Origin of the sequence: Filobacillus milosensis, from assembly GCF_004402015.1 — a bacterium.
Taxonomy (GTDB): domain Bacteria; phylum Bacillota; class Bacilli; order Bacillales; family Alkalibacillaceae; genus Filobacillus; species Filobacillus milosensis.
In genome coordinates this window covers 55,434-110,975 of record NZ_SOPW01000010.1, presented here as the reverse complement: position 1 = coordinate 110,975, position 55,542 = coordinate 55,434, and the positions used below count along the sequence as shown (strand labels likewise).

General features: G+C 36.6%; 74 protein-coding genes and 1 riboswitch (2 of these 75 running past the window's edge). Of the genes, 30 read left to right on the top strand and 44 right to left on the bottom strand.

From position 1 onward, the window contains the following. The 6 genes in view from cpaB to E3U55_RS10645 are tightly spaced (at most 47 nt apart) and all read right to left on the bottom strand, a layout consistent with a single transcriptional unit that may run on beyond the window. A protein-coding gene (gene cpaB, locus E3U55_RS10670; protein WP_134340416.1) for a Flp pilus assembly protein CpaB crosses the window boundary here: on the bottom strand, positions 1–114 show its start. Its footprint begins 630 nt before the window's first position; 114 of the gene's 744 nt are visible here — the first part of the coding sequence; its start codon is at positions 112–114; its stop codon lies beyond the left edge, outside the window. A gap of 15 nt (positions 115–129) precedes the next feature. Beyond that, entirely contained in the window at positions 130–1,029 is a 900-nt protein-coding gene (locus E3U55_RS10665) for a Tad domain-containing protein (protein ID WP_134340415.1), read from the bottom strand. 13 nt (positions 1,030–1,042) lie between these two features. Continuing rightward, the gene (locus tag E3U55_RS10660) at positions 1,043–1,426 is read right to left on the bottom strand and encodes a TadE/TadG family type IV pilus assembly protein (RefSeq protein WP_134340414.1); all 384 of its coding nucleotides are present in this window, start codon (positions 1,424–1,426) and stop codon (positions 1,043–1,045) included. Then, positions 1,427–1,936, bottom strand: a complete 510-nt coding sequence (locus E3U55_RS10655) for an A24 family peptidase (protein ID WP_228547536.1) — start codon at positions 1,934–1,936, stop codon at positions 1,427–1,429. A gap of 47 nt (positions 1,937–1,983) precedes the next feature. Then, complete coding sequence (locus tag E3U55_RS10650) at positions 1,984–2,172, bottom strand: Flp family type IVb pilin (RefSeq protein WP_228547535.1); 189 nt, start codon at positions 2,170–2,172, stop codon at positions 1,984–1,986. Between the two features lie 23 nt (positions 2,173–2,195). Then, positions 2,196–2,543: a DUF192 domain-containing protein gene (locus E3U55_RS10645; RefSeq protein WP_228547534.1), complete on the bottom strand. Its 348-nt coding sequence runs from the start codon at positions 2,541–2,543 to the stop codon at positions 2,196–2,198. A gap of 133 nt (positions 2,544–2,676) precedes the next feature. Beyond that, positions 2,677–2,763: riboswitch (cyclic di-GMP riboswitch) on the bottom strand. A 409-nt stretch (positions 2,764–3,172) separates the two neighbouring features. Between E3U55_RS10645 and E3U55_RS10640 the strand changes: the two genes are divergently transcribed. Next, positions 3,173–4,519, top strand: a complete 1,347-nt coding sequence (locus E3U55_RS10640; protein ID WP_134340412.1) for a hypothetical protein — start codon at positions 3,173–3,175, stop codon at positions 4,517–4,519. Between the two features lie 42 nt (positions 4,520–4,561). Here E3U55_RS10640 and E3U55_RS10635 read toward each other — a convergent pair whose 3' ends face one another. The 5 genes from E3U55_RS10635 to E3U55_RS17370 all read right to left on the bottom strand — a co-directional run bounded on the left by E3U55_RS10635 (position 4,562) and on the right by E3U55_RS17370 (position 7,415). After that, on the bottom strand, positions 4,562–4,849 hold the full coding sequence (locus tag E3U55_RS10635) for a 4a-hydroxytetrahydrobiopterin dehydratase (RefSeq protein WP_134340411.1): 288 nt from the start codon (positions 4,847–4,849) through the stop codon (positions 4,562–4,564). A 65-nt stretch (positions 4,850–4,914) separates the two neighbouring features. Next, positions 4,915–5,298: a hypothetical protein gene (locus tag E3U55_RS10630; RefSeq protein ID WP_228547533.1), complete on the bottom strand. Its 384-nt coding sequence runs from the start codon at positions 5,296–5,298 to the stop codon at positions 4,915–4,917. After that, entirely contained in the window at positions 5,267–5,470 is a 204-nt protein-coding gene (locus tag E3U55_RS17705; protein ID WP_228547532.1) for a cupin domain-containing protein, read from the bottom strand. The genes E3U55_RS10630 and E3U55_RS17705 overlap by 32 nt, the downstream gene beginning before the upstream one ends. 150 nt (positions 5,471–5,620) lie before the next feature. Then, the gene (locus E3U55_RS10625; RefSeq protein WP_134340410.1) at positions 5,621–7,000 is read right to left on the bottom strand and encodes a sensor domain-containing diguanylate cyclase; all 1,380 of its coding nucleotides are present in this window, start codon (positions 6,998–7,000) and stop codon (positions 5,621–5,623) included. Positions 7,001–7,265: 265 nt separating this feature from the next. Continuing rightward, positions 7,266–7,415, bottom strand: a complete 150-nt coding sequence (locus tag E3U55_RS17370; RefSeq protein ID WP_153801935.1) for a hypothetical protein — start codon at positions 7,413–7,415, stop codon at positions 7,266–7,268. A 181-nt stretch (positions 7,416–7,596) separates the two neighbouring features. Between E3U55_RS17370 and E3U55_RS10620 the strand changes: the two genes are divergently transcribed. Next, a complete protein-coding gene (locus E3U55_RS10620; RefSeq protein WP_194840885.1) occupies positions 7,597–8,505 on the top strand; it encodes a helix-turn-helix domain-containing protein in 909 nt (302 codons plus the stop codon). 37 nt (positions 8,506–8,542) lie between these two features. Here E3U55_RS10620 and E3U55_RS10615 read toward each other — a convergent pair whose 3' ends face one another. Beyond that, positions 8,543–9,118, bottom strand: coding sequence for a hypothetical protein (locus E3U55_RS10615; protein WP_134340408.1), 576 nt, complete (start codon positions 9,116–9,118; stop codon positions 8,543–8,545). A gap of 179 nt (positions 9,119–9,297) precedes the next feature. On the opposite strand from E3U55_RS10615, the gene E3U55_RS10610 reads away from it, so the two are divergent. The 3 genes from E3U55_RS10610 to E3U55_RS10600 are packed head-to-tail and all read left to right on the top strand — an operon-like array spanning position 9,298 to position 11,402. After that, positions 9,298–9,831, top strand: coding sequence for a GbsR/MarR family transcriptional regulator (locus E3U55_RS10610; protein WP_134340407.1), 534 nt, complete (start codon positions 9,298–9,300; stop codon positions 9,829–9,831). 12 nt (positions 9,832–9,843) lie between these two features. After that, complete coding sequence (locus E3U55_RS10605; RefSeq protein ID WP_134340406.1) at positions 9,844–10,515, top strand: cysteine hydrolase family protein; 672 nt, start codon at positions 9,844–9,846, stop codon at positions 10,513–10,515. 5 nt (positions 10,516–10,520) lie between these two features. Beyond that, a complete protein-coding gene (locus E3U55_RS10600) occupies positions 10,521–11,402 on the top strand; it encodes a glycine betaine ABC transporter substrate-binding protein (RefSeq protein ID WP_134340405.1) in 882 nt (293 codons plus the stop codon). A gap of 152 nt (positions 11,403–11,554) precedes the next feature. Here the strand turns inward: E3U55_RS10600 and E3U55_RS10595 are convergent, their stop codons facing one another. From E3U55_RS10595 to E3U55_RS10560, 8 genes are all read right to left on the bottom strand, one after another. After that, positions 11,555–12,529: an ABC transporter permease gene (locus E3U55_RS10595; RefSeq protein ID WP_134340404.1), complete on the bottom strand. Its 975-nt coding sequence runs from the start codon at positions 12,527–12,529 to the stop codon at positions 11,555–11,557. Further along, positions 12,522–13,448, bottom strand: a complete 927-nt coding sequence (locus E3U55_RS10590) for an ABC transporter ATP-binding protein (RefSeq protein WP_134340403.1) — start codon at positions 13,446–13,448, stop codon at positions 12,522–12,524. The genes E3U55_RS10595 and E3U55_RS10590 overlap by 8 nt, the downstream gene beginning before the upstream one ends. Positions 13,449–13,732: 284 nt before the next feature. Next, positions 13,733–15,109, bottom strand: coding sequence for an SLC13 family permease (locus E3U55_RS10585; protein WP_134340402.1), 1,377 nt, complete (start codon positions 15,107–15,109; stop codon positions 13,733–13,735). 16 nt (positions 15,110–15,125) lie between these two features. Continuing rightward, positions 15,126–16,616, bottom strand: a complete 1,491-nt coding sequence (locus E3U55_RS10580; RefSeq protein ID WP_134340401.1) for a tripartite tricarboxylate transporter permease — start codon at positions 16,614–16,616, stop codon at positions 15,126–15,128. Positions 16,617–16,631: 15 nt separating this feature from the next. Next, the gene (locus E3U55_RS10575) at positions 16,632–17,090 is read right to left on the bottom strand and encodes a tripartite tricarboxylate transporter TctB family protein (protein ID WP_134340400.1); all 459 of its coding nucleotides are present in this window, start codon (positions 17,088–17,090) and stop codon (positions 16,632–16,634) included. Between the two features lie 102 nt (positions 17,091–17,192). Beyond that, positions 17,193–18,257, bottom strand: a complete 1,065-nt coding sequence (locus E3U55_RS10570) for a tripartite tricarboxylate transporter substrate binding protein (protein ID WP_134340399.1) — start codon at positions 18,255–18,257, stop codon at positions 17,193–17,195. A gap of 415 nt (positions 18,258–18,672) precedes the next feature. Beyond that, positions 18,673–19,347, bottom strand: coding sequence for a response regulator (locus tag E3U55_RS10565; RefSeq protein ID WP_134340398.1), 675 nt, complete (start codon positions 19,345–19,347; stop codon positions 18,673–18,675). Next, entirely contained in the window at positions 19,347–20,945 is a 1,599-nt protein-coding gene (locus E3U55_RS10560; RefSeq protein ID WP_134340397.1) for an ATP-binding protein, read from the bottom strand. Before E3U55_RS10560 ends, E3U55_RS10565 begins: the two co-directional genes overlap by 1 nt. A 370-nt stretch (positions 20,946–21,315) precedes the next feature. On the opposite strand from E3U55_RS10560, the gene iadA reads away from it, so the two are divergent. Both iadA and E3U55_RS10550 read left to right on the top strand, forming a co-directional pair. Then, the gene (iadA, locus tag E3U55_RS10555) at positions 21,316–22,482 is read left to right on the top strand and encodes a beta-aspartyl-peptidase (protein ID WP_134340396.1); all 1,167 of its coding nucleotides are present in this window, start codon (positions 21,316–21,318) and stop codon (positions 22,480–22,482) included. 197 nt (positions 22,483–22,679) lie between these two features. Next, positions 22,680–23,066: a hypothetical protein gene (locus tag E3U55_RS10550; protein WP_134340395.1), complete on the top strand. Its 387-nt coding sequence runs from the start codon at positions 22,680–22,682 to the stop codon at positions 23,064–23,066. Positions 23,067–23,088: 22 nt separating this feature from the next. On the opposite strand, the gene E3U55_RS10545 is transcribed toward E3U55_RS10550, so the two are convergent. From E3U55_RS10545 to E3U55_RS10515, 7 genes are all read right to left on the bottom strand, one after another. Further along, entirely contained in the window at positions 23,089–23,586 is a 498-nt protein-coding gene (locus E3U55_RS10545; protein WP_134340394.1) for a hypothetical protein, read from the bottom strand. Positions 23,587–23,601: 15 nt separating this feature from the next. Next, positions 23,602–24,264 carry an HAD hydrolase-like protein gene (locus E3U55_RS10540; RefSeq protein WP_134340393.1) on the bottom strand — a complete coding sequence of 221 codons (663 nt, stop codon included), beginning with the start codon at positions 24,262–24,264 and terminating at the stop codon, positions 23,602–23,604. Between the two features lie 26 nt (positions 24,265–24,290). Next, positions 24,291–24,728: an SRPBCC family protein gene (locus E3U55_RS10535; RefSeq protein WP_134340392.1), complete on the bottom strand. Its 438-nt coding sequence runs from the start codon at positions 24,726–24,728 to the stop codon at positions 24,291–24,293. Positions 24,729–24,756: 28 nt separating this feature from the next. Then, a complete protein-coding gene (locus tag E3U55_RS10530; RefSeq protein ID WP_134340391.1) occupies positions 24,757–25,317 on the bottom strand; it encodes a hypothetical protein in 561 nt (186 codons plus the stop codon). Between the two features lie 20 nt (positions 25,318–25,337). After that, complete coding sequence (locus E3U55_RS10525; protein ID WP_134340390.1) at positions 25,338–26,924, bottom strand: cation:proton antiporter domain-containing protein; 1,587 nt, start codon at positions 26,922–26,924, stop codon at positions 25,338–25,340. A 65-nt stretch (positions 26,925–26,989) separates the two neighbouring features. Next, entirely contained in the window at positions 26,990–27,931 is a 942-nt protein-coding gene (locus E3U55_RS10520) for a hypothetical protein (RefSeq protein ID WP_228547531.1), read from the bottom strand. 18 nt (positions 27,932–27,949) lie between these two features. After that, positions 27,950–28,546: a hypothetical protein gene (locus tag E3U55_RS10515; protein ID WP_134340389.1), complete on the bottom strand. Its 597-nt coding sequence runs from the start codon at positions 28,544–28,546 to the stop codon at positions 27,950–27,952. 295 nt (positions 28,547–28,841) lie between these two features. Here E3U55_RS10515 and E3U55_RS10510 point away from each other — a divergent pair, with 295 nt between their 5' ends. The 8 genes from E3U55_RS10510 (at position 28,842) to E3U55_RS10475 (ending at position 35,599) form a co-directional block, all read left to right on the top strand. Further along, entirely contained in the window at positions 28,842–29,531 is a 690-nt protein-coding gene (locus E3U55_RS10510) for a response regulator transcription factor (protein ID WP_134340388.1), read from the top strand. Continuing rightward, positions 29,528–30,565 carry a sensor histidine kinase gene (locus tag E3U55_RS10505; RefSeq protein ID WP_134340387.1) on the top strand — a complete coding sequence of 346 codons (1,038 nt, stop codon included), beginning with the start codon at positions 29,528–29,530 and terminating at the stop codon, positions 30,563–30,565. Before E3U55_RS10510 ends, E3U55_RS10505 begins: the two co-directional genes overlap by 4 nt. Then, positions 30,558–30,719, top strand: a complete 162-nt coding sequence (locus tag E3U55_RS17560; protein WP_194840884.1) for a VanZ family protein — start codon at positions 30,558–30,560, stop codon at positions 30,717–30,719. The genes E3U55_RS10505 and E3U55_RS17560 overlap by 8 nt, the downstream gene beginning before the upstream one ends. Continuing rightward, the gene (locus E3U55_RS10495; RefSeq protein ID WP_134340385.1) at positions 30,703–31,278 is read left to right on the top strand and encodes a DUF3221 domain-containing protein; all 576 of its coding nucleotides are present in this window, start codon (positions 30,703–30,705) and stop codon (positions 31,276–31,278) included. Before E3U55_RS17560 ends, E3U55_RS10495 begins: the two co-directional genes overlap by 17 nt. Before the next feature lie 157 nt (positions 31,279–31,435). Further along, the gene (locus E3U55_RS10490; RefSeq protein WP_134340384.1) at positions 31,436–32,197 is read left to right on the top strand and encodes an ABC transporter ATP-binding protein; all 762 of its coding nucleotides are present in this window, start codon (positions 31,436–31,438) and stop codon (positions 32,195–32,197) included. Beyond that, on the top strand, positions 32,187–34,136 hold the full coding sequence (locus E3U55_RS10485) for an ABC transporter permease (protein WP_134340383.1): 1,950 nt from the start codon (positions 32,187–32,189) through the stop codon (positions 34,134–34,136). Before E3U55_RS10490 ends, E3U55_RS10485 begins: the two co-directional genes overlap by 11 nt. A gap of 118 nt (positions 34,137–34,254) precedes the next feature. Then, positions 34,255–34,491, top strand: a complete 237-nt coding sequence (locus tag E3U55_RS10480; RefSeq protein WP_134340382.1) for a hypothetical protein — start codon at positions 34,255–34,257, stop codon at positions 34,489–34,491. 103 nt (positions 34,492–34,594) lie between these two features. After that, complete coding sequence (locus E3U55_RS10475; RefSeq protein ID WP_194840883.1) at positions 34,595–35,599, top strand: DUF3231 family protein; 1,005 nt, start codon at positions 34,595–34,597, stop codon at positions 35,597–35,599. Between the two features lies 1 nt (position 35,600). On the opposite strand, the gene E3U55_RS10470 is transcribed toward E3U55_RS10475, so the two are convergent. Next, on the bottom strand, positions 35,601–36,302 hold the full coding sequence (locus E3U55_RS10470; protein ID WP_134340438.1) for a nucleotidyltransferase domain-containing protein: 702 nt from the start codon (positions 36,300–36,302) through the stop codon (positions 35,601–35,603). A 181-nt stretch (positions 36,303–36,483) separates the two neighbouring features. On the opposite strand from E3U55_RS10470, the gene E3U55_RS10465 reads away from it, so the two are divergent. The 5 genes from E3U55_RS10465 (at position 36,484) to E3U55_RS10445 (ending at position 39,967) form a co-directional block, all read left to right on the top strand. Continuing rightward, positions 36,484–37,686 carry a lactate 2-monooxygenase gene (locus tag E3U55_RS10465; protein ID WP_134340380.1) on the top strand — a complete coding sequence of 401 codons (1,203 nt, stop codon included), beginning with the start codon at positions 36,484–36,486 and terminating at the stop codon, positions 37,684–37,686. Positions 37,687–37,754: 68 nt separating this feature from the next. Next, positions 37,755–38,354 carry a hypothetical protein gene (locus E3U55_RS10460; protein ID WP_134340379.1) on the top strand — a complete coding sequence of 200 codons (600 nt, stop codon included), beginning with the start codon at positions 37,755–37,757 and terminating at the stop codon, positions 38,352–38,354. 48 nt (positions 38,355–38,402) lie between these two features. Next, positions 38,403–38,657 carry a hypothetical protein gene (locus tag E3U55_RS10455; RefSeq protein WP_194840881.1) on the top strand — a complete coding sequence of 85 codons (255 nt, stop codon included), beginning with the start codon at positions 38,403–38,405 and terminating at the stop codon, positions 38,655–38,657. Between the two features lie 55 nt (positions 38,658–38,712). Continuing rightward, complete coding sequence (locus E3U55_RS10450) at positions 38,713–38,952, top strand: hypothetical protein (protein ID WP_134340378.1); 240 nt, start codon at positions 38,713–38,715, stop codon at positions 38,950–38,952. Between the two features lie 166 nt (positions 38,953–39,118). Further along, entirely contained in the window at positions 39,119–39,967 is an 849-nt protein-coding gene (locus E3U55_RS10445) for a copper amine oxidase N-terminal domain-containing protein (protein WP_134340377.1), read from the top strand. Positions 39,968–40,021: 54 nt separating this feature from the next. Here E3U55_RS10445 and E3U55_RS10440 read toward each other — a convergent pair whose 3' ends face one another. Then, positions 40,022–40,297 (bottom strand): hypothetical protein, encoded by a 276-nt coding sequence (locus E3U55_RS10440; RefSeq protein WP_134340376.1) that lies wholly within the window; start codon positions 40,295–40,297, stop codon positions 40,022–40,024. 83 nt (positions 40,298–40,380) lie between these two features. After that, complete coding sequence (locus tag E3U55_RS10435; RefSeq protein WP_134340375.1) at positions 40,381–40,644, bottom strand: hypothetical protein; 264 nt, start codon at positions 40,642–40,644, stop codon at positions 40,381–40,383. Positions 40,645–41,210: 566 nt separating this feature from the next. Here E3U55_RS10435 and E3U55_RS10430 point away from each other — a divergent pair. After that, a complete protein-coding gene (locus E3U55_RS10430; RefSeq protein ID WP_134340374.1) occupies positions 41,211–43,034 on the top strand; it encodes a GmrSD restriction endonuclease domain-containing protein in 1,824 nt (607 codons plus the stop codon). Between the two features lie 14 nt (positions 43,035–43,048). Then, positions 43,049–43,372, top strand: coding sequence for a nucleoside triphosphate pyrophosphohydrolase (locus E3U55_RS10425; protein WP_134340373.1), 324 nt, complete (start codon positions 43,049–43,051; stop codon positions 43,370–43,372). Here E3U55_RS10425 and E3U55_RS10420 read toward each other — a convergent pair. Then, positions 43,369–44,361, bottom strand: coding sequence for an HNH endonuclease domain-containing protein (locus tag E3U55_RS10420; protein WP_134340372.1), 993 nt, complete (start codon positions 44,359–44,361; stop codon positions 43,369–43,371). The genes E3U55_RS10425 and E3U55_RS10420 overlap by 4 nt on opposite strands. 126 nt (positions 44,362–44,487) lie before the next feature. Here E3U55_RS10420 and E3U55_RS10415 point away from each other — a divergent pair, with 126 nt between their 5' ends. Genes E3U55_RS10415 through E3U55_RS10400 form a run of 4 tightly spaced genes read left to right on the top strand, consistent with a single transcriptional unit; the run spans position 44,488 to position 45,827 of the window. Beyond that, complete coding sequence (locus E3U55_RS10415) at positions 44,488–44,679, top strand: hypothetical protein (protein ID WP_134340371.1); 192 nt, start codon at positions 44,488–44,490, stop codon at positions 44,677–44,679. An 18-nt stretch (positions 44,680–44,697) separates the two neighbouring features. Then, positions 44,698–45,207, top strand: coding sequence for a hypothetical protein (locus tag E3U55_RS10410; RefSeq protein ID WP_134340370.1), 510 nt, complete (start codon positions 44,698–44,700; stop codon positions 45,205–45,207). A gap of 12 nt (positions 45,208–45,219) precedes the next feature. Beyond that, the gene (locus E3U55_RS10405; protein WP_134340369.1) at positions 45,220–45,477 is read left to right on the top strand and encodes a hypothetical protein; all 258 of its coding nucleotides are present in this window, start codon (positions 45,220–45,222) and stop codon (positions 45,475–45,477) included. A gap of 11 nt (positions 45,478–45,488) precedes the next feature. Continuing rightward, positions 45,489–45,827, top strand: coding sequence for a hypothetical protein (locus tag E3U55_RS10400; protein ID WP_134340368.1), 339 nt, complete (start codon positions 45,489–45,491; stop codon positions 45,825–45,827). A 72-nt stretch (positions 45,828–45,899) separates the two neighbouring features. Here E3U55_RS10400 and E3U55_RS10395 read toward each other — a convergent pair whose 3' ends face one another. Both E3U55_RS10395 and E3U55_RS10390 read right to left on the bottom strand, forming a co-directional pair. After that, positions 45,900–46,748 (bottom strand): patatin-like phospholipase family protein, encoded by an 849-nt coding sequence (locus tag E3U55_RS10395; protein WP_134340367.1) that lies wholly within the window; start codon positions 46,746–46,748, stop codon positions 45,900–45,902. Positions 46,749–46,824: 76 nt separating this feature from the next. Beyond that, positions 46,825–47,151: a hypothetical protein gene (locus tag E3U55_RS10390; protein WP_134340366.1), complete on the bottom strand. Its 327-nt coding sequence runs from the start codon at positions 47,149–47,151 to the stop codon at positions 46,825–46,827. A gap of 284 nt (positions 47,152–47,435) precedes the next feature. Here E3U55_RS10390 and E3U55_RS10385 point away from each other — a divergent pair, with 284 nt between their 5' ends. After that, positions 47,436–47,813, top strand: a complete 378-nt coding sequence (locus E3U55_RS10385; RefSeq protein ID WP_194840880.1) for a DUF4181 domain-containing protein — start codon at positions 47,436–47,438, stop codon at positions 47,811–47,813. Here the strand turns inward: E3U55_RS10385 and E3U55_RS10380 are convergent. Next, positions 47,803–48,741, bottom strand: coding sequence for an ATP-grasp domain-containing protein (locus E3U55_RS10380; RefSeq protein WP_134340364.1), 939 nt, complete (start codon positions 48,739–48,741; stop codon positions 47,803–47,805). The two genes, E3U55_RS10385 and E3U55_RS10380, sit on opposite strands and share 11 nt — an antisense overlap. A 143-nt stretch (positions 48,742–48,884) precedes the next feature. Between E3U55_RS10380 and E3U55_RS10375 the strand changes: the two genes are divergently transcribed. The 3 genes from E3U55_RS10375 (at position 48,885) to fabI (ending at position 50,710) form a co-directional block, all read left to right on the top strand. Beyond that, the gene (locus tag E3U55_RS10375) at positions 48,885–49,397 is read left to right on the top strand and encodes a DinB family protein (protein ID WP_134340363.1); all 513 of its coding nucleotides are present in this window, start codon (positions 48,885–48,887) and stop codon (positions 49,395–49,397) included. A 5-nt stretch (positions 49,398–49,402) separates the two neighbouring features. Then, positions 49,403–49,855, top strand: a complete 453-nt coding sequence (locus E3U55_RS10370) for a hypothetical protein (RefSeq protein WP_134340362.1) — start codon at positions 49,403–49,405, stop codon at positions 49,853–49,855. A gap of 75 nt (positions 49,856–49,930) precedes the next feature. After that, on the top strand, positions 49,931–50,710 hold the full coding sequence (fabI, locus tag E3U55_RS10365; protein WP_134340361.1) for an enoyl-ACP reductase FabI: 780 nt from the start codon (positions 49,931–49,933) through the stop codon (positions 50,708–50,710). Between the two features lie 93 nt (positions 50,711–50,803). Here fabI and E3U55_RS10360 read toward each other — a convergent pair whose 3' ends face one another. The 10 genes from E3U55_RS10360 to E3U55_RS10320 all read right to left on the bottom strand — a co-directional run. Then, positions 50,804–51,412: a VOC family protein gene (locus E3U55_RS10360; RefSeq protein ID WP_134340360.1), complete on the bottom strand. Its 609-nt coding sequence runs from the start codon at positions 51,410–51,412 to the stop codon at positions 50,804–50,806. 113 nt (positions 51,413–51,525) lie between these two features. Further along, positions 51,526–51,750, bottom strand: a complete 225-nt coding sequence (locus tag E3U55_RS10355; protein WP_134340359.1) for a DUF6199 family natural product biosynthesis protein — start codon at positions 51,748–51,750, stop codon at positions 51,526–51,528. A 28-nt stretch (positions 51,751–51,778) separates the two neighbouring features. Next, a complete protein-coding gene (locus E3U55_RS10350; protein WP_134340358.1) occupies positions 51,779–52,171 on the bottom strand; it encodes a GNAT family N-acetyltransferase in 393 nt (130 codons plus the stop codon). Between the two features lie 39 nt (positions 52,172–52,210). Beyond that, on the bottom strand, positions 52,211–52,627 hold the full coding sequence (locus tag E3U55_RS10345) for an Imm70 family immunity protein (RefSeq protein ID WP_134340357.1): 417 nt from the start codon (positions 52,625–52,627) through the stop codon (positions 52,211–52,213). 37 nt (positions 52,628–52,664) lie between these two features. Beyond that, positions 52,665–53,315: a Type 1 glutamine amidotransferase-like domain-containing protein gene (locus tag E3U55_RS10340; protein ID WP_194840879.1), complete on the bottom strand. Its 651-nt coding sequence runs from the start codon at positions 53,313–53,315 to the stop codon at positions 52,665–52,667. 20 nt (positions 53,316–53,335) lie between these two features. Next, entirely contained in the window at positions 53,336–53,794 is a 459-nt protein-coding gene (locus tag E3U55_RS10335; RefSeq protein ID WP_134340355.1) for an NUDIX hydrolase, read from the bottom strand. 46 nt (positions 53,795–53,840) lie between these two features. After that, a complete protein-coding gene (locus E3U55_RS10330; protein WP_407644114.1) occupies positions 53,841–54,476 on the bottom strand; it encodes a DUF5700 domain-containing putative Zn-dependent protease in 636 nt (211 codons plus the stop codon). A 72-nt stretch (positions 54,477–54,548) separates the two neighbouring features. Further along, entirely contained in the window at positions 54,549–54,689 is a 141-nt protein-coding gene (locus tag E3U55_RS17365) for a hypothetical protein (protein ID WP_153801933.1), read from the bottom strand. A 16-nt stretch (positions 54,690–54,705) separates the two neighbouring features. Continuing rightward, positions 54,706–55,491: an MBL fold metallo-hydrolase gene (locus E3U55_RS10325; RefSeq protein WP_134340353.1), complete on the bottom strand. Its 786-nt coding sequence runs from the start codon at positions 55,489–55,491 to the stop codon at positions 54,706–54,708. After that, a protein-coding gene (locus E3U55_RS10320; RefSeq protein ID WP_134340352.1) for a uridine kinase family protein crosses the window boundary here: on the bottom strand, positions 55,491–55,542 show its 3' portion. Its footprint extends 599 nt past the window's final position; the window shows 52 of its 651 coding nt (coding positions 600–651); the start codon falls outside the window, past its right edge — the gene reads right to left on this strand; the stop codon is at positions 55,491–55,493. The genes E3U55_RS10325 and E3U55_RS10320 overlap by 1 nt, the downstream gene beginning before the upstream one ends.

Sequence of the window (55,542 nt, the reverse complement as noted above, 5' to 3'; positions counted from 1 at the left end):
CATAGGTGCCTCGTCAGTGGGGTCCGGTGCTTCTGATTGATTTGTATAAAAAAAGATAGCGGTCGTAATGATTCCCATTAGGATCGCTAATAAAAAGAGTAATTTTGATTGCATATTCTCACCTACTACTTATTCTGTCAGTCTAACGATAAATGCACCCCGGTCGACAGCTTCATCTAACTCATACCCAGTGCCTGTTCTTTCAATAAAAACCCCAGTAACTGTTTTATTATGTTTATCCATTGGTTCTGTTACATAAAAATAAGCAAAACCTGTAATTTCTACTTGTTTCATTTGGTTTTGGTCATGGTTGTAAGGCTTGTAAACTGGAATCAACAAAACTCTAGGGCAATCACGTTCGTACATATTTTCACAAACACTATCTACCAAGGTCTTAACTGCCTTATTCGTTGGCCCAGCCATGTTACCAGTCTCTGTATCAACAATATCTCCAACTTTTAATTCGCTTAGAGAACCATTTATTAGTGTTTCTTTATAAGTACTAGCTCCTGTGCCGTCTATTGCTAATGCACCAAAAAATCCAGTATCACTATCATGTTCATCTACTTTTAGGGTATATTCCTGCCCATAAATTAATTCTATTGATTCATCAATACCTAATGGAGCTACACCTTTAGCTCGACCCATAGGCCCAACTCGAGCTGTTGCGCGAACTTCCACATCTACCGAGTCAATTCCAAATAGTTTCATAAATGTTGTTTCAACTGGCTTTTCCAGTTCCAAAGTGACACGATTCTCTTTTACAATCGTGATTCCTTTAAAAGAACTTAACTCATCATGATGTTCGAGCGTCTCATCCACAATTTGCCGAACAACCTCTTCTTCCTGCGTCAGTTCTTGACCACCGGATAATACAGATGCGTTCGCTGCTTTTTGAAGGTGTTGGTGTGTCATGTACAACATACCACCATCAACGACTAATCCAGTTAATGCTAACAAGGCTGTAAAAGAGATTGTAACTAGAAATGTTGCATTTGCTTTTTCACTTTTCATTAAATACTTCATCATTAGACATCTCCCATCATTCCACCCTAATTGTTGAATCAGCAGTAATTTGAATATCATCACCAAAGACCTGCTTCGCAAAAGGTGTGAAAGGGGTGATTGGATAAGATAATTTGACGGTTACATATTCACCTGAAACGCGGTTAGATTCTGTTGGAGAAATTGAAATTCCTAACTTATCTGATTCGCCTGTTTGAAAGTGATTCTTTGCAAAGTTCGTAATCTCTTCATCCGTATAGCCAAAGCCTCCGAGGCGTACGGTTTCCTGTGCTGTAAAATGTAACCCTGTATACGAATACATCATCCGCCCAACATCAAAGACACCGACTAACATAATCATCAATAGCGGAATGACTAATGCGAACTCCACTACTGACTGACCTTTTTCACTTCGGAACATTTAAATCACCACTCCATCTAGAAAGAATGATAAACATGCTCCCCCAACAATCGCTACACCGTACGGAAAGGTGCGTTGCATCGTTTCTTTATTTGGAAATAACAATTGCATTCCATATCTCATGTTTGAAAGTGCGTAATATAAGCGTTTAAAAAAGTCTTTGCGAATTATAATTAGCGCTAGACCAATTACTCCACCAAGCACTGCCATATAAACGGCTGTCGCAAAGACAAATGCTGGACTAGTAATCGCGCCAATTACCGCGAGTAATTTTACATCGCCAGCTCCCATTCCACCCATCAGATATGGAATCAAAAGAATACCAAAACCAAGAAGTAATCCTAAGATTGAACTTTTGATTCCGTCCATACCATAGATCATTGGTTGAAGGAGGAGAGCAATGATTAATGCCGGAAAAAGAACTTTATTATAAATCTTCCGGTGCTTCAAATCTGTGAATAAACTAATGATTAATACAGTGAATAATAGCAAGTCGATTAAAATGTCCATTGCTCGCGCCCTCCTTTCCAAGTTTTTCTATTAGGATAGATCTTACTTTATGGTGTACCTGTGTCTGGCTCAGTTGTAAATCCTGCAATAACGTCGTTAAATACATTGATAATTTCTCCTGAAAACGTTGCTAAAACCGCAACAACTCCAACCGCAATAACACCTAACACCAACGCATACTCTGCCATACCTTGTCCTTCTTCTTCACGAAGGAAGTTCATGAATAAATTCTTCACTATAAACATCTCCTTTTAAAATATTATTCTTTTTCAAAGCTTAACTGGTGACCGATTTGTAAATCGGATGTCGCGATGGTGCCAGTGGGGAGTTCTAGCACCGATCGCGCATCCCTTCTCCGTTTCCCGAACTTACCTGGAGGAAGATTCTCGTCGATATCGACAACGACTAAATCTTGGTTCACATACACAACATCAATGGGGTATCGCATAAAATGTGTGTGTACCGATTGACAGGGTAAAATATGCAATCCGCAACCTGAGTCGAGTTGCTTGGTAAACATTAGTCCTTTTAACCGTCTGCTAAATGTATAGGCAGGTTTAATACTGTCTGCAATGGCTTGATCAGTACTCAGGTTATGCAGAATCAAAATGTTCACCTCCATTACAAAAATTACCCCGCCATTACCGAATGACGGGGTTGATCTAGTAAGATAGAAATGAAAAACCTTTTAACATCTCCGGATTTAAAAGGCTATTCCCTCTATCTCACTTCCCTGATCCTTCGGTAGCTGGCTGGCATTGTGCTTGTGCACAGAAGCCCCTGTAGCTTTGCGTCGCTGGCTTTCACCAGTTTTGCCTTTATCGAGATTAGGTCATATGAATTTTCTGACTAATCTCTTAAAGACATCATAATGCATTACTAGTTTACTAGGAATCCGTCAAAAATCCCATTTTGCAAGGACTTTGAAACACCTAAAAATGAACAAACATTCAATATTAGGTCCATCTAATTAACAATCTCTCAAAATATATTAATTCAACGTCAAAAATAGTAAATTATTGTATATTTTATAAGTATATATACTTATAAAATGTTTTTTCGAAAATATAAAATTTTTATGTCGGTTATATTACAAATCAGTCCTTTTGTTTCGTTTATTGATAGTAAGTTTTGGTAAGTCCTCTATTAAATGACCTAGTTTCAAAACTATCAATTAGGATAATAGAATGGGATTTGTTAAGATATTAGGGAGTTATGTAAGAAAGAGTGAGTCAAATGAGAAGAATGCAGTTTTATTTATATACAAGCTTTGTAATATGCTATATCCTTAGCCTATTCGTTACCTACGACGGCTTGATTCTAATACAAGGACTCATTGGTGTAGGGGCATTTGCCATTTCAATATTCGGTTCAAATCGCATATATCAAATAATTGGAATTATATTTTTAATCATTGCAACTTTACTATTTTTTATTTATGAATTGTCTTATGATGAAATCGCTACCTTTTTTACATCAATGGGGTTACTACTTTCATTACTCTATATCATACCGTTTATCAACCACTATATGATTGTTGGTGGTTATGATCAATCTCTTTTTGAAACGTTACAAAAAAACGCACCGAACCTTGGGAAATTATATGTTAAATCCTATCTAACGAGTTATGTTTTAACTCTATTTATTTTTATTTCTACAATCCCACTTATATACAACCTAATTAAAGATAAGACATCAAACTTCAACAAAAACATAACCGAGCAATTTGCGACACGAGCGATTTTACGTCCATTTGCTGCTGCAAATACATGGAGTCCAATTGAGGTCTATATCGCGCTAGTGGTTGCTTATACTGGATCGTCATACTTAATCCTGCTACCAGTTTTGTTTGCATTTTCGGTATCTATGCTCTTATTAGATACTTCATTAGGATACTTTAAGTATAGAAAAATAAAATTGCCAACACCAAGCAAACAAAGCCAATCTACTACAAATTATAAGCACCTTGGGTCCCTTGGGTTATTCTTAGTTCTATTTATAGTAGTAGCTGCCAGCCTTCATTTTGTAACAGGATTAGATTTCTTTGATGCTATCATTCTCGTTATTGTTCCATACACAATGACTTGGGCTTTAATAACGCAAAAATTACAAACGTTCATTCGGTATAACCAAAAAGTTTGGGGTGATCATCTTTGGACAATGCAAAACTTCATGATGCTTCTGATTCCGATCGGAGTATTCAATGAGGTCATTAGCCGTACTCCCATTTTTGATCAGATGATGGACTCGTTTGCATGGTTAGAGCAGTCACCGGTTTTACTATTTATATTTATACAGTTAAGCTCCATGGTTCTAGCGTTTTTCGGTTTTCACCCACTTGTGACGCTAAGCTTACAAGGGCTCTTTGTCACCCCATTTTTAGATTCCATAAATCCGCTTAGTATTTCAGTTGTCATGATTATTTCAGTCATTGCGAATGACATGACCGGAACATTCAATATTCCGATTACGATGCTGAATCAATATTTCAAGCGAAACCCTTACCAATTGACGCTATGGAATATAGGTTACGCTTTAACATTTGGTGCTGCAGGTGTACTCATTGCATGGTTGTTGCTATAAGTATCCAAAAGAAAAACCGCCTCCTCGGCGGTTTTTACTTTATTACTCATCATATAATTCATCAAAATGATTAGCCATCTCAAAGTCTAAATCCGTCAACCCACGCATTTCCCACGATGATATTTTAAGAGTTACGACCTTATAATCAATCGCAATGTTCGGGTGATGATTTTGACTTTCAGCATATTCAGCTACTTTACGTACAAAATCAATACCGTTTAAGTAGTCTTTGAACTTATAGCGCCTGCGAATCCATTTCTCATCAACTAGTTTCCAGTTATCTAATTTAGATAGTTCTTGTTCAATTTGTTCATCTGTTAATCGTTCCATGTAAACACTCCTTTGACTACTTAAATGCTACCGTACATTACTCCTTCATGCATCCCCCAATGTAACTATCGTGCATATTTCTCTATTAATTCTTGATCAATGCCTTTTTTCTTACCCTTTTTAACTAAACGTTTCATTAAATAACGTAAGAAAAAGGGTAATTCCACCATTCGAGAATCTTGCATTTCCAGGGCTAAAGCTAAATGTACCTTATCTTTTGGTATGCCTTTGTCATCAGATTTGCCATCTCGCATTAATCCATACAAAATCCGCATGGAATCCTCAAAGCGATGAGCAGGGGTAATTTTAACGCGAAAGGTAACCGGCTTTTGATTTGAAGCATTAAGGAACATATGGTTCGTCTCTTTCGGAACCGCAATTTGTTCACCAGCCACTAAAATATGCCCTTCATCTCCCCTAACAACCTTTAACTCCCCTTCTAACTTCAAACTCTTCCTCAAATTTCATATGGTAATGTAGTGGTGGACCTTCACCACCAGGAGGTAAAAATACTTCAATGTATTCATACGCTCCATCCGTATCTGCACTTGTCTCTAAAAACGTGATTCTTTCACCTGTGAATTTATGTGTAATCGTTTCTGCTGCCTTTAAAGTAGTCAAACACAACCCTCCTTTTATGACATTTCTATATAATTATATTCGACAACAAGGATATATTTTCCTTTTTCTAGCTTATTCTCAACTTTCCGTAAATAAAAAGACCGCCTCAATTGGCAGTCCAATTACATCTATATAAATATTAGGGGGTGACTATATACTTATTAGATAATCCTTCAAATTCTGCAGTTCTAAAGGTTTACTGAAGTAAAATCCTTGATATACTTCACAGCCAAAGTCACGGATAATCGATAAATGCTTTTCATACTCGACACCTTCAGCAATTACATCTAACTCCAAATCCATTCCTAGCTGAATAATCGTTTTACAAATTCGACGATCAACTGGACTCTTATCAACATCATCAATAAATGTTTTATCTAACTTAATCGTATCAACCGGTAAATATTTTAAATAGTTTAATGATGAGTAGGTTGTACCAAAATCATCAATCGAGACCTTAACGCCTAACTTTTTTAACTGTTGAAACGTTACAGCTGCATCTTTCAAGTTTTCCATTAATGATGTTTCCGTTATTTCTATAGATAATAACTTCGCCGGAAATTGTGTGTCGTTTAAAATGCGTTCTATGCGTTTAGCAAAACCCTCTTGCTTAATATGAATCGCTGACGCATTAACAGATAAGATAAACTCTTTCCCAGACTCATCCATCAACTGCTTCATATCACTACAAGCTCTATGACATATCACTTCATCGAGCCAGTCAATAAATTGATAAGTTTCTGCGTGTTCAATGAAATCTATAGGCGATATGACGCCAAACTCAGGGTGATCCCATCTTGCTAATGCCTCAACCCCATAAAGTTCATGATGTTCACCTTTAAAAATAGGTTGATAATAAGGGAATATCTCACCTTGTTTTAATGATTCTTTAATCAAGTTAGCGTATTCCTCAGGCGAGTCTGCCATCTTATTAAAAGGTTGATCTGTAGTCACTGATGACTCCAAGACTGCGTTATTATCATTCATATAATTAGAAATAATAAGTGCAATTAACTCTTTATAAGCATTCAAAGTATCAATCTCACCTTGACTTGGAGATTGCTTAAAATTTTTCGAATAAGTGGCAAAGGCTGCAATAACTTCTTGTGATCCTGGTTTAAAGACAGGTACAGACCAACAAGACTTCAATTGATATGGTTGAACAATATAAAGATAGTTCTTCCATTTCGGGTCATTATTCATATCAGGAGTAAAAACAAATTCTCCACGCACCACTGCTGTACCGCAAGTACCTAAGCCATCATACAAGCGAATATTTGTAAACTCTTCAACCATTTTATCTGGAAGTGTGTACCCTACACCTCCAATAAACTCGGTACTATCTTCGTCCATTAACATGATTGTACAATACGAATCTTCCAGTCGATCTTCGAAATATTTCAATGCACGCTTCAAAACATCCCGGAGTGGTATACCCTCATTCAAATATTCCGTAATATATTGATAACCTTCGACAAAATCCTCCGGGCTTAACACTCTGTGTTCATTAGCTAGACGCTTCTCCCCCATACAACAAGAGCCTCCCGATTAATATGACTTTTAAACTACAAAATTCGACATTTATAGTAAAAAAAATTATGTAAATACATTATAATATACCTAAGTCTATGAAAATGTTGGTAATAATAACCTTTATATTTTTATAGTTTTAAGATATTATGTAAAAAAAGTGCTACCAAAAATCTATTATAATTTCTGGTAGCATATAAAATTATGGACGAATAAAAAATATGGACGACTTATAAGGAAATGCTTTGAGTTAAGTAAGTTGGTATTAGTCTAGAGAACCTAAATCATTGTCCCCTTGGCTTTTACCAAACATTTCAGCTTGCATAACTGAATCGTTTAGATCACCAGCACTTACGTTTACAGAGAAACCAACAATCAGTGCAGTGATGACTGCGATACCTAGTAACTTTCTCATTCTTTTCACCTCCTATTTATCTGTTTCAACTTTCTAATTAGATAGTATCAGAATTTTAAAATGCTCGTATTAGCGATTACAGCTGATTTCGAACATCTCAGAAGGAATTATCTTTGTTTTCCTTTGATTTTCTCAAAAAATATAAACATTGGAATATTTCATACTTTTGGAGGGAATTTTTTTGGATACTCGTGAGGAAATAGGTAAAAGAATTTATGAATTAAGAAGATATTTCAAGATTACCCAGAAAGAACTATGTGAGGGAATATGTACGCAAGCTTATATTAGCAAAATTGAAAATGGTTCGCTAGCTATTGCTGCAGATATTTTATTTCAAATTGCAGAAAGACTAGGTGTAGATATTAACTATTTCTATGATTCAACATATAATTCAAGAGTTGATTATGCATTAGAAGTTGAGTTAGAGGCAAGAGAACTTGTAAAAAATGACGATTATGAAATGTTAAGAGAATTAATAAAACGAGAAGAAAGAACCCCTTTGATGAACAACAATAAATTTAAGCAATTTATTCTATGGCATAAATCCCTTTGTAAGCGTTTTTTAGATGAAAATCACTACGAAGCTTTAGAACTATTGGAAGAAGCTTTAAAACTTTGTAATACGAGTACTAAGTCTTATTCTGAGCGCGAAATTCAAATACTAATTAATAAAGCAAATTTGTTTATTGATATCAGTGAAATCAGAAGTTTCGAAAAAGCTATTGTAATCTATAAAGATGCTAAAGTAGCAATAGAAAGTCTTCCTTATATACATGATAATGACCTGTTGACATTAATTTTATATAATTTAGCTAGAGCTTACACACTTGAGCATAAACCTGAGGAAGCAATAAAATATGCAGAAGAAGGGATTATTAATTGTCAAAAAACAAATTCTCTATTCGGTTTTGGACAATTACACTTTATTTTAGGCGTAAATCATAAAGAATTAAAAAAATACTCAATAGCATTAGAGCATTTAGAAAAAGCTAAAGTCATAAGTAACTTGAGTAATAACTTCGGATCCATGCCAATAATAGAAAAGAATATCAAAAAAATTAGAGACTTATTTAATTATGAAAAAGTATAATCATAAGGAGACCCTCGTCTCCTTTTTTTACTTTCCCCTATTCACTTTGCACTCCAGCCCGTTTCCTTACTTTTAAAATAAACCTCGTAAACCAATAAGCAATATAAGCAATTCCAACATCAATTAAGAAAATATAAAATTTATTAAATCCATTTTTAATATCAACCATACCTATCATCTCTTCCAAACTCGCTGCTCCAAATGCAAAGATTCCGCTAAGAACCAATGTCAACAAATAAAAGTTCTTATTATGATTTGTACAGTATTGATAAAGCAAAAGGAAAGCCACAGGGAGTACGGAAGCAGTCATATTAAACGCAGACGGAAGCATTGTTGTTAAGAAGTAATTATGAACAAAAAATAAGTGAATCTCTAAAAAATCATTAATATAATCCCATAAAATGTGCACGGTATAACCAAAGAAAAGAACTTCAAAGATTCTTCTTCGATCCACGGCGAATATTAGAACAATTAAAGGAATAACTACCATTGCCAGGATAACCCAAAATTGCCACGATGAAAACCCGGAATAATCTCGCCAGTAGCTCTCTGAGAGTTTATTCCACTCTTCCATGACACGATATATTTTTTGCCAATACTCATTATAACTCATTTAAAGTCCCCCCAATGACTGAATCAACTATCTGACCCTTTTTAATTTTTACGAATTTGGAAAAAATATACTCGCTATTCAACATGATTTGACATTTAATTCATTTTGTATAAAATATATAATATAAATTAAACAAATTAATTAACTACTTTTCTATTTTTATAAAGGAGGATAATATATTGAGCCAACATACTGAAAAACTTCAAGAATCACAGGACGTCATCGTGAGCGCGATTGCACAATCCATGGTTATATACGGGGTTACTCCGTCAGTTGGAAGAATATACGGTGTTTTATATTTCTCAGAAGAACCCATGACATTAGATGAAATCAAAGATCAAGTTGCCATGAGTAAAGCAAGTGTCAGTAATGGGATTCGTGAACTTATGGAAACTGAAATGGTAACCAAGGTTTGGAAAAAGGGCGAAAGAAAAGATCATTTTATTGCCGAAAAAGACTTTCTTAAGAACTTTTTAAACTTTTTCGTTAAAATGATTCGACTTGAACGAAGCCTTATTTCAAAAGCGATCGACCAAACTGAACCAACCATCGAAGAAATTTCAAAGAATCCTGATAGCGAAGATGCCAAACGAATCGCTAATCGTGACTTAGAATCAATTGGTGAGGCAAAGGAGTATTTGGATTGGATTATGCGCCTGGCTAACACCTTAGAGTCTAGAGAAATTTTTAATTGCGTCCCAAAAGAGAAATAAAGGAGTCATCTTATGAAGAACCAAACAGCACTAGTATTAATTGATTTACAAAAAGAGTCTCACTTTGGACTAGATAGCATGGAGAAAGTGGTTCAAAATGCTAAAGAACTGATTGAGGCTTGTAGAGCGTCTAATATACCCATTATATATACAAAACAAATTAACCGTACTGATCGTATTGGATTATCGGTCGGTGAACCGCTTAAGGACGATGGTACGCCTTACTATTACAATAACGGCACCGACCAAATTGAAATTTTGGATGAAATCAAACCTGAAACTGATGATGTTGTCATTGATAAATATCGTTGGAGCGCCTTCTACGAAACAAGCCTAGATCTCATGCTTAGAAACTTAGGGGTAAAAGACTTAATCATAGGTGGCGTTGTAACGGATGGCTGCCTCATGACATCTGTTTTTGATGCGTACTTCAGGGATTACAACATTCATCTCGTTCACGATATTTGTTCTGCATCGAATGAAGGTGCACACATGTCTGCGATGGCAACGATGGCGAATTGGGTTTATAACTTAAAAGTTTATAATACGCCTAATATAAAGAGAAAATTACAAGGCGAAGAGTATGATTGCTGGGGAGCTGAGGAAGCTGATTCCATGCAATTCACTCCAGAAAATTTAAGAGAGAAATATAAAAGCTTAACACTAGAAAGAAAGGGAGATTAATAGATATGAGAAAGATTTTAACAACTATGATGTTAACAACAGTATTGATTTTAGCTGCTTGTGGCGGTTCAGGTTCCGATTCTGAAGAAAATAGTGGTAGCGAAAGTAAAGGAGAAATTGTATTTGGCCAAACTTCGTGGACAAGTACAGAAGCACCTACTCAAATCGCTAAACAGATTCTAGAAGAAGTGGGTTATGAGGTTGAAATTAAACTATTGGATCAACCCGTCATCTGGGAAGGGATGAAAAACGAAGAAGTTGATTTCTTCATGGATGCATGGTTGCCATATACTGAAGAAAAATTATGGAATGAATACAAAGACGACCTACAAAAAGTCTCAACGAGTTATGAAGAAGTTCCTTTAGGATGGGTTGTACCAGAATATGTTGAAGAAGAGACAATCGAAGACTTAGAAGGTAAGGCAGAAAAGTTCGACGGTGAGATCGTGACGATCGGTGAAGGTGCTGGTATTGTTCAACTGTCTAATTCTGTGATGAATGATGAAGATTATAACTTAGAAGGTTTTGAATTATTACCATCTAGTGAAGCTGCTATGATGGGTGTCATTGAATCTAAATATGATAATAAAGAACCGTTTATCATTACAGGTTGGAGACCACACTCTATGTTCGCTAAGTATGATCTTAAATTTTTAGAAGATACTCAAGGACATTTAAAATATGACAATGTGTATGTACTTTCATATAAAGGTATCGAAGAGAAATACCCTGAAGCATATGAAATATTATCTCAGTGGAACATTGAAGTTTCTGAGCTTGAAGAAATGATGAGTGCTTATGAAGAAGAAGGTAAATCATTCGAAGATTCTGCTGCTGAGTGGATTGAAGAAAACCGTGATACCGTTGATAAATGGATTAGTGAATAATATTTAATGCCCCAGAGGTCATGAAATAATGACCTTCTGAGGCATTTTTATTAATTCATGAGATCCCGTAGGTGTATTGGTCTAGGACCTTCAAAAAATGCGATTAACGCAATGTTCAACACATGCTTCAATTTGGTGTGATGGAACAATAATTATTGACCTGCCACATCTCTCTTATTGAAGAAGACCCATGACAATACGATAAATACAACAAAATATATAATCAACATCGTAATCGAAAATCCTAATGTCATGCCATCGATCCACACGTTTCCTGTTTCATATTGTCTCAGGTTTGTATTTGCAAAAAGAATAAATTTAGCCCAGTCATACTCTGAGAAAATTTGAACAACCATATTTCCACCCATCATCAAAAATATCCCTAGCCCAATAGCAATTGAACTATTTCTAAAGATGGTAGAAATCATAAATGCAAAGGTCGTCATCATAACAAGGTTTACAAGGTTGTAACCATACTCTGTTAGCACTTCACCTACTAAAGGTACATACACGAGGCCTTCAGCTTTTTGCAGGACAATACTTGGATTAAATCCTTCGAAGCCGAAAACAATAGCTCCTGAAATGAATGATACAATCCATAAGAAAATTAACGTAAATAAAGCAAAAAGTAGTACAGCAACAAATTTTGATGCTAAGATCATGGTTCGTGAAACTGGTCGGATTAGAAGCAACTTAATCGTCCCCCACCTAAATTCACTCGACACGATTCCAGAACCAATAATGATTGTGAATAAGCTTATTAGTGATACTAATCCAGCATTATCTAATACATGCTGCCATGCCCCATAGTTAAGTGGTTTAATATCATTTTCTAAGTAGTAATTGTTTTTATTAATTTGTTCTTCGAAATAAGTAACCCCAAAATCTATACCACTCTCTTCACTACCTCGTTTCATTTCAGCGTTTTCTTCTGCCAAGTTCTCATTTTCCTGCTTTAATTCTTCACGCCAATTGTCCGAATACTCGGTTTCAATTTGGTCAGTAGTGATTGTTAGAATAATACCTGCAATGACAATTACGGTAAGAATACCATACATAACCCACGTGGTTTTTCTAACAAATATTTTCATCAATTCATTAAATAAAAGCTTGAAAAATCTACTCAATGACGTTCCCCCCTGTCAACTCTAGGAATTCATCTTCTAAAGTTACTTTAGTGGTTGCAACAGTATAAATTGCAATATCTTTATTCACAAGTTGCTTAACTATGCCAGGCACTTCTTGACGAGTTAATTCCACAAAAAGCTGGCCCCCTTCACGGTTTACAGGGATTTCAAGTTCTTTTAATATGCCCTCAGCATGGTCCACCTGTTCCACATCAAGTAACACTTTCTGTTTTGTTTCTTCTGACTTTGAATCATCCTGATCGTTAACTGATCGTTCAGAGATTAATTCACCATGCTTAATAATTCCAATTCGATCACAAATCAGCTCAATCTCTGATAGCAGGTGACTCGAAATAATAACTGCAACATTTTCTTTCACAGCTAAATCTTTGATATACTGACGAATTTCTCGAATACCAGCAGGATCTAAACCATTTGTTGGTTCATCTAAAATTAATACAGAAGGTTTATGTAATATAGCCTGGGCAATACCTAATCGCTGCCTCATTCCTAGCGAATATTTTTTTACTTTATCATTAATTACTTTCTCAAGGCCTACTAATTTAACCACTTCTCTAATGCGGTCTTTTGAAATGCCTTCATACATATTAGCGAAGTGGATTAGGTTTTTCCACCCGGACATAAATGGATAAAGTTCAGGGTTTTCAACAATTGCCCCAATATTTTTGGCAGCTTCACTATAATCTGATTGAATGCTTTTACCAAGCACTTTAATGTCGCCATCCGATAATTTCATTAACCCTACAATCATACGAATTGTCGTAGTTTTACCTGCCCCATTCGGCCCGATAAAACCGTAAACCTCTCCTTGTTTAACGTTAAAACTTAGCCCTTTAATAATCTCTTTTTTACTTATTGTCTTTTTAACATCCTTTAACTCTAATGCTATCTGACTCAATGAGTAACCTCCTTTATTTTTGATTCCAACATTACTACGGTTGACCTAGGTCTATGGTTTCAAAAGGGACATATTTTTTATAGAAGTGATGATTTTTCTTATAGAGAGTGAGATACTTCTCGTAGATTGAGCAATTTTTCTGATAGAACAAGCGAAACTTCTCATAGAATACAGTGTTTTTCTCGTAGGGCACTGAAATCTTCTTATAGAATTACTTCTCTTTTAGCAAAACTGAAAGTAGAGAATAAATAGAAAAAACTCCTCAAGCCAAGACTTAAGGAGTTTTACCAATATAAAAACACAGCCGCTATAGCGATGGATGACATGATTGTACTTGAGATGAATCCGATTGTGAGTATTTCACCTTTTGTAAATACGCCTTCCTGTCCGGCATAAAACGTCGATGGAGAGTGAATCGGAATCAATAATGTCCCACCAATCACCATCACCATTAACATCGATAGGGCCAATGGCGAAATGTGAACAATCTCAGCATACGAAATCATGATTGGGAAAATAACCGCGATTGCAGATGATGAGTTTGTAAATAATAGTCGGAGCAGCCATATAAAACAAACCACACTTAAAACGAGTAAAAATGTATTTGAATCCGTCGGCATGATTTTTGCTAGACTATTAGCCATCACCTGAGCTGTACCGTTATTTGATAATAGCAAACCTAAGGAGAAAGATGTCCCTAGCAACAAAAAACTCTCCCAGTCAAAGCTGCGAATCAATCGGTTATCAACTATTCCTATTTGAGGAAGGGCATAAAACACAACCAACAACATGGGAGGAATAATAATTGGAACAACATTCGGGTCGGTAAAAACCCACGTTAAAATCATCACAGCGAAAGCGATCACAACCGGCCAAAACTGATTATGTTTTTCTAAGACAGAATGTCCGACCTCTTCTTCAAATGGTGCATCCACCAGCTCGGACGATGCAGTTTTCCATTTTAAAAATAAGAAAATCACCAAAGCCGATAGTAGCATCGACATCCACAGCGGAATGAACATAAGTGTAAACCAATCTGTCCAACTTAAACGCCCAACGCCATACTCGACCATTAATTGATACGCAAACACAGAAAAGCCACCACCCGTGAAGATGATGAGTGTGGCATTCTGATTGAAAAAACTAATAATATATAAACCGAATTTTTTAAACAGACTACGTTGGTCGAAGCCATACAAACTATTTATTTTAGAAATTAAGGGGTAAAGAATTTTATACCTCGCCATCGCAGACGGTAAAAAAATCGGCAAAACAAGTAAAAGTAATGGTAAGCCAACCATAATCCGGCTAACCCGACCTTTACTTGCTTTTTGAAAAACTTCAGCTACCACTTGGTCGAAGCCAACTTTCACTAAGACCTGACTTATGAGTGATAGTAAAACAATAAAGTATAAAGCCGGCGATAAGAAGCCGCGAAAAGCAGATTCTTCTTGCTCGGCCACGCCTAATCCAATCATGAGAGCTAGCACTAGAATACTAGAGGGGCCTGCTGGAATTGGCGCAGCTGTCCACAAATATATGGCTATAGCTAGTATTAATAAGGTCAATTGTTGATTAGCTGTAAAAGAATCTAATAGGCCTGAATGTATAGCCAAATAAAAGAATCCAGCTAACACTATTAAAATCCCAAACTTTTTCATAAGCAACAACCTTCAGTTAAGCTTTTTTCTTTCCTCTCAAGTTTTTCACAATTGGGAAAGCAAATGAAAGCACTGATAATGCAATTAATGATAACGCAATATTGCTTTCAAAGAATATGGATAGCTGTCCATTTGAGATAGTCATTGATTGACGGAATGATTGCTCCATCATACCACCTAGAATAAACGCCAGGATAAACGGAGGTGCCGGGAAGGCAAACATCCGCATTAAGTAACCGAGCACACCAAATGCAACCAATAGATACAAGTCAAATACACTAAAGCTAATCGCATATACTCCGATTAAACTGAACATTAAAACCAATGAAATTAACATCGGACGTGGAATCGTTAAAATTCTTGCGATGTATGGGATTAACGGTAAGTTTAAAATTAATAAGAAAACATTACCGATATACATACTTGCGATAATACCCCAGAATACCTCTGGACGGTCACCCATTAACATTGGACCTGGCTGCAACCCAAGTACCAAGAATGCACCTAGCATTACAGCTGTTGTACCCGAACCTGGAATACCTAAACTTAATAGCGGCACAAACGCACCACTTGTTGCAGCGTTGTTCGATGTTTCAGGCGCAGCTAAACCTTTAATTGAACCTTTACCGAACTCTTCAGGATTCTTAGACATTCTTTTCTCTGTAATATAACTGATGAAAGATGCGATTGTCGCACCTGCACCTGGTAAGATACCAAGGATGAAACCTAGAATCGAGTGTCGACCGATTGGACCACTCATTTCCTTAGCATCATCTTTTGTAATTTTTAAGCTTCCAATATCTTTTCCTGAACCGCCCATAGATTTATGACGATTCATGACCAGATAGCAAACTTCCGCAATTGCGAATAAACCTAAGGCAATCACTAAGAAATCAATACCATCTAATAGATTGGCGCTGTCAAATGTAAATCTTGCTGTACCTGTCTGTGGGTCGATCCCGATTGTGGCAATCATAAAACCAACCACAGCAGAAATCAAGGCTTTAATCGTTGACCCTTCTGACAGACTTGAGATTGCGGTTAAACCAAGTAACATTAAAGCAAAATAAGCTGGCGGACCGAACGACACCGCTACACTAGCCAGCATTGGCGCGAAAATCATAAGTAGAATTACACTAATCGTACCTCCAGCGAATGAGGAGATCGCAGCAATCGCAAGTGCCTTACCTGCTTTTCCTTGCTGAGCCATCGGATATCCATCGAATGATGACGCCACCGTACCAGATATCCCCGGCGCATTTAATAGAATAGACGATGTGGAACCACCAAACACCGCACCATAATAAACACCAGCCATCATAACTAGTGCCAGTGACGGATCCATGCCGTACGTAATCGGGATCATAATTGCAATCGCACTAATAGGACCTAGTCCGGGTAGCATCCCGATAAATGTACCAACAAAAACACCTAATAAAACGAACATAATACCTTGCCAACTAAAGGCAACTTCAAAGCCTGTTAAAATTCCATCAATAGCTCCCATGCTTTCCCTCCTCTCTTAAATTGGTAGAATACCTTGTGGTAAATTGATTTGAAGTAAAAAGACGAAAATACTATATAAAAAGACAGGGAATACAATAGAAACAATCGCATTAACCCAATGTTTTTTATAGCCCAAAAACCACGAACAAAAGAACACAAATAGTGTCGTCATTAGGATAAAACCAACTATTTCAAATAAGAAGATATAGATTATTAGAAGTCCAAGTACACCTAGTAATGCCATGACATCTTTTTTAGGTATATGACGCTTGGCCTTTTGTTCTTCTGTGTCGTTGTCTTTTGTAAAAAATAAAGCTATTGATAAGACTAATAGAACCCAGCCTAAAGCCTTAGGAACAGCATCAGCATCCACTGGAATATATGGATAGGTTGGAAGCTGGAAACTCATATATAAATAACCAGCTGATAAAAGGAACAATATTAATCCAATTTTACGATTGACCCCTTTTAACATCAGGATACACTCCTTCCTATATGGAGAAAAATTTACCTTTTTTACATACAAAAATTATCAGAAGCCAACGGAGTGACCGTTGACTTCTTTTTGTTGAGAGAATTATTTAGTTAAGCCTAATTCATCAAGGATTTCTTTTAAGTTTTGTTTTTCTTTATCTAAGAATTCTTTGTATTCTTCACTTCCCATGTACATTTCGTTCCAACCGTAGTTTGCACGGATATCTGCGAATGCCTCAGAGTCGCTTAGTTCTTTGAATTTCTTTTCATAGAATTTAACAGCTGCCGGGTCCATGTCATTTGGACCGAAGAAACCTCTCCAGTTAACAAACGTTTCGTCGATTCCCTGCTCTTTAGCTGTTGGGAATGTTGATAGTACTTCACCATCTAAACGCTCTTCAGATGTTACAGCTAATACTCTTAGTTTGTCTGCGCGAACTTGCTCAGCAATTTCAGAAACACCAGTTGAATAAACATCTGCGCTACCGTTTAGTACTTGAGTAACACCACCAGCATCTGGAGCAGAAACGTATTTAATCTTCGTGATATCTACGCCTGCTGCTTTAGCAAAACGCACGAACTGAATGTGATCCATACTACCAGGAGAAGATGTACCAACTACTGTTACGCTTTGTGGATCTTCTTTCATATCTTCGAATAGTTCGTTTAAGTTATCCCATTTAGCATCTTTAGCTACTGCAAATGCACCATAACCAGCAATCACGTTAGCGATAGGTGTAAAGTCTTCGTGACCATACTCAGATTGACCATTTAAAGGTACTAATAAAATTGGAGAAGATGAAACGAATAGATTATGGTTGCTTCCTGCTTTTTCAGCCATGTAAGCCCAACCGATCGCACCACCGGCACCTTCTTTGTTTACAACACCCATGTCTTGCTCGATAATGCCTTCTTCAGTCATTGTTTGCGCCGCCATACGAGCCGTTGTATCCCAACCGCCACCAGCGCCTGCTGGAGCAACAATTTCGATCGATTCAGATGGTGTCCATGCACCATTGCTGTCTCCACTGTCACCTGAAGCCTCTTCAGAACCATTGCCTTCAGATTCACTGTCCGTGTTGCCTTCTTCTGATGAGTCGTCCCCACCACAAGCGGCTAAGAACAGTACTAACATAGCGAACATTGTTAACGCTAAAATTTTCTTCATAATAAAAAGCCCCCTAATTCAAATTGTTTTAATAAATTTGCAACAAAAATGTCACAAATGATTTTCTATTCACAATACTAAAATGAAAATTCAATCTTGTAACCGTTTTCAAAATAACCCGTAATAAAAATTTTAAATTAATTTTGTTCATTTTGTTCACGGTTAGAGGCTACCCGCCAGATAGACATCTCCATCCGCGAGTTTACGGTGTCTATCCGCGAGATTGGCACCTTTATCCGCTAAATTCACTTTCCTATCCGTTAAAGGGAGGGGTGTATCCGCTAGAGTTGGTTATCTATCCGCTAAATCGTGGAAGCTATCCGCCAGTCAAGAAGGGTATCGCCACTTTATAATCTTCCACTCGCCAGTATACTTATGATACAAACAAAAAAAGCTAGAACAGCTTCTAGCTGGTCTAGCTTTGGTAATACTTTCGTTCAGGGCGGCCGACAATTCCGTACTCAAGCTCGGCTTGACACTCGCCTTCCGAAATTAAATATTCTAAATAGCGTCGCGCTGTCGTTCGTGAAGCCCCCATATGTTGCCCCATCTCCTCAGCTGTAACACCATTTTCTTGCTTTAAAATACTTTTTACTTTTTTTAGTGTAAGAGGGTCAATTCCTTTAGGTGTGTTTGCTTGTTCTTCCTCTACTTTGGCACCGGTTCGACCAAAGTACTGATCTAGTAACTCTTGGTCAACCTCATCTTTACGACGAAGCTCTTCATAAAATTGCTTGAATTTCTCCACTGTTTCAACAAAACGATCCAAAGTAACAGGTTTGATAATATAATCGAACACGCCTTTTTGAAGAGCATCTTGTACAATTTCTTTATCCGTACCAGCACTAATCATAATAATGCCAATCTCAGGTTTTATCGATTTAATTTCTTCTATAATCTCCGTTCCTAAACGGTCAGGCATATAAATATCTAATAAAATTAGATCGATGTCATGTTCTTTCAACTTATTTATCGTATCTTCAGCAGTTAACGACTTAAAAACAACTTCGCAGCCCTCAATTTTATTCAAAAAACCTTCGTGGATGGAAGCCACACGATAATCATCTTCAGTAATCGCCACTTTTAACATTAGGTATTGTCACCCTCTTTCAATTGCTTAGGTAGATAAACGGTAAATACGGTTCCTCGACCTTTCTCGCTATTGACTTCAATCAGGCCTTGAAGCTCCTCTACAACTTCTTGAACAATGGATAAACCATAACCTCGATCATCCATCCCTTTTGTGGAAAAGCCTTTTTCAAAGATCTGACGTTGCGCTTCATCTGAAATGCCAACACCGTTATCATTTACTTCAAAAATAATATCATTTCCTAGGTCTGTCGCAAAGAATGTAATCTCTTTATTCTCTTGGTCACTTACTGCTTCAATCGCATTATCTAAAAGATTCCCCAGGATCGTGACCATTTTCGATGTATTAATGTGCGCAGGTAATGGACTCAACGAGCTGTTTTCATCAATCATTAGATTCACTTTTTTCTCAGATGCCTTACCGATTTTACCTAATAAAATAGCTTGTACCGTATGATCTTCTAGATGTTTAAACAATTTTTTCGTTTGGTGCTGATGTTGTTCATACTCTTCCTGTATCAGGTCGATTGCTTCCTGATAGTTTCCAAGTTGCAGCAAGCCAGAAATGACATATAACTTGTTCGTATACTCATGGGTCTGAGCCCTCAAATCTTCTGAATAACTTTTCACTTCTGATAAAGCATTAAGCATTTCTTGAATCTCCGTCTTATCACGAAAACTGGCAACCACACCAACTACTTCTCCGTCTTCATATATCGGAGTTCGATTCACGATAACCACTCGATTCCTAAGAATCATCTCATCATCCATGTCGGACTCACCATTTTCAAGCACGTCGTACATTTTGGTGTTTGGTAACACTTCATTGATATGCTTATACTTCATATCTTCAGTTAGTCCTAGTAGTTTTCGTGCCGAGTAGTTTAAAATCGTAATCATTCCATCACGATCAATCGCAATAATCCCTTCACGTATAGATCGAAGGACGGCTTTACGTTCTCGATATAGCGAGACGATCTGGTGGGGTTCCAGACCTAAAATGTCCTGACGAATGCTACGCGTTAGGAAAACCCCACCAACTGCACCTAGGCCAAGTACCGCAAAGGCTGAAACGAAGAGCACTTCCAATCGGTCATAAATCGCCCCACGAATGTCTTCAAGCATGAAACCAACCGAAACAAGTCCAATGATTTCACCTTGTTCATTAAAAATAGGCGCTTTACCACGAAGCGAAGGTCCTAGTGACCCAATCGCTTCAGATTTATAATAATTACCATGGATTAACGCCTGGTCATTATCACCACCGACCATCCTTCGTCCAATTTTAAATTCTTGTGGATGCGAATAACGAATACTGTTCTTATTACCTACTACGATGAATTCCGCTCCGACTTTCTCACGAATATTTTCAGCAATTGGCTGAATTACTTCAGATGGTTCCTCTAACTCGAATGCATCAATCACCTCGGGCATCAATGAGATTGAAGTGGCCACATCCAGTGCGCGTTGTCCCATCGATTCCTTTGTTTGATTCCACTCTATGTAGCTATAAATCCCCGTTATAAGTACTGTCACAAACAGTAACAACGAGATAATTAATGTTAAAATTTTTGTTTTCAAAGAAAATTTCTTTCGCATTAAGTCCTGCTCCTTCAAGGTGCTCTAGCTAATTCATATAAAGAATAACATGATTTTTAGATGATGGGTAATGGTTAGAAAACTTGACCGCCGTCAAGTTTTTAACCAATTAATGCACTTAAGAGGGCTTATCCGCCAGTTTGGGGTGTCTATCCGCGAGATTAACATCTCTATCCGCGAAATCGGAATGTCTATCCGCTAGTGTAACCCTCTTATCCGCGAGGTCCACACCTCTATCCGCCAGATGAGGGGGGGTATCCGCGAGATTGATAACTCTATCCGCCACTACAATTCAAAAATTAATTCAACAACTTCCTCTTAATCAAATTCTTGTTATAATACGTATAATTCATAGATTAGGAGAGATCGTATGATCAAAATAATCAAAAATGCGAACGTATATGCACCGCACCCTTTAGGCATGAAGGATGTTTTAATCGCAAATGATAAAATTGCAAAAATCGATGATGTGATTGAAGTACCTAATTGGGCCGAGGCAATTGATGCTTCAGGAAAAATTATGACACCAGGATTTATTGATGGCCACGTTCATATTACTGGCGGTGGTGGGGAAGGAAGCTTCCACACTCGAACACCAGAGCTTAACCTAACAGATGCCACCATGAGTGGGGTGACAACTGTAGTTGGTGTCATCGGCACGGATGGGACCACACGTACGATGACTAACCTTGTTGCGAAAGCGAAGGCACTTTGCGAAGAAGGAATTACGTGTTACGCACTCACCGGCAACTACCATGTCCCCGTGCGCACGCTGACTGGTAAGGTTGAGGATGACATCATGCTAATCGATGTCATTATAGGGGCAGGCGAAATTGCCATAGCCGACCATCGCTCATCGCAGCCTACAGTTGATGAACTAGCCAAAATCGGTTCTCAAGCACGGATTGGTGGAATGCTGTCTGGCAAAAAAGGAATCGTGAATGTTCATGTGGGTGGCGGTCACGATCGCCTGCAATTATTGGAAAGTGTGGTTGAACAAACGAACCTGCCGATTGAGCAATTTCAACCAACACACATCAACAGAAATGAAGCATTGTTTAATCACGGGGTGAGTTACGCTAAAAAAGGTGGTCTGGTGGACTTTACTACAAGCACTATTCCCAACACACCAAACGACCCTACCATCCCAAGCAGTCGAGCCCTTAAGCGTATGATGAATGAAGGCGTCCCGGTGGAAAACATGACTTTCACGTCAGACGCTCAAGGTAGTTTGCCAGAGTTCAATGAAAAAGGTGAACTCGTTGGCCTTCAAGTAGGTAAAATCCGTTCGTTATATGAAGCATTTGTAGAATCGGTAAAGGGTGAAGGAATTGATTTGGAACAAGCTTTACAAGTGGTCACTAAAAATCCCGCTTCCATTCTAGGGTTAAAACAAAAAGGGCAAATCCAAGAAGGACTTGATGCTGATTTAGTGTTGCTAGATCAAGAGACATTGGATATTGATACAGTTATGGCACGCGGTCAAGTAATGGTTCAACACAATGTGGCTGTCGTCAAAGGAACTTTTGAGGAATAAGAGGTGCGACCTTGCCTTAAGCAAGGTCGTTTTTATTTTATCGGACACTAACTTTATAGTATTGGACACTAATTCAGATTTGCAGCCACTAACCAAAAGTATTGGACACTAAAAATTTAGTATCGGCCACTAATTACCACGGAACCTTTTCTCACCCTGTTTCGTCTAATAACTAAAAGGTCCAGGAGGTCAATATCGTGAAAAATATCATAATAATCGTCGTTCTATTACTGATCACAACTGCATGTAGCACAAACCACAAAAATCTCGAAGACTTAAATCGAGTAGATGTGCACCAGAATGGAGAAGATTGGATGGTGACTGACCAAGACGAAATAGACCAACTGAGAGAAATATTTAAATCTATTGAATGGAGAGAAGGCTCGCCTAGAAAAGAGCAAATACACAACTTAAAACTCGTGCTATTTTTCTTATATGACAAAAACATGCCTGAACGCTTGGTAGACTATTATATCTGGGCAGACCCCACTCAAATTTTACTTTGGGATAAAGAAGAAAATAGAATGGGAATGCTCAACCAATCCGCCTCTGAAAAACTTCTAAATATTATCCATAAAAAATAGAAGCGAGGTCACTAACTCGCTTCTATTTCCCTTTCGCATAATAATTAAACACAAATTGCTGACTCCGATTGCAGTTCGTGCAGTTAATTGGGTAGCCTGTTTTATCGTTTTTCACACCACAAACACAAACCCATTCATCTCCTAAGTCCTTTGCTAAACATACAATGTCTTCATTACCAGTTTCCTGCCTCAACTTAACCACATCTTCATGGTCGTCATGTATTCTATGTAACTGTTCCAACTTTTCATCTAATTCGTCATCGGTTAGTAGACCTTGTCCATGTAATTTATGTAGATGCTCACTCAATTGATCTAAATATATTTTACGCTTGTGTTCTGTCTTTTTAACCTTTAACTCGGATTTCTTCAGTAGGCCACTTTTATATAAATCATTGAGTTTTCGAATCGTTTCGTCCCTATTTTCATCAACTTCCTCTAAATGTTTCTGAATATCATTCACCTTAGCCACCGCACCAATTGACAGCATTAATATAGCTATAATAATAATCCAGAAAAACATACCATAAACCCCTCCTTACTTCACTTTCAAACCGCCGATCACCTTTGTTAACTCTGATAAATCATCAACCACATAATCTGCCTGAGCCAACTCTTCTTCTCTAGCAAAATCAAAGCGACAACCAATGGCTATTAATCCATTTTTCTTCGCTGCATGAATGTCCGACAAGCGATCACCCACCACTGCTGCTTCACTCACCTGATACTTATCCAGTATAGCTCCTACCAAATCCGCCTTATCCAACGAATCAATCTGTTCAATACTAAACGTCTCGGTCACAAAATCATCTAAACCATAATACTCAACAATCGCTTTTAGGTAATCAACTAATCCATTACTTGCTATATAAATTGAATAACCACGCTCAACCAACCCTTCCATAGTTAATTTAACATTCGGATATAAAGCGCCATTACCAGCCTTTATGTTCCCAATTAAACATTCCAAAAAATATTGATCCACTTGTTCACGCACTTCACGAGAATGATTTGGCAATAAGGCCTTCCACACGTTAGGCAAAGGCACACCCATAATCTCACGGTATTTATCTAACGGGGCAAGTCCTTCCCATAAATCCATTCCTCTTAAGTGGTTAAACGTATCTTCAAGTGATAATTCAAGGATTTGGTCGGTTTGAAATAGCGTTCCATCCATATCAAAAATTACTGACTGTGTCATATGTAAGTCTCCCCTTGTTGTCTATATTACTTCTTCTCCATAATCTCCTTCACTTTTTCTAAATCCTTCTTGTTCGCCCGCTTCATCATCATAGCCATAAACGGCGTAATCACCTTTGAAAAACCACTGGGAACCCCTCGATTTCTCAATGTCATACGCGTCAAACCAGGCCCATCTTCCTCCCACGTATATGTTGTTTCCATAGGAAAAGGACCATCAGCTGTCTTCATCACCATTTTTTTGCCCGGGTCATACTCAACTATTTCATAAATATAAGCAAGCTTTCTACCTAAGAAATGTGCTTTAAAAGCAACTTTTGAACCAACCTTAACAGCCCTGTCTGTTTTCCACTCGACTTCTTTAATATTGACATACCATTCCGTTGCATTATCTGGGTTTCCAGCGTAAGCAGCTACATCGTCACGCGGCGCACCAATTTTTAAATCTGTTAAAACATCTACCATCTCTTTTCCCCTATCCTATATTTAATTTTTACTGATACATAAATACAACCGTCGATTCTAAAATCCTCTCATACTGTTTGCGCTTCCGTCTTAAATCACTACTGTTGATAAACAGCATGGAGAAAGCTTCCCACATAAACACCCAGCCCCCAACTGTTAGGCTGAGGGACACAAATTTATAAGCAAACATATCGTTGTCTACATACTGCACAAAGAATGATACCAGGGTAAATAAAAAGGAAAACACAATATACAACAGCGCTCGTTTTCTTTTCTGGGTAAACTCTTTCCGTGTCAAAAACAGATTGTAATGAAAATAATTCCGAATCCCTTGTTCTATATTTTTCTCTCGCTTCTGGTCTTTCACTTCATCATTCATATTGAACCTTAGGGTCACACCATGTTCATTAGCAATATCATAAAAACAATCTTCAAGAAATGTCTTTAAACTCGAGTCCAGGTCACGAATATTATAAACGGCCGAATCCCAAGTATTAAAAATTTCATCATAGTCCTGTAAAGCAATCTCAATGATATAGTTCCTTGTCTTTTCATCAATCGTGTAAAACTGATCTAAGAAGTTTTTCATAAATAAAGTCCCTCGTTGTATTAATGCTCTGTGTTCATTTTGGTCTCAATGTCTTCAATCTTCTCTAAAATCTCACTCATATGTTTCGAACCGACATCATCTGTGATAATTTCTCTTCGAACAAGCTCTTTAACCGATTGATATTCAACATACAGTGCGTCACGTTTCGCACTTCTAATATGCTTGACTTTAATCTCTGGATACTGATCATATAAATCATCTAATTTGGCATAGTAGTCATCTAATTTGTCTTGATACTCTTTTTTCAATTCATCCAGTTCAGCACGCGTGATGAACGACTTATTCTGCATATCTTCCCAGTCTTGAATCGCTGTTTCGTAACGATAAATGGTAGTAACAACTTCTTCGTATTCTTTGACCCCTTCATCACCTTGAAGAATGCCTACTTTCTTAATTAAAGGCTTAATCGTCAAACCTTGAACAATTAACGAGAACAGGACAACACTTAATGTTAATACAAGAATATCTTCACGACCATCAAAGTCCGTTGGCAGACTTAAGGCTAATGCAATGGATAAACTCCCTTTAAGTCCACCCCAGTTCAAGGCGTGTCTGAATTTCATTGGAAAACCTTTTATAAGCGCTAGACTAGTGTAAGTCGCTATGGCTCTTGCGCCAATAACGATTAAAATTCCTAGTAGAACCATTCCCCATTTACCTGACAGATCAATTTGATTAATCTCAAGGCCCACCATCAAGAAAATGATTGAGTTCGCAATAAAAGCAACGACACTCCAAAATGTATGGATACTTAATTTGGTAACGGGACTCATTCCAATTTTTCCACCATAGTTACCAAAGACTAGACCAGAGATAACAACCGCAATCACACCACTAACATGAATCAGTTCCGCTGTAAAATAGCTCCCGAAAAACAGAAGCATCGAAAGCGTGATCTCCATTGGATAATTATCGATGACACTGACCGCCCGTGAAGCCAGAAGTCCAAATGCTGCACCAATTAACAATCCACCTATGGCGAATTTAACGAATAATAACACACCTTCGCCTAAACCAGCCCATCCCATATCGATATAATCTAAAAGATAAACTGAAGCAATCGTAAATAAAACCACGGCAATCCCATCGTTAAAGAGAGACTCCCCTTCAATAATCGTGGTCAGCTTTTTAGTCACTCCTAATGATTTAAAAATGGATAACACGCTAATGGGGTCTGTTGCACTCATTAACGCCCCAAATGTGAAGGCAACCACCAGTGGCAAATCTAATAAAAAGTAAATACCTGATCCGATGACTAAACTCGAGATAAATGTCCCCACAAATGCCAGTGCTAAAATTGGCTTTTTGTTCTCTTTTAAATCTGAAAACGGTAAATTTAACGTCGCTTCACCTAGCAATGTTGGTAGGAAAATTGAAATAATCACAACCTGAAAAACCGCTGATTGAGTGATAAACTTTTGCGCTTCTTCAATGCCTGGTAAATGCATTAATCCAATCACTAAACCAACAACTACAAGAGCAATGCTATAAGGCTGTTTAAATTTACTGGCTAAAATAGCAACCGCTACACTGATTGTCAGCAGAATCAATATTTGCATAAAAACATCATTAAATTCATGTACCATTACGAATCACCTTATTTTTTATTTCTTTTTAGTATGTGCATCTCTTCCGAATAACATTTAGTTCATTATTCAATACCAAAAGATTTTAGTTTTTTATAACGATTGACGGTTAAAATGCCTTGCCAGTACCTTCTTGAGATCGCGAATTCTTTAGGGTAGCTACCCCAATCCCACGACACATCCCAAGTCCCTTCATCAGTCATTTGATTGAAGAAAAATTCCAGGTTTCTCTCAATTAATGACGGCCCGAACCGTTCGTAGAGAACATCATCAGGACTGTTAACGAAGTCTAATGGCAAGGGTTTATAACCTGTCGCCCAATCTGAAGGATCTTTTTCAGCCGACTTTTCAGCCAGGTCGTTTATTTGTTTGGTTACTGCGTCATAAGAAAACGACACCCTCTCATTAAAAGTCTCTTGCCTAACTTCTAACATTCTAATCATTTCTTGAAAATTATTAACCTCATGAAAATCCATCTTATTTGAATTCATCAAATGGTCTACCGCTTTTTCAACCGAAGCCCACCCAATGCTTGCAGCTTCACTGTTTTCTTCAGACCAATGAATTAAAAATGCCGCTAACTCCACACCCGGGTTAAACATCCAGTTTTCCTGAACACCCTCATGCCATCCCCACCATGGTGCGTGTGGGTAGTTATTATTTTCTGGTAAAACCGAAGGCCACATACCCGTCTCATGGTCATATGTTCGAACTAAATACGAAATCATCCCTTGTACCATCTCATCACTAGCATCGGCTTTTACTTCAATTAATATTTGCCCAGCCGCCCATGTAGACATCGATGATGATTGTGGTAACCAAAAATCAGGTTCAATCCCATGACCAAAGCCGCCATCATCGTTTTGAAAAGCCTTCAAGCATTTCAAAACTTGTTCTTTTGTTCCATCTTCAAAATTATACTCCCACCTTGCCGCTTCTAACGGTCGCGCATGACGTTTCATCCAATCACTTGATTTTTTAAAAGCTGTAACTTTTAGATCTTCCACATATAAAACTCCAATCTATTAAGGTAAATATCTTTCCTGTACAAATACAATTTCCCCGTCCTTCTTGAAAAACTCCAAAAATGCGCCTTTTTTACTTTTGAACCCTTGAATATCTAGCATTCGATGAGGATCGATGCTGCCTAAATATACGGGTGTGCTAACATCAACAAGTACCGTCTCTTCGTTTTTCTCTTCTAATCGGAATCCATTAGGAGCATTTTCATCTTCAACCATGTCTGCATAAGTTACTACTAGCTCAATATAACCGTCTTTAACTTCAGAACTGTTTAAAATAGCCGTTTCTGAAGCAGTGGTTTGACTCACTAAATCATAAACTCGATGAATTTTCTCATCTAAACGTCTATGATCATTCTTTTTAATATCCTCTTCTTGTTTTAATCTTTGTTCTTGCTTCTCAATTAACTCAGCCTGTTCATCAATCGTTTCCTTCTGATCATCAATCTTCACTTGCTGATCGGTCAGCTTTTGTTCTAATGCCGACACCTTTCTTTCTAAATCATTTAAAGCATCTGCCATCTCACCATTAACTTCTTCTTTGTCAGAACATCCATTCATGATAAATAACACAATTAAAACAAACCAAAATCTCTTCATCATTCTTCCCCCATAAATCCTTTTCCTCTAAATTAATTAATTCAACACCAAACATCTCATTCCCTTGTTTTGGTAATTAATTTCCGGAGGATTTTCTTGGCTTTCCGGAGCTTTTCAGTTGAATTAACGGGCCGAATTCTGTCGAATCAACTCAAAAACATCACTTTTCTGGAGCTTTAATTGAGTTTTCCGTGCATTTCATATGAATAACAGTGTATAAAACAAAATCTTGTCTTGCCATTTATCTCCATATATACTTACCCTAACAAGTACTTCCTAGATCGGAGGGTTAGCCATGTTCAAACTATTAGTCATCGAAGACGATGAGTCACTTTTTCATGAAATTAAAGAACGATTAACTCAATGGTCGTATGAGGTGTATGGCATTCAGGACTTCGAAAAAGTCATCGAAGAATTCAGTGAGGTTAAACCAGACCTAGTTATCATCGACATTCAGTTACCTAAATATGATGGTTTCCATTGGTGTCGCATGATTCGTGCGCATTCCAACGTGCCAATCATTTTCCTGTCATCACGAGACCACCCGACAGACATGGTCATGTCCATGCAGCTTGGTGCGGATGATTACATACAAAAACCATTTAATTTCGATGTTTTAATCGCAAAAGTTCAAGCGACATTACGTCGTGTGTATAACTACAACAATGACCAAATCCACCTTAAAACGTGGGCTGGAGCGACGGTTGATTATGAAAAGAATACCATATCAAACGATGCCGGCACGATCGAACTGACGAAAAATGAAACATATATCTTAAAAGCTTTAATTGAACATAAAAATAAAATCGTGAGCCGCGAAGAGTTGATTCATCAATTGTGGGAAGATGAGCGGTTTATTAGCGATAATACATTAACGGTTAACGTCAACCGCCTAAGAAAACGACTAGTTGAAATTGGGTTAGGACAAAACATCGAAACAAAAGTTGGACAAGGTTATATAGCAAAAGAAGGGGCATCAACATGATCAGAAAGTTTTTAACAGAACGTCGCAGTTGGATTACTTTGATCATTTTCTTTCAGCTTCTAATCTTATTTATGTCTTACATCGATCCCTATATCAAACTGGGGTCCATCATCTATTATCTGTTTCTATCGAATACGATCTTTATCATTTTTTTAATCGTTCGGTATCAAAAGGAATCCAAGTTTTATCAATCATTAAAGGATCGCGAGACTGACTTAGATGAGTCAGAAATTCCTGTACCAGCCACACCTTTTGAAAAAATTGTTTATAAAAATATTACGGAGCAAGCTGAACACCTTAAACAAATTGAATCAGATAATCGCACCTCATTAGAACAAGAAAAAGATGAATTACTATCATGGATTCACGAAGTCAAAACCCCATTAACAGCCATGCAGCTGATCATTGACCGAATAGAAGATCAAGCATTAAAAGCTGACCTCAACTATGAATGGCTACGTGTCCACCTGCTACTCGACCAGCAATTACATAAAAAGCGCATGGCGATTATAGAAAACGATTTATACATTGAACAAACAGAGCTTGAACCGATTATCTATCAGGAAATTCGAACACTAAAATCGTGGTGCATTCATAAAGGAATTGGGTTCGATATAGATTTAGCGGTGGAGAAGGTTTTAACGGATGGAAAATGGCTCGCATTTATCATTAGGCAAATATTATCTAATGCTGTGAAATACAGTGAGGACTCAGATATTTTGATTACAAGTGACGATGAAAATGACCAAACAACGTTGACGCTTCAAGACTTCGGCCGCGGAATAGACGCCAAAGATATGCCTCGTATTTTTGAAAAAGGTTTCACTTCAACCGCCAAACACCAGGATAACTCAGCCACTGGGATGGGACTTTATCTGACGAAGCAAGTTGCGGACTCATTACAAATTAACATTTATGTCTACTCAGAACTTGAACAAGGCACAACCTTCAAGCTCGTTTTCCCTAAGAAAAATGAGTTTGTCTACCTTAATGAAACTAACTGGATGGTCAATTCTGGGGATATCGATGATTGAATTGACTCAATATCTAACGGCAAGGGAAGCGCTAGATATCGATGATCTAATCATTAACCTAACAGGCGTAATCATAGGGTTTTTGATTTTCCCATACGTTTTTAAAAAAACGGTCGTCATGACTGGAGGTGAACGAAATGACCTCAAACGTTAATCATGAACTTAAGTTTTTCATCATATTTATTCCTGCTTTAATTGTCCTTACGATATTGTTATGGATCATCGTTCCGCTGTTGCCTATCAATGAAACAGAATACAACGTCGATGAACCAACCATTGAAATGGTCGATGCTGAACAAGAGTTTACAGGCGAGCCCGACTTGACGGGGTATGTGGTGGGTAAAGATAAAGAAAAGGGCAGGATATTAGTAGTAGATCCAGTACCTGTTGAAGGAGATTTTCATCATGCAACTTGGGGAACCTTTCCCCCTGAACATGTCAACATCGGTGATGAGGTTCATGTTTGGTATTATGGGATGATATTAGAATCCTATCCTGGCCAAGTCACATTTGGAAAACTTGAAATTCTACCAAGCCCAAAACCTGAAAGTGCGGATTTGACCCAGTCAGAAGCACTTAACAAAGCATTAACCTCTAACACATTTGACCGAGAAACATTAATCATAGAAAAAATTCAATACGATTCTAAAGATGATTTATGGAATATTGAAATTAAAGATGTAACTAAAACCATCCAAATCAAAGACTCATAGCTCAATTCCAAAAGGAGTTGAGCTATTTTTATTAATGTGTTTCACAACAAAGTGACAAAAATGTCACACGCTGACCTCAATTGTTAGGTAAAATGAAGGATAACGAACCGCTACCCCATATACAATTAATTCAGATTCATTGAAAGGAGCACTAATCATGCACATTTTACAGGCTCAAAAAATTCATAAGAGCTACGGAAACAAATTTAATAAACAAGAAGTGTTACAAGGCATTGACCTAAACATTGAACAAGGTGAATTTGTGAGTATTATGGGGGCTTCGGGCTCAGGGAAAACAACTTTACTGAACGTTTTATCATCGATCGATCAAGTCAGCCAAGGGACAATCAAAATTGACGGCAGCTTAATTACTAACATGAAATCTAAAAAGCTGGCAGAGTTCCGCAAAAATAACCTGGGCTTTATCTTCCAAGAATATAACTTACTAGATACACTTACGGTTAAAGAGAACATCCTTTTACCACTTTCTATTCAAAATGTATCGAAAAAAGAGGCGAATCAAAAATTCGAAACAGTTGCCAATGAACTCGGGATCTATGATGCTCGCGATAAATATCCAAATGAAATCTCAGGCGGGCAAAAACAACGAACGTCTGCGGCACGCGCATTCATCCATAAACCAAGCATTATTTTCGCTGATGAACCGACGGGGGCACTGGATTCTAAATCCGCATCGAATCTCTTAGATAAATTAAGCGAACTCAACAAAAAACGTAATTCAACCATCATGATGGTGACACACGACCCAGTTGCAGCAAGCTACAGTAGTCGCGTCATTTTTATCAAAGATGGACAAATCTATTCACAACTGAATAAAGGGCACGAAGACAGACAGAGCTTTTTCAAAGATATCATGAAAACTCAAGGTGTGTTAGGCGGGGTTCAATATGAGCATTAATCAACTCATTTTCCGTAACCTTAAGAAAAATTTAAGCAATTATTATTTATATGTCTTCGCCTTAATTTTCAGTGTTGCGATTTATTTTGCGTTTGTCACCTTACAATACGATCCGTCCATGGATGCTAGAAAGGGGACTGTTCGTGGAGAAGCCGTTGTAAAAGTCGGTTCAATCTTATTAGTCGCTATCGTGGGAATCTTCCTCATCTATGCGAACAACATATTTATCAAACGTCGCAGCAGTGAGATTGGTCTATTCCAACTCATTGGCATGACAAAAGGTCGAATCATTAAAATTCTAGGTATCGAAAACTTTATCATTTACTTCACATCACTAGCACTGGGAATTTTAGTTGGCTTTTCGATTTCAAAACTCATTGTCATGATCGTATTTAAAATTACAGGAGTAGAGGCTGTCGCAAACTTAAGATTCTCACCAGAAGCACTCATTCAGACTTTACTTGTCTTCATTGGAATCTACTTATTCATTATGTTGACGAACTATGTGTTTATTAAAAAACAAAGCATTTTGGCGTTATTCAATGTTCGATCGTCTACAGAAACAAAAGTTAAGAAACTATCGTTTTGGCAAGTTCTAATGGGCATCTTAGGGATTGCCTTGATTGCATCTGGTTACTATGTCTCACAGATGCTGTTTGATGGTGATTTCACGACATTAAAAGAACTACTATTTGCCATGGGCTTTATCTTAGCAGCTGTCATCATTGGGACCTATCTTTTTTATAAAGGATCGGTAGCGTTTATTTTCCAGCTGATTCGCAAACAAAACAATGGCTACTTAAGTATCAATAAAGTATTATCGCTATCGTCGATTATGTTCCGAATGAAATCAAACGCACTGTTACTAACCATCATTACAACGGTCTCAGCACTTGCCATTGGTCTGTTGAGCTTAAGTTATATCGCTTACTATTCAGCAGAAAAAACAGCGGAAGACTTCGTTGTGGCAGACTTCTCGTTAGTAAATGAAGAAAGTGTAAAAGAATTTACTCAGGCGTTGAATGAGGAGGACATTGCTTACGACAAGACTCAAATTGAAGTCTTTCAAGTCATGGCAGATGTGGAAGATATACTGGATATCAACATAGATGGCCCGGAAATGGATTTGTCAGCCATGCCACTCCCTGTTGTAAGTGATGAAAACTTCGACCATATTGATCTTTCAGAAAACGAGACCTTATTAACGGGATATTCGGATTTAATGCAGTCATTTATGACAATTGAAGACTCCGGAAAAATTGAGTTGAAGGCTCAAAACACAGTGATTGAACAAGATTTCACAGGGTTAAACCGTGAGTATCTGGTTTCATCTTACTATACAAATGGTGGTGGAATGCCACTTTGCGTCGTTGATCAATCGATTTTTGAAAAACTTAAGAAGCATATGAATCCAGACATTCAAAAAGGATCGCTTGTCTATACTGGTTTTGATATCAAGGACTCAGGGGATTTAGAACGGGCTAATACGCTTTTCCAATCAACAGATGTCGATCGTTGGGCCGGAAACGACTCTCAGCTCCAAACCAGTCGTAATCAGAAAATGAACATGGGTTTAATGATGTTTATCGTTGGGTTCTTAGGACTAACGTTCTTAGTCACTTCAGGCTGTGTGCTTTACTTTAAACAAATGGATGAAGGTGAAGGTGAAAAACCAAGCTACACCATTTTAAGAAAACTAGGATTCACACAAGGAGACTTACTAAAAGGGATTCAACTCAAACAACTATTCAACTTCGGAATTCCTTTGGCAGTCGGCTTACTGCATAGTTACTTCGCCGTGCAATCCGGCTGGTTCTTCTTCGGTTCAGAAGTTTGGACTCCAATGCTGATTGTGATGGGACTTTACACAGCACTCTATTCTATTTTTGGAATACTATCTGTGCTATATTATAAGAAAGTTATTCGAGAAGCGCTTTAATCAAGCGCTTCTTCTTTTTATACAACCAATACTCACACAAAACGACAACCAACACTGGTGCTATTACAGAACTACATATATAATGAAAGACGTACAATTTAAAGAAAGGTCGATATGAATGTTTAAAATATTAGAAGTTGCGATTGGCGCGATTGCTTTAATCCTATTTGGTCTTCACTACCTCAGCGATGCCTTTTACTTACCGAATACATACATATTTTTAATTATTGCAGCTTTAATGATAGCTTCTGGCCTGGCAGCAAGACAAGAAGGTAAGAAAACTTACTCCAATATTTATCTCGTATTAGGTTCATTATCCTGTGTTATATTTATTTTTGAAATCATGGGCCTATAATATCACGGCCCTCCCCCAACCTATCCCTTCAATTTTTCATGCATATTTTTCTCCCCTCTAACAAAAAATGTAAATAATGATTGCATTTTTTCAGGAGGACATTATGGAAAACTCTCAAGATACACGCTTAACATCTGCAGAAATAGGTGGACTTTGGTCTTGTTATTTAAACAATACCATGTCGATTTGTACGTTAAAATACTTTAAGAATATCGTAGAAGATGAGCAGACAAAATCGATTATTGAGTATGCATTAGAACTATCTAATGAATATTTAGAACGTGTAACTAATATCCTTAAGGCTGAAGAATTCCCAATTCCACAAGGTTTTACACAAGCTGATGTTAATTTAGAAGCACCACGACTCTTTACAGATATATTCATTCTAAATTTTGCTAAAAGCATGGCTAAGATTGGTTTAGGCACCTATTCATTATGCTATAGTTTAAGCTCTAGAAACGACGTTCGTGAACTTTACCGTTATTGCATGAAAACTACCACTGACCTTGATGAGCGATCGGTTAATCTACTTAAAAACAAAGGGCTTTATATACGACCACCATATATCACTTATCCTAGGAAAGTCAGATTTGTAACAAAGAAAAAGTTTTTAGATGGGCTAGGTAAAAATAAACGACCGCTAACCGCACATGAGATTACACATCTGTTTTCAAACTTAGATACTAATATACTGGGACACATGCTTGCGATTGGATTTGCACAAGTAGCTGATGATAAAGAGGTACAGAAAATTTTGTGGAAGGGTAAGCGAATGTCTGAAAAGCAAAGAAAAGTATTTTCAGATAAACTTTTGGATGAAAACTTACCATCACCAGGTACTTGGGACTCTGGAGTGACCAAAGCTACTGAATCACCTTTTTCAGATAAATTGATGCTGTACATGATATCCTTCCTAACTGCTGCAAGCTTAGGAAATTATGGGTTAGCCATGGGTGCCAGTCCAAGAATGGATTTAGGATCAAGCTACAGTAAACTCATGACAGAAGTTAGTTCATTCGCGAAAGAAGTGGCAGACCTCATGATTGAAAAAGGCTGGTTGGAAGAACCACCTCAAGCAGAGAATAGAGAGGATTTGGCGGATTTATAATTTAAGGTTTGTTTACTGAATACCCTTCAAACAACCGTCCACCATAAGGTGTCAGTACTTCATCTACAAGTGAAATAATTTTTTCTTTTTTTCCAGTTCGATAAAAAGTATCAAATGACAGCACAAATCTTTTAGCAAATTTAGGATCGTACTGCTTTAACGCACGTACGGTCCATTTTGATGTTCCTACCCACTGTTTATTGGTTCTCAAAACAAATTCACTAAGTATCTCAGCTAATGATTGAGCAATAAAAATCTCCTCATCTCTTTGTTCGCTCCCAATAAAATCATCTAAAGCGTCAGAAATAAAGTAGCGCTTAGTTTCAATATCCTCTTTAGACCAAAGTCTTGGTCCCTTAGCTAATAACTTTTTAGCCTCCATTTTAATGGGGTCTACTACACTTTTCCCTTTCAAAATGATGCCTTCTGATACCATTCTTGGCAAGGAAGGTCTAGCCCTTTCACAATCACTTTTGAAAAAATCCTTATAAGACCCTAAATTATGAACAAATAATTCAACTTTCCACTCCTTATAAATCAGTGACTCACGATAAGACTCTTTTAGCTTACGATCAAAAATTACAATATCTAAATCAGATGTTTCAGTGGCATCTCCTCTAACAACACTCCCTGCTAATAATGCTCCGTCACAATGAGGATGATTTGTAGATATGAAGTTTTTTGCCACTTCTATTGGTTCAATTTTATTCACACTCATCCTCCTCTAATTGTTTTCCGTCTCTATAAACTTCCCATAAATAGCATCTTTTATATACACAGTTTCACCCTTATTAGTAATATTATTGGAATATTTAGAATTTAATTATACAATGATGATAACAATTAGTCATCCGACTCATTAACAGAAATGAAAGGGGATTTTTATGAAAAACATTGGTAACCAGGTTCAATATTCAATCTATCAGACCATGCAGAATCCAGATCCGAATCGCCTTCCAATTTCTTATGAAGATTGGGAGAAAGAAGCACGAAAGAAACTAGAAGACGGTCCATTCTACTACATAGCTGGAGGTGCAGGTGGCGAACGTACGATGGACTCCAACGTCTCTGGCTTTAATCGCTGGCAAATCATCCCGCGTATGCTTAATAATGTAGACGAACGCGATCTATCGATTGAGCTATTCGGACAAACATACCCTTCTCCATCCATGTTAGCTCCTATTGGCGTTCAGTCCATTATACATGAAGAAGGTGAGATCGGTTCAGCAAAAGCTTGTGCGGAACTCGGCATTCCTTACACAACCAGCTCCGCTTCTTCTGTACCTATGGAAAAAATCGCCGAAGCCATGGGTGATGCGCCACGATGGTTCCAGCTATACTGGAGTCGTGACCCTGAAATTACAGCCAGTTTCCTTAAACGAGCAGATGCATCAGGGTACTCCGCGATTGTCGTGACACTCGATACACCGATGATGGCTTGGCGCGAAGAAGACCTAAAGAATGTTTACTTACCATTTTTAATTGGCGAAGGGTTAGGTAACTACTTTACAGACCCGGCATTCTTATCAAAATTAGAAAAATCACCAAAAGAAGACCCACAGTCTGCAATCATGCATTGGACGCAAATTTTCGGTAATACTGGCTTAACATGGGATGATATATCATTCTTGAAAGAACACACCAACCTCCCTATTCTGTTAAAAGGAATTCTACACCCTGACGACGCTAAATTGGCATTAGACTATGGCGTAGATGGTGTCATCGTTTCAAACCATGGAGGCAGACAAGTGGACGGCGCGATCTCAGCTATTGATGCCTTACCACTCGTTAAAGATGTTGTAGGCGACAAAATTCCTGTTCTTATGGATAGCGGAATTCGACGAGGTTCAGACATTATCAAAGCGATGTCACTAGGGGCAAGTGCGGTACTGGTAGGTCGACCTGCCATGTATGGACTAGCTGTAGCCGGACAACAAGGTGTTAAAGAAGTCATGCGTAACATGCTGGCTGATTTAGATATCACACTCGGATTGATTGGAAAACGAACGGTTAAAGACCTTGGCCCTTCTGTTCTAAAAACAGCCGGGGACAAAGTTGATACACAGAAAAGTCATGTGTTGTATTAATAATAAACACACGTGGATTCAGTTTTGGATTCACGTGTGAAATTTTTAATTTCAGGCGAGGTAAATGTATGGACCAAAGAATTGATATAGCTGAAGAGGTCATTAATACTGTTAATAGCTGTAATCAAGTAAAAAAGGCTTTTTTACGAGGTAGCCTAACAGATGTTATGAGAAAGGATAAGTATTCAGATATAGACATTGGAATAGATGTTTCTGGTAATGATAATGGTGCTTTCGCGAAAAGCTTGCCAAAGTTAATGGACCAACACTTTGATATATTATTTTATGACTGGAGTCCAAGCCTTCTACCTTCAGATTTCGTAATCACTTTTTTCATAAATAATTCTTCTATATTTTGGTTTATTGATATTCAAGTCTTCGCAACACCTCACCATGAAACCCTGAAAAAAGTTAAGACCAATAAATATCATCACTTATTAAAACTATGGATTCTAAACTTAAAGTATTATATAAGAGGCTCTAAAACATCTGAAAAAGATATTAAAAAGCTCGCCCGCAGAGCTTTGGGAGAGAAAATAGAGAGTCAAGATTTATACTTTTTAATGGTGGCAGTACTAAATGAAATTAAGATTAACATCGAACCCAAACTTCAAAATTTTGTTGTACAATGTGAAGAAGAATTACACCATAGTAGATTACAAGGTTAAAAAATATAGTGGAGAGAATGTCACTAATTCAATATGAGGTGGAGTTATATGATGTTATTTTTATCTATTCTATTAGGCTGTGCTTTAGCTTTTCTATTATTACTTACCGGCCCACTCTTTGGAGGTATTGTTGCTTTTGGCATTGTAGCAGGTTGCCTGTTTAGAGGTCTGTATTTACTCAATTCTTTACATAATAAGATGGATCGATTATTGCCTGAACCTGAGAAAGAAAGCAATCAAGATCCTTTAGAGAGTGCACAGGCTTATAAACAATATTTAAATGACAAAGGCTATACTGAGTAAATACATAATTATTTATGATATGATTTAGGCAAGGCAACCAAGGGAGGCTACATAGATGAGAAGAAAAGAATTTATTATGAATTATTCCAAACCCAAGAACGATGAACTTATAAGCGAAGAAAAAGGTGTAAAATTAGACGGTTTTGTCCTACCTCTTAAAGACGGTGAACAAATCGGTCACAATGAATTTTTAAATAAGTTTGTGGATTTCCTAGAGGCTGAAGGCTGGTCATATACTGGGATGAGTGTACAAATAGATGCTAATGGAGATAGCATTGAAGATATTGATGAATAAGCAGCTAAGCGTTAATCCATTAGGGTTAACGTTTTTAATTTAATCACAAGAAAAAAATAGAAATATGACAAAATTTTCAATAAAAACCGAAACTTGTCTTTGTCGATGAACGTCTACTTAATTAAGAGGTCTTAATAGGAAAATTCTTTACAAAGGAGTTTTTGTTATGAAAAAGGTTTTTTCTGTAGTTTTCTTTGTGATGATATTAATGAGTTCATCCTTATCAGCGCACGCAGACACTCTTCAAATTAAGGTGGACGATGTGTTACTTAATAGTGATGTAGAGCCTGAAATTATTAACAGTCAAACGATGGTGCCTGTACGTGTGATTAGTGAAAATTTAGGGGCAACAGTTAAATGGTCGGCTCCTGTCGTTACCCTTACCAAAAATAATTTAGAGGTACAATTAACATTACAAAACCATACCGCTATTAAAAACGATAAGGCGGTACAGCTTGATACAAAGCCTTATATCAAGAATGAGCGAACCATGGTTCCTATCCGCTTTATTGCAGAAACGTTTAACAGCCAGGTTAGTTATAAAAACTCACTGGTTACAGTTAATACAGAGCCACTCGTTATTAATGACGAGGAAGTAAAGGCATTGCAATTCGAAGAACACATGACCATGGGTAGCGTCGTACACGAAACTATAGCCAAAGCCTACTACCAAGTTATTTATGATATATTGATAGAAAATAAAGGTGAGAAAGTTGATGAACCAGAGAATTATTCAACCCGATATAATTCAAGTTCACCTGGTAACTATACTCAATTTAAACAGTATGACTTCCTTAATCAAGAAGGCAATAGCATCAAACGCTTTGAAATCTATACATTAGTTGATGAGTTTCCAGAAGAACTGTTAGAGGGATATCCAGAGGTATTACTCTATGACGCAACTGAAAATCAGTGGTATTTATTTAACGACGATGCAACACAATCCATCGAAGATCTAATTAAAGAAGCGTCCAATAATGGATACGTGGATGAGGTTAGTAATACTGCTGCTTAGTTAATTAGAGACACTGGGGGTTAGATTATTTCTAACCCCTTTTTAGGCTCCTAGTTAATTGGAATTTCTAGCCTTAATAATCTGAGACAAAATAAAAAACACAACTACCCCAACAACAACTGACAACAGACCACCTAACCAAGTACCAACCGACGTATAGCCATCATCTTCAATCGTGATACTAAACAGTTCCTGGTTCCACAACATAGGGCTCATATGGTAATCTGAAAAATCCAACAAAACTAACGTCACTGGGAATATAAATAAAAAGCCGATATATAAGGCAAAAAAAGCTAACCCACCTAAGACATACTTTTTAACTGACTCCATCACTTACTTCCTCTCTCTTCCACTTCCGATAAGTATAAATTAATTGAAATATATTAAGTGCTACTATTAATATCGTAAAAGAATTAAATGTCTCTATACTCCTCACGATTCTTCTCACTCTCAATATTCCAAACCACAATAAATGATACTAAAGTACTAACCATGAACTTAGCATCAATTACAGCAGCGAGGAGATCTTCTGCCCACTCATTTTCTCCGACAAAGAAAATAGAGCCCCCAATATACACCATAGCTGTGATTAGTGGTGACACCCAACATTTATGTAAAAAGAAAAAAGGAATAATTCCGACTATAACGGCAATTGCAGGCAAAACCAACACCATCATGTGACACACCTTTGTAATACTTTTTCTTCATCATAACATAGATGTTACATATGAAGAGAATTGTATACTTTTCTTATCCAACAATAGCCTCCTGTAATCACACCAGAATAATCAAGTCTTGATTTGTATTTCATCATAATCTATATTTTTTTAAAATCCACCCTTATTAAATATTAGTACAATTTCTTAATTTGGTTAAATCAAAATGATAAATGGTAAAGAAGGTAAGTAAAACAATTAGTCTATTAACTAATTGGGAGAGTTGCCTAAATTCACATTCTGTTTGAAATCTATATCACCTCATGTACTCTAAGTTGTTAAAATCAATCTTAACAAATGGGTGTGGTTAAAGAAGAAGCTAATTTAACTATAAATTAAAACAGTTATTCTACCTATTTAGCCAAAATATGTTAAAATGTTCACAACTAATTATGTTTAATTAAGCATTATAGTCAAACAGTTAAAACAATAGATTAAATACGTTAACCGCAAGTTCATTTCACTAATAACTTTCAGCAACCAAAATTATACACAGATTATATCTTAAGAATTATGGGGGAAAGGGCATGCAAAAATATGATGTTAAAAAATACAAATATAAAACATTAAAGGACAAAGTTGTACTACCCAAATTTCAACGTAAATTAGTATGGTCAAATAATGAAAAAATGAAATTTATTGAAAGCCTGAAAAAAGGTTTTCCATTTGGATCAATACTAATTTACAAATATGAAGAAGAGGAAAAATATAGTTTGATTGATGGGCTTCAAAGATATACAACGTTAGATGAATTTACGTCTATGCCTGAAAAATATTTAGAAAGTGAAATTAATGATTTTGTAAAAAAGATTTCTAACTTTCTACCAACCCATATTAAAGAAAATATATCTTCTATTAAAGAAATAGAAATTAACATTTTCAACATTGTCACTAATTTCATTATTAAGTTTAATAAGGATCAACGAGTTGAAAGAACTGAATTAGTAAACAATCTCAAAGAAAATGTTACACCTTTATTTATTGGCGATTTAGATCCTTCCTTAAAATTAATTGACTTACAAGGAGAAATAGAGGATACAGTTAATAAAACCGTTAACATTAAAGACCTTGATATTCCATGTATAGAATTTGAAGGGGATGAAAGTGAACTTGCTGAAGTTTTTCAAAACCTTAATACTGGTGGGAAAAAATTAACTAAGTATCAGGTATTTGCAGCACAATGGAGTAAGTATCAAATTCAATTAAATGATTCAAAATATAATGCAATGTTATTAAATGAAGTAATTGATAGGTATAAGGATTTGTTAGCCAATCGTAGAGATATTTCTATAGAAGGTTTTGACGTTGAAGAAATGGAAAACAGCAAAACAATAAACCTTTCTGAGCTTTGCTATGCATTAGGTAAGATTATTACAGATTTATCACCAGTTTTTTGGAGTAAAAACAAGGGTAACGAAGAACTGGCAAATGAAATTGGTTATTCAACTATTGGAATCGTATTAGGTGTAAGCAACAATAAACTACATGAAATTATTAATTATAAAGAGTTTTTTGATGACCCGAATACTATAGAAGAAATGGTTTCACAAATATTAAGTATTTTTAATGAATTAAACAATTATTTTGGAAGGTATCTTAGTCATCCAGGTACAACTAAAATAGTTTATGAAAACAAGGCAATAACAAACTTTCAAGTATTATCATTTTTTGCCTCCCTATGGTCTATTAAAATTGATGTGGATAATGAGTTTAATACTATATCTCAAAAAAACAATTATCGAAGAAGCTATGATAGTGCTAAAAAGAACTTTATTCACTACTTAGTAAGAGATGTAGTAGTTAGTAGATGGTCTGGAACAGGTGACAGGAAGTTAAATGACATTTATATTAACAAAAATAATAGATATAAAAACAAAATTAGCAAAAAATCATTTGAATTTGAATTAAGCCAATGGTTAAATGAAGATCTAGCAAACTCCTCTATCCAATTCAATAATGTGTCAAAGCTTATTTTAACAGTCGCTTATTCTAATAATTCACATGACTTTGAATCAAGTAATTATCATTTAGAACACGTAATACCTAAATATTATTTAAAAGAAAAATATAAACTAACAAACCCGGTCATACCAGCTGGGAACCTGGGAAACATGATGTTCTTAAGTGATAGTGTGAATACATCTAAAAGACAACTTACACTTTATGAAGTTATACAAGAAGGTCATGCAATTAAAGATAAATTCATAGATTTATCTTATTATCCTTCAGAGCAAAGAATAAATAAAGTTATACAAGAATTAGAAAAAAACAATACTCATGACGCTCTACAACTAATTAAAGACAGAGCAACAAGCATTATTAATAAGTTAATTGACTCTTTATTTAAATAAAGGAAGAGGATTTTATGCCTACTTATAACAAACTTGTACGTGACAAGATACCAGAAATCATTAAAGAAAATGGTCAGAAGTTTAATAGTAGTATTCTGGATGAAGATAAGTACTTTAAAGAATTAAATAAGAAACTCAACGAAGAAGTAGCTGAATACCAAGAATCTGATAACAGCCAAGGTGCTATAGAGGAGTTAGCAGATATATTAGAGCTCATGCATTCGCTTGCAAAAGTACATGGCGCTTCAATTGATACTGTTGAAAAGGTAAGACAAGAGAAAGCAGAAAAGCGTGGAGGGTTTGAGAAGAGAATCTTCTTAGAAAGTGTTGAAGATTAACCTCTTCTCGGCACCCAGATTTCATCAAATCCATTTTTAATGGAGTAGTCATATAACATGATAATCTTCTTATCTTTGTAGTTCTCTAATAGTGATTGAGATTCAATAACTTTTTCTTTTAATACTTTATTCCTGTCAATAATGAAATTGAGATACTCTCTTTCAGGCAATTTATCTCGCTTGGTGTTATTGCAATGCCTACACGATAATACTAGATTCCATATTTGGTCAGATTGGACGAACGACCAAGGAATAAAGTGATCAACTTCAGTCGGTTGTTTTTGCTTAGACAAGTCTTTCCCACAGTAAAAGCAGCTTGCTTCAAAATAATGAAGCAGTACTCTTTCAAATGGTTTTAGTGAACTCCTCTTAGCAACTGTCTCAACTTTTTCAAGTAAATAATTAATGCTTGGTACCTCATTCAACTCTTCAATCATCTTTGCCATATGGTAGTTTGTTAGATTAACAAGTAATAGCTGGTACTTCATCATAAACTGATGAACGTTTTTTTTAATTTTAAAATACTCACGGCTGTGGTCAAAGGCGTAAAATTGACCACCGGTATCTCCGTATAATGCTCCAAACACATTAGTCTTCATAACCGTCTTTATTTTGGACACAAGCTTTAACTGTAGTTGATCGTTAATTTTATCATAGCTAAATTCATTAGGGATGGCATGCTTTTTTTGGAACTCCAGTATGACTGTTACAGCCTTTGCATTTCTATCCCCTCTATTTTGATTTTCCAAATCATGATGTACAACAAGATTCCAATAAATCTTCGCAAAACCATATGCTAATTGATTGTATGTGAGCTGGTGATTATCATCAATTTGATACAAATTTTCGATGATAGATTTTATTAGTGCATACTTGTATGTAGAGGACTTAACAGATTTAGTAGATAAAACGACAGTAAAAATCCGCCATATCTCTTCATCAGTTAAATAATCTTCTTTTAACTCGCCTACCTTTAATTTATGGCTCATCTAATCACCCATTTGTTTACTTTGTTCTTAGAATAACATAATCTGTAATGAGTTATGGTAATATTTTCATAAACTAGTATACTAATAATTAAAATTATATGTTAATTAAGAAAGGATACATAAATTATGATGAAACTATTTAATCGTTACTGGCACTGGGTTTTATTAGCTGTTCTTGGTTTAAATCTAGTTGTGGGATTTATGACATTTGAATCAACTAGATTAAGCTTGGTTGCGTTGGTTTTTGGTGGGATTGGGTTTTTGGCTTTTTTTGTTTTATCGGTTTTAGTGGAAAAGAAACGGAAGAAAAGTGAATAGTTTAAAGGACGTGTGAATGTGATTTTTCGTAAAATAGGTTTAGCAGCTATTAGCCTAATTATTGTACTGTTTTATTTCTATACAGAAATGAATACTTATCCTTCTTCAAAAGAAGCTGTTGAGAACACAGAGTTAGGCATTCCTGTTAAAAAGGTTTTGATGATCAATGGTGTAAACATAGACAGTGACCACGAATATGTCTTGTTTAGTTCAGAAATTAATGGTGATGCCTATTATGGGTTCGCAATGACGAAATGGGCATTTAGCGGGTGGAAAGCGGTTGATTATGTAGGTGGGTTTCATATTACAACGTCTAACGCTAATGGTAGCTACTCTTATAAAGAATCTATGAAACTGGTTAATGGACTCATTGATCGTCAAGTAGATCGTGTAATGATTGGTGATCGAATAGCAAACATTAATCCGCTCCCTAACAGTAATCTACGAGTATGGTATCAATTCGGGATTTCTGAAGAAGAATTAGAGAGTGTTAGATTTTTAGATAAGAATGATGAAGAAATAAGGTAATGAGGGGTTATTATGGAATTTTTACTTACTTTTATTCTGTTATTAATTTGTCTTGGAAGTTTTGGAGAGGCGAAAGATGTGAGTCATAGAGTTGCGAAGTTTGGTGTGAGTATAATTATAGCTTTTTATCTTCCTTTTGCTTTAATGATGATGATGGAAGCCATCTCATTTATGGGAGCACTGTACTGGATCTTCTACTTTATTCTTCCTTCAGTTAGTTTCTTTTTGTTTCAAATCATCTTGTATGATATTCATTTGACTGAGGAATAGGGGTGGTTATTTTGTGGTTAAGAGCTACTTTAATAGTATTAGTCGTATTAGGAGCATTTAACTTTATGATTCGTATGTTGTTTAGAGAATGGGAGCCTGTGTTACTGATTCTCATTCTAGCAACCATTAGTATCATTGGATATTTAGAGGACGATAATGTCGAACAAAAAGAAGCTAGATTAGGAGTGAGTTTAGGTTTATCGCTTTATTTACCTTACGTCATTCAACATAGTGTACCTCCTGTCATATGGATGCAGCGCTTTGATATTGTATTTTATTATGTGTTACCTGCAGTGATTTTTCTTGTGTTTCAATCCATGTTATACCGATTCGATCTCACGAACAGATAAGGTTTAATTCTCTCTTTTCAAAGCTGAATACATACGATAAAGCGTTTGATAAACGCATCCCCCTGCCCTCCCCTATGCGAGAAATTCGTTTAACTGTTGTTCAAGTTGTTTCACATCGTTATACCCCTGTTGATAAAGAGCTGTTAATCGATTCTTATTCTTCTCAATGCGTTTGACTTTTAACTTTTCTGAAGGACCAATAATAAATACATTACCTTTCTTCTCTTCTTCAAATAGGTACTCCAGCGTCTCGTTATATACTTGATGACGCTTTTCTAATGTCTCTAACATCCCTGGGTATTCCTGATATTTTTTACGAAGATACCAACCAAAGGATTGGGGTTTCTTAAAGTAGCCTTTATTTCTTGTCAGTACGACGACATTCTTTTGGTTGCCATCTTTAATGGATTGTTTAATCGGAATTGGATCCGCAATGCCACCGTCCATCAGGTGTCGACCGTCGAATTTCACAATTGGTGCCACTAACGGTATTGAGCTTGATGCACGTAGGATGGTGACTACATCTTTAGGGTAGTCAGACTTTTTATAATAAATGGATTCACCCGTGACACAATCGGTTGTGCCAATCACAAACTCTTCTTGAGCTTCCTCAAAGGCTTGAAAATCAAATGGTGCGAGCTTATTCGGTAACGTATCGAATAAAAAGTCCATGCCGAACATCTGGCGCTTAGTGATTAAGTTTCGAATTGATAAGTATTCTGGGTGGTCCACAAAGTCGATGTTCACCGTTCGGTTTCGGTCAATCTGACGTGCGATATATGATGAACCATTGCATGCTCCTGCAGATACGCCAATAGTATATGGTAAATAGATATCCTGTTCCATCAAATAGCGAAGAACGCCTGCGGTATAAACGCCGCGACTGCCTCCACCTTCGAGTACGAGTCCTGTTTGTTTCATATAAATCCCTCTTAACTATGTCGATCTGTTTGAATAATTTTAGCATGTTTGTTGATTGGTTTAAATGCGGATGCTTCTATCGGCCATCTTTGTAGCCTGCCATTTTAGTCACTCTTTGTCTATGTTCAAAAACATTCATGGTTTGAGATGAACCATCTGATTTGATTGTAACTAGAAAAGATTTTTCTTCAGTTTGAAGTTCATAAATATCGTTACCAAGGTATTGAACATTGGTTATTTCAGCATCTGTGCCTAATACCCTGTTTTGCACGTTGGGGTCAAATAAAAAGTTTTCAACTCTTTTTTCTGCCGTGAAGTGGTGATATATGTTATAAGGATAGACCAATAATCCACCTACAACTAACACTAAACAACCAATGGCAATAATGAACCTTTTCTTCATTACTTCTCCCCTATTCCCTCACAATTTTATGTTTAGTTTAACATATTTATCCAAAACCATTGCGTAAATTATAAGGAGAACTGAGTACTCAAGTTCAAATTTTTAGTACTTAAGTTTCTGAGTATGCGCTTGAGATGGGAAGGTTTATACTTGAGTTTTCTAAAACATTTAGAAAATTATGTTAAAATAGTGAATTACAATACATAAAAAAGTAGTTCAGGTTTGGATACACTGAACTACTTTTCATCTTGAAATTTCCTAGCCTAATGAGAAAGGAGATAATAATGTTTATCATTGAACTTGCCTATGCTTCTGTCTTTTTCATTTTAATTATCATGTTTATTGTAGTTAAATTTCTTCGGAAAAAATATAACATTATGCCTTATCCAAGCGAATACCAACATGTAAACGTGCTACATAAACGGATTGAATTTATATTAGCATTAGTGGCTTTAATTTTACTTGTTCTTTCTTATATTTTTGAGCATAGTCTCACTATCATTCTTTTAGTGTTTTCATTATTGTTAATTACATTTGTCTTTCGTTTTTATATGCAATATAAACATGAGCCCGAAGAAAAGGAATATCTAATTACACTTGTTCAAGCTATAGGATTTTTTATCATCACATTTGGTGGCATAATTTTATACTTTATGGTTTAGTTATTGTTTCAAGCCTATTCGCTAAAGCTTCCGCCAGTTCCTTCATCCCATACATTCCAGCTTTACTTTCAGCATCTGAGTTGTAGTTCGTGTTTGTATTGATATCGTACGTGTAAAGCTCACCGTTTTTATCACGAATGAACTCAATACCAGCAAAGTTAATCTGTTGATCCTTAAGGAATGCTTCGTATTTTTCAATAATCGGATCGTTGAAATCCTTTATAATTTTGAACTTCTCTCGTGTGTTTTCAGTTGTCACGCAAAATTGATCGTCAATCGAGCAAACATCCGCTGGACAAAGTTCAAATCCTTCAGATGTGTCCACACGAACCGCATATAAGAATTTGCCATCAATAAACTCACAACGCGTTATCGTTGAATCCTCTGATTCGATATATTGTTGTAACAGCGTGATGCCGTCAATTGGCGTTTCGAAAACGGTGCTATTCACATATTCTTTAAGTGCATCTTCATCGTTAAATAATTGGACGCCTAGCCCTTTACCTGCACGATTATGTTTAGTGATAAAAGGAGCTTCCATTTTCTTAGCCGCTTCAATTAGTTGTTTTTTCCCTACCGTTACTACCGTCTTAGGTGTTTTGATGCCATGTCGATCAAGTGCTGCATACTGTCTAGCTTTGTTCACTTCAAGATCCAGCGCGTGACTGCCATTAAGCACAGTGCGACCATGACTTTCCAACCACGCCAGAACTGTAGATGTAAGTTCTGGTGCATATCGGTGCCCTCTAGAGTGAGATGAAGCACTCATTCGATTATAGAAAATACCCTCAGGTGGCTCTTCAGACAAATCAATGACACCTTGATCCAAATGCCAATCCTCATAAGGCACATTTAATTGATCTAATTCTTCAAGAAGGGGCTGCGTCCACTCTGCGTTTTCATGGATGATATATACTTTAGGTTGCATTCTAACGCCTCCATAACTAATAATTCCTACCTGTTTACTAGTATATAGGATTGATGTATGAATTGAAACTTATTTAGTTTGCATAAATATGGTAAGATTTACGCTAGAACTATTCTAATAGGAAGAATAAAGGAGGTTAATCAATGTCATTTAAAATAAATAAGGTAAAGGGTTTTTCATCTCAAATTGGCCATTTAGTTTGGCAGATGAATTATATTAGAGAAACCACATTGGAAGCTGCCAAGGGCTTAACAGTTCCAGAGCTTGATTATTTGATACACGATGATGCGAATAGCATTGGCGCATTACTATTACATATGGCTGCAGTGGAAAAGGGTTTTCAGATTGAGTTTTTTGATGGACGCGAGCCAAATGAAGAAGAGATGGCTGAGTGGGGTGACGCCTATAGTTTAGGTGAAAAGGGCCGCCAGAATATCAAAGGTCACTCATTAGGTTTTTACATAGATAAGTTGAACGAAGTCAGAGAGCGAACATTATCAGAATTAGCCAAGCGAGATGATGAATGGTTATATGAAGAATGTGTTTGGGATGGCCACCCTTCAAATCAATATTTTATATGGTTTCATGTGCTTGAAGATGAGATTAATCATAGAGGGCAAATTCGAATTATAAGAAATAAGATATTAAGGAGATAAGAATTATGTCTATTTACATGAAGATAATTTTAATCTTAACACCACTTGTTGTTGGCTTAATTACTTACCAATTAATATATATATCACCCGTTATTTTGCAAATATTAATGGGAATTTTTTGGCTTTGGGTCGGATACAAATTTTCAATTACACCCGGGAATAGTATAATGAACTTTTTAGTCGGTAATAGCTTATGGTTAATTGCATTTTTATTTTTTATATTGCAATTTGTACTAACTACCGCCGTTTTAAATTTTTTTATAGGAAAACTTACCGTAAGTTATATGTTTACTTTTAAATGGTTAGGCGAGAAAGTACATTTGCCAATTACTCATTATCACCCAGGTGTAGAGCTCATGTTTTCAGCTTTTATAATGATGCTAGTTGTGTTTACCGCAGGCTTTATTTTCGGGAAAAGTCAGGAAAGATTTTCGACTAACAGGGTGTTTAGCAAATAAAGAATTATGATATAATTAGTAGCAGATACTAAAACTAGGCATAATATCTAAATTCTTTTCTCATAGGAGGATATCATGGAAGATTTACTGAATTTGAAGGGTAAAAATATCGTGGTAATGGGTGTTGCCAATGACCGCAGTTTGGCTTGGGGAGTGGCTAAGTCACTTTACAAAGCTGGCGCGAATCTAATCTTCACTTACCGCCAAGAACGTTCTCAAATGAAATTAAATAAAATGTTAACGAAGTATGAATATGAAGCGAAATCGGTTGTGCAATGTGATGTGAACGATGATGAAAGTATTAAAGGTGCATTCAAGGAAATCGGTGATGAAGTTGGAACTATTCACGGTGTTGTTCACTCAGTGGCGTATGCGAATGCGGAGGATCTAAAAGATGATTTCGTTAATACCTCTAGAGATGGATATGCATTTGCGCAAGACACGAGTGCATACTCGTTAATTGCTGTTGCGAGAGAAGCAAAGCCTTATATGACTGAAGGTGGAGCGATTGTAACAATGAGCTACCTTGGAGCTGAGCGTGCGGTTCCTGGCTATAATGTCATGGGTGTTGCCAAAGCAGCGCTTGAATCATCGGTTAAGTACCTATCACTAGACTTAGGTAAAGATAATATTCGAGTAAACGCAATCTCTGCTGGAGCAGTTCGCACACTTGCGGCAAAAGGAATCGGTAACTTCAATCAGATCCTTCACAAAATTGAAGATGAAGCACCACTTAAGCGTAACGTCACTCAAGAAGAAGTCGGCGATATGACAATGGCCATGCTAAGTGATCTATCTCGTGGTGTGACTGGTGAAGTGGTTTTTGTGGATTCTGGTTATAATATTTTAGGATAAACATGAATTAAAGTTTGAGCATTAAATTGTTAATCAATTTAATGCTCTTTTTCATAAAAAATCGACTGCTCCAAGAAGAACAGTCGTTTCGATTTATAAATTATTAATAAAATTAATTCTTACACCATTCGGATCAGTAACTAATCCACTTTCTTCTCCTTCTATTTCTACTTTATTCAATCCAACCTGCTCCCCTTGAACAAACTGAATTTGAGAGATATTTTCACCTAACAATTTTGAAAAGTCTTCTACCTTGTCAAAATCTTTTACGCTGATTTCCATTGAAGTAATGTGTTCCTGGCCACCCTCAATAACATCGTCTAGTTGTTGAAGTTCAATACGGAAGCGATATGGTGTACCTATAAATGTTCTTCTGTCGCCTTCATTCACATTCCAATCTAAAACACTGGCTCTCTGACAAATATCATCATGCTCTTTTTTAGTCACAAGAAAGCCTATATGGTCAAACATCGGCTTTTTACCTGCTCCAAAAGTTATATTGACTTTACCTTTTCTAACTTCGATTATTCTAAATAAAGGATTTCCCTCTCTAAAATCCTCCCATTCTAATGGTGGGTGATACGTTTGTATTCCGTCTTTTACTTTCGCAAATCGTCCAGCGACTTGAAAGCCATTTTCCACATAAAATTTTTCTGTTTCTTCTACTAGGTCTGTCCAATGATGATAATGAAATAATTGCATTTTTCTCCCTCCAAAAATCACTTCTTAGGGTTAGTGTACAAGATTTACAAATTAGTAGCTTCAGAAAATCGATTGAATTGTTCTACAACTTTAGAAGTACATCAAGTAAACCTTTAAATTAAGATAAACAATCCCACTATAGATATAAAAACACCTATCACTCTATTAGCTATTAATGCAAATTCTGAAGGTTCCGTGTCATGAAGCTTCCACCCTATCTCTAAATACCATGCAGCATAAGGGAAAGTAGCGCTTAATATTCCTACTAAGATAAGGATGAAACCTATCAGATCAAGAGAGGTATCATTATTATTGATTTCTATTACCGACAGAATCATTTTCACTTATAGTCCTCATATATAAAAGCTACAAACGTTTCCAAATTGCACCTAAGCCCGGTGTAAATCCACACTTTTCATAAAATTGGGCTTTATCTTCCTCATATGTAACTGAAACAATGTCTAACCCGAAATGTTTTGACTCCTCTAGTAACTTTTTCACAAGTTCAATCCCTAGCCCGTGTCCTCGATAATCAGGATGCACCATGATGTCTTCCATATAACCATGCTCTAGTCCCATACCACATACATAACCGAAGGCAATTAAATCTCCCTGAGTGTCTCTTATTCCAGCCCAGAAGTTACATCGTTCAAATAATGTTGGATAATCATTATCACGTCTGGCCCAGCCAACAAGTTCCCTTAATTTTGGTACTTCATAATTTGAAATTGGTGGGTTAATAATTACTCTACTAGACAACAATGACCCTCCCATCACGCACTATCTTCCTTCAATAATTCACCTCGATACAATCTCTATGTTACTTTCCAATTCAATAGCATCATTTAACGCAAGCAATAGCAGGTCAAATAAATCTCTGCCATCACTTGTAACAAAGTAGTTTGATAAATTCGTAATCTCCTGACTAATGTCATTTCCCCAAGGTGGTACTTTGTCTAAATCTTCTATATCCCAAACTACTTCACTAGGTGGCAAAGTTTTTAGTCCTTCTTTAACTTCCTCAACTTCTTGTATTGCATTAGAAATATCTTTAGAATTTATTCCTCTAAAATACAGTTCATTTAATAGCAAAGGATACTTGGCCCCCCAACCATCCGATTCTAAATGATAACTAATCGTTGAAAAAAAGGAATGAAGGAAGTCACCATGCCCTATTCGATAAATGTTAAAGTCAACTTGAAAATATACAGCCACTAACTATCACTCATTTCGCTTTCGTTTCATTTGATGATTAAATAAATGCATTTTCGCTAATCACGACTATATCTCCTACCATATGTAACTGATCACCATCTACAATCAGTCCATCACCGTCATTGCCTGCATAGATTTTTGTTCCGGTTTCTTGTGCGTATTTTTGAACTTTTTGCTTAAACTCATCAGACCAACGATTGTAATGTGGAAGAAATTCAAAATCTACAAAATTCAATGTATCAGAGGCTTCATCGTTAATTTTTCCGGTAAATAATTGAAATAGATTCGTCGTTTTACCAAGTTGAACTGCGCCACCGCTAACACCTACAATGGTTCCACCGTTGTTAAAATAATCTCGTAAAACCCTATCCATTTGGCGATTCTTGATCGCATGCCTAAACTCAATTGGATTCCCCGCTGAGAGGTGAATTATGTCGCACTCCATTAATTCCTTAATTCTCATTGAATCAAATTCACTACAGAGGTCAAAAAACATCATATTATGTATTCCGTAACTCTTATAATATTGAACTTTTGTATTAAAATATTCCTTGTCTTTATCCTCAGTCGATGGAATATAACCTATCTTTATATCTTTAGCTTCAAAGCCGGCCAATAGTAATTGATCCAACCTTTTATTACCTGGCGACTCAATCACTTGGTCACTATAGAAATACAACTTCCCCACGTTGAAACACTCCAACTCTTTTACCTTGTAACACTCTTTTTATTTATATACGAATCTATATAACTGCGATTCACCTCATTCAAACCTTCAGGCAAGTCGTATATATTAAAATATTGAAAATCACGAGACTCTGAATAATCAATGTTCATATGCCCTTTTGTATCATGAGTTAAATACACAGCCGTTACGGAGTAAAGCTGGTCCCCATTATGAAGTTTTAAATAATATTCAGGCCCAGAGCATATATCTACTAATTCTAATTCACTAACATCAAGGCCCGTTTCTTCTTTTACTTCTCTTTTGGCGGTATCTTCTAAACTTTCACCTAACTCCATTAAACCACCTGGTAATGCCCAAGATCCATCGTGTCTGTGTTGTAACATTACTTTATCTTCTTGATTTACTATTAAGACTACAGCTCCCGGTAAGATTAATGGTCTTTGGCCTACTAATTTTCTTAATTCCATAACGTATTCCATTTATTCCCTCCTTAATCGATAATGTTCCCATGACATCTAACCCCACCTAAGCTTCCATTAATTCTTTCATGACTTGCTCTATTTCTTGATTGAAATTTGGTTCTGTCCATGAAGTAACAGCTTTTAATTCACCGTACTTTTCAATGAGGTGTTGGAGGATTTCATATCCAATAAAATAAGCTAGTCTTGTATAGTCATGCTTTTTACCCCCATTAATGGAAAACCATTCATTAAAAATTTCCCGTGGTGATTGTTTATCGCGATCATTAATAAACGACCGAATCAGTTCTTGTTTGTTTGCTAACGCAAACTCTAGCCACTCTTCTCCCTGGTCGTCATATGAAAAATAAACAGATTCCTCAGCTTCTGCGACTTGTTTAGAGAAGTGAGTCGCACACCCTTCTTGTAGTAACCATATATATGGATTCTCCCAATTTAGACTTGGCCAATCCATCCCTTCTCGGTCAGACAGTAGGTTATGAAGCGCATGCCCAAACTCATGCGCAATGATTACTTTCAAGTGCTCAGTATTTGGTGAAAGTTTTTCTAAACAAAACGTTATTTCTGGTATGTACTGACGATGGGTAAACGCATTTGATCCGTAGCAGCCTACGATTACATGAACATCTTTCGTGAATTGAACTTGATACTTTTTCTCATATGCTTCAGATACTTCTTGTATAAGCGATTCAATTTTTCCACTAGACTCTTTGATATCTGCTAGCTTCCTTGGGTATTTTTCAATAGCTGCTCTCTATTTCTCTCCAGGATTCTTACAGTGAAATAAAAAATACTGTTCAAAATCACTAGAGAATTTTCTATAATAATGTTCAAGAAAGTCTTCGTGTGGCTCATAGTTTTCTAAAAAATATGGAACTGTATTATGTACCTTCATCAAAACACTCCTCTTATTAAAACTTCACACTAAAGCCGTTAAACTTATGTGTTCCCGTTCCGAATTTGGTCAGGTCGTTTTCTCTTAAATACTTAACGGCAACCTGCACTTCTTTCAAAATATTTGGGGCAAGCCCTAAGATATTATGTGATCCATATACCATGTTCACTTTAGGAATCTTTGAAATTTTCTCTAGTGAGTCAACTAAATCTTCTGGGTTGGTAGAAGGGTAGAAAGCATATACTGGGGTGTCATCATAGAGTGTATCGCCTGTAAATAGATACCCTTTTGTTTCATCAAAAATAGTGATATGTCCTGGTGAATGTCCTGGGGTATGGTAGATGATTAGCCTTCTATTACCTAATTCGAAGACATCTCCATCGTGTAATACGCCTGTTGGTTTACCTTGAAAGGGAAGATATGTCTCGGGGTTAAATGTCCTGGGTGTCGGTTTCGTAATATCTCTTCCAATATCTTTTCTTATTTGTTCTAGTGGTAAGCCTTGAATGCCATTCTCTAGCCAGTCCGCATCTGCTTCATGGACATAGATTTTCTCGAATTCCCCATGACTTCCTATATGGTCGACATGTACATGGGTTGTGATCACTTCGATTGGTAAATCCGTTAATTGATCTGTGATTCTTTTAATATTGTCTATCCCAAGCCCTGTATCGATGAGTATTGCTTTTTGTTCGCCAATTAGTAAGAAGGAGTGGACTTTCTCCCAGTGCCCATATTCACTAATCGCATATGTATCTTGATCGATTTGCTGAACGGTAAACCAAGGATCTTTTATTACCATTAGTAATCACTCATTTCTAACTTTTCTACGTCATATCCTTCATTGGAATTT

What these genes read in the sequence shown, in the direction of transcription:
- E3U55_RS10435 (WP_134340375.1), bottom strand. Translation starts at nt 40,644, where the DNA reads ATGATGGTGTTGGTTTTGCCTGCAATTGCCGTTATAGTCGGAATTATT.
- E3U55_RS10355 (WP_134340359.1), bottom strand. Translation starts at nt 51,750, where the DNA reads ATGATTCTGTCGGTAATAGAAATCAATAATAATGATACCTCTCTTGAT.
- E3U55_RS10525 (WP_134340390.1), bottom strand. Translation starts at nt 26,924, where the DNA reads ATGGTACATGAATTTAATGATGTTTTTATGCAAATATTGATTCTGCTG.
- E3U55_RS10660 (WP_134340414.1), bottom strand. Translation starts at nt 1,426, where the DNA reads ATGTTCCGAAGTGAAAAAGGTCAGTCAGTAGTGGAGTTCGCATTAGTC.
- E3U55_RS10440 (WP_134340376.1), bottom strand. Translation starts at nt 40,297, where the DNA reads ATGGAGTCAGTTAAAAAGTATGTCTTAGGTGGGTTAGCTTTTTTTGCC.
- E3U55_RS10375 (WP_134340363.1), top strand. Translation starts at nt 48,885, where the DNA reads ATGTCATTTAAAATAAATAAGGTAAAGGGTTTTTCATCTCAAATTGGC.
- E3U55_RS10390 (WP_134340366.1), bottom strand. Translation starts at nt 47,151, where the DNA reads ATGAAGAAAAGGTTCATTATTGCCATTGGTTGTTTAGTGTTAGTTGTA.
- E3U55_RS10655 (WP_228547536.1), bottom strand. Translation starts at nt 1,936, where the DNA reads ATGGACATTTTAATCGACTTGCTATTATTCACTGTATTAATCATTAGT.
- E3U55_RS10370 (WP_134340362.1), top strand. Translation starts at nt 49,403, where the DNA reads ATGTCTATTTACATGAAGATAATTTTAATCTTAACACCACTTGTTGTT.
- E3U55_RS10385 (WP_194840880.1), top strand. Translation starts at nt 47,436, where the DNA reads ATGTTTATCATTGAACTTGCCTATGCTTCTGTCTTTTTCATTTTAATT.
- E3U55_RS17560 (WP_194840884.1), top strand. Translation starts at nt 30,558, where the DNA reads ATGATTGAATTGACTCAATATCTAACGGCAAGGGAAGCGCTAGATATC.
- E3U55_RS10545 (WP_134340394.1), bottom strand. Translation starts at nt 23,586, where the DNA reads ATGTTTTTCTGGATTATTATTATAGCTATATTAATGCTGTCAATTGGT.
- E3U55_RS10510 (WP_134340388.1), top strand. Translation starts at nt 28,842, where the DNA reads ATGTTCAAACTATTAGTCATCGAAGACGATGAGTCACTTTTTCATGAA.
- E3U55_RS10480 (WP_134340382.1), top strand. Translation starts at nt 34,255, where the DNA reads ATGTTTAAAATATTAGAAGTTGCGATTGGCGCGATTGCTTTAATCCTA.
- E3U55_RS10335 (WP_134340355.1), bottom strand. Translation starts at nt 53,794, where the DNA reads ATGGAATACGTTATGGAATTAAGAAAATTAGTAGGCCAAAGACCATTA.
- E3U55_RS10665 (WP_134340415.1), bottom strand. Translation starts at nt 1,029, where the DNA reads ATGATGAAGTATTTAATGAAAAGTGAAAAAGCAAATGCAACATTTCTA.
- E3U55_RS10405 (WP_134340369.1), top strand. Translation starts at nt 45,220, where the DNA reads ATGGAATTTTTACTTACTTTTATTCTGTTATTAATTTGTCTTGGAAGT.
- E3U55_RS10625 (WP_134340410.1), bottom strand. Translation starts at nt 7,000, where the DNA reads ATGGGGGAGAAGCGTCTAGCTAATGAACACAGAGTGTTAAGCCCGGAG.
- E3U55_RS17365 (WP_153801933.1), bottom strand. Translation starts at nt 54,689, where the DNA reads ATGAAGGTACATAATACAGTTCCATATTTTTTAGAAAACTATGAGCCA.
- E3U55_RS10420 (WP_134340372.1), bottom strand. Translation starts at nt 44,361, where the DNA reads ATGAGCCATAAATTAAAGGTAGGCGAGTTAAAAGAAGATTATTTAACT.
- E3U55_RS10600 (WP_134340405.1), top strand. Translation starts at nt 10,521, where the DNA reads ATGAGAAAGATTTTAACAACTATGATGTTAACAACAGTATTGATTTTA.
- fabI (WP_134340361.1), top strand. Translation starts at nt 49,931, where the DNA reads ATGGAAGATTTACTGAATTTGAAGGGTAAAAATATCGTGGTAATGGGT.
- E3U55_RS10565 (WP_134340398.1), bottom strand. Translation starts at nt 19,347, where the DNA reads ATGTTAAAAGTGGCGATTACTGAAGATGATTATCGTGTGGCTTCCATC.
- E3U55_RS10575 (WP_134340400.1), bottom strand. Translation starts at nt 17,090, where the DNA reads ATGTTAAAAGGGGTCAATCGTAAAATTGGATTAATATTGTTCCTTTTA.
- E3U55_RS10635 (WP_134340411.1), bottom strand. Translation starts at nt 4,849, where the DNA reads ATGGAACGATTAACAGATGAACAAATTGAACAAGAACTATCTAAATTA.
- E3U55_RS10580 (WP_134340401.1), bottom strand. Translation starts at nt 16,616, where the DNA reads ATGGGAGCTATTGATGGAATTTTAACAGGCTTTGAAGTTGCCTTTAGT.
- E3U55_RS10605 (WP_134340406.1), top strand. Translation starts at nt 9,844, where the DNA reads ATGAAGAACCAAACAGCACTAGTATTAATTGATTTACAAAAAGAGTCT.
- E3U55_RS10505 (WP_134340387.1), top strand. Translation starts at nt 29,528, where the DNA reads ATGATCAGAAAGTTTTTAACAGAACGTCGCAGTTGGATTACTTTGATC.
- E3U55_RS10495 (WP_134340385.1), top strand. Translation starts at nt 30,703, where the DNA reads ATGACCTCAAACGTTAATCATGAACTTAAGTTTTTCATCATATTTATT.
- E3U55_RS10460 (WP_134340379.1), top strand. Translation starts at nt 37,755, where the DNA reads ATGGACCAAAGAATTGATATAGCTGAAGAGGTCATTAATACTGTTAAT.
- E3U55_RS10445 (WP_134340377.1), top strand. Translation starts at nt 39,119, where the DNA reads ATGAAAAAGGTTTTTTCTGTAGTTTTCTTTGTGATGATATTAATGAGT.
- E3U55_RS10395 (WP_134340367.1), bottom strand. Translation starts at nt 46,748, where the DNA reads ATGAAACAAACAGGACTCGTACTCGAAGGTGGAGGCAGTCGCGGCGTT.
- E3U55_RS10325 (WP_134340353.1), bottom strand. Translation starts at nt 55,491, where the DNA reads ATGGTAATAAAAGATCCTTGGTTTACCGTTCAGCAAATCGATCAAGAT.
- E3U55_RS10515 (WP_134340389.1), bottom strand. Translation starts at nt 28,546, where the DNA reads ATGAAGAGATTTTGGTTTGTTTTAATTGTGTTATTTATCATGAATGGA.
- E3U55_RS10455 (WP_194840881.1), top strand. Translation starts at nt 38,403, where the DNA reads ATGATGTTATTTTTATCTATTCTATTAGGCTGTGCTTTAGCTTTTCTA.
- E3U55_RS10380 (WP_134340364.1), bottom strand. Translation starts at nt 48,741, where the DNA reads ATGCAACCTAAAGTATATATCATCCATGAAAACGCAGAGTGGACGCAG.
- E3U55_RS10560 (WP_134340397.1), bottom strand. Translation starts at nt 20,945, where the DNA reads ATGCGAAAGAAATTTTCTTTGAAAACAAAAATTTTAACATTAATTATC.
- E3U55_RS10570 (WP_134340399.1), bottom strand. Translation starts at nt 18,257, where the DNA reads ATGAAGAAAATTTTAGCGTTAACAATGTTCGCTATGTTAGTACTGTTC.
- E3U55_RS10530 (WP_134340391.1), bottom strand. Translation starts at nt 25,317, where the DNA reads ATGAAAAACTTCTTAGATCAGTTTTACACGATTGATGAAAAGACAAGG.
- E3U55_RS10425 (WP_134340373.1), top strand. Translation starts at nt 43,049, where the DNA reads ATGCCTACTTATAACAAACTTGTACGTGACAAGATACCAGAAATCATT.
- E3U55_RS10475 (WP_194840883.1), top strand. Translation starts at nt 34,595, where the DNA reads ATGGAAAACTCTCAAGATACACGCTTAACATCTGCAGAAATAGGTGGA.
- E3U55_RS10490 (WP_134340384.1), top strand. Translation starts at nt 31,436, where the DNA reads ATGCACATTTTACAGGCTCAAAAAATTCATAAGAGCTACGGAAACAAA.
- E3U55_RS10640 (WP_134340412.1), top strand. Translation starts at nt 3,173, where the DNA reads ATGAGAAGAATGCAGTTTTATTTATATACAAGCTTTGTAATATGCTAT.
- E3U55_RS10415 (WP_134340371.1), top strand. Translation starts at nt 44,488, where the DNA reads ATGATGAAACTATTTAATCGTTACTGGCACTGGGTTTTATTAGCTGTT.
- E3U55_RS10360 (WP_134340360.1), bottom strand. Translation starts at nt 51,412, where the DNA reads ATGCAATTATTTCATTATCATCATTGGACAGACCTAGTAGAAGAAACA.
- E3U55_RS10535 (WP_134340392.1), bottom strand. Translation starts at nt 24,728, where the DNA reads ATGGTAGATGTTTTAACAGATTTAAAAATTGGTGCGCCGCGTGACGAT.
- E3U55_RS10465 (WP_134340380.1), top strand. Translation starts at nt 36,484, where the DNA reads ATGAAAAACATTGGTAACCAGGTTCAATATTCAATCTATCAGACCATG.
- E3U55_RS10450 (WP_134340378.1), top strand. Translation starts at nt 38,713, where the DNA reads ATGAGAAGAAAAGAATTTATTATGAATTATTCCAAACCCAAGAACGAT.
- iadA (WP_134340396.1), top strand. Translation starts at nt 21,316, where the DNA reads ATGATCAAAATAATCAAAAATGCGAACGTATATGCACCGCACCCTTTA.
- E3U55_RS10540 (WP_134340393.1), bottom strand. Translation starts at nt 24,264, where the DNA reads ATGACACAGTCAGTAATTTTTGATATGGATGGAACGCTATTTCAAACC.
- E3U55_RS17370 (WP_153801935.1), bottom strand. Translation starts at nt 7,415, where the DNA reads ATGAGAAAGTTACTAGGTATCGCAGTCATCACTGCACTGATTGTTGGT.
- E3U55_RS10615 (WP_134340408.1), bottom strand. Translation starts at nt 9,118, where the DNA reads ATGAGTTATAATGAGTATTGGCAAAAAATATATCGTGTCATGGAAGAG.
- E3U55_RS10485 (WP_134340383.1), top strand. Translation starts at nt 32,187, where the DNA reads ATGAGCATTAATCAACTCATTTTCCGTAACCTTAAGAAAAATTTAAGC.
- E3U55_RS10585 (WP_134340402.1), bottom strand. Translation starts at nt 15,109, where the DNA reads ATGAAAAAGTTTGGGATTTTAATAGTGTTAGCTGGATTCTTTTATTTG.
- E3U55_RS10430 (WP_134340374.1), top strand. Translation starts at nt 41,211, where the DNA reads ATGCAAAAATATGATGTTAAAAAATACAAATATAAAACATTAAAGGAC.